This window comes from Franzmannia pantelleriensis, assembly GCF_900102875.1.
Taxonomy (GTDB): Bacteria; Pseudomonadota; Gammaproteobacteria; order Pseudomonadales; family Halomonadaceae; genus Franzmannia; species Franzmannia pantelleriensis.
Genome location: NZ_FNGH01000001.1, coordinates 95,873 through 152,657 on the forward strand (window position 1 = coordinate 95,873; position 56,785 = coordinate 152,657).

Sequence of the window (56,785 nt, forward strand, 5' to 3'; positions counted from 1 at the left end):
GGCGCTGTGGGAGCGGTTTCAACCGCGATGCAGTGCGCAGCGCTGCCAGGCTTTCCTCCAGTACAGTAAGCATATTGCGTGCCAAGTTTACGTGACTGTTTTTTGGGCAGTTTCCGCCATGGTGATGCGTTTTTACATCATTGAGCCGTCAGTTTGATTTATTAATGCATCGATGATGCGTTAATGTATCGTTTTGAGCCGGGTAACGACGTCCATGAGCGAGATCGACAGCCAAGTGTTGGCCACTATCGTCGAGACGGCCAGCGACCACTTCTTCATCGTCGACGGCGACGGTCGGGTGCTGGACGTCAGCCCCGGCGCAGCGGCGGTCTACGGCATGAGCCGCGAGGCGCTGTGCCGCACCACGGTGCACGCGCTGGAAGCCCAGGGCGTGCTCAAGCCGTCGGTGAGCCTAGAGGTCATGCGTACCGGCGAGCCGGCCCAGGTGATGCAGCAGACCGCCACCGGACGACGGGTGGTCGCCCAGGCCCACCCGGTCCATCTCGACGGCGAGCTGGTGCGGGTGGTCAGCCGCTCGATGGACCTCACCGACCTGCAGCTGCTGCAGGACGAGTACGCGCTGCTGCAGCAGCGCTTCAGCGACCACCTCAAGCGCGGCGGCTCGCTGGTCGACGACCTGGAACTCGACAGCCTCGAGGTGCGCAGTGGCGTGATGCGCGAGATCGCCGTGCTGCTCAAGCGCGTGGCGCCCACCGACGCCACCGTGCTGCTGCTCGGCGAGTCGGGGGTCGGCAAGACCGCCTTCGCGCGCCAGCTGCACCGCTGGAGCCAGCGCGGCAATGGCCCCTTCATCGACGTCAACTGCGCCTCGATTCCCGAGAGCCTGTTCGAATCCGAGATGTTCGGCTACCAGCCCGGCGCCTTCAGCGGCGCCACCCGCCAGGGCCGCGCCGGGCTGCTCGAACAGGCCGACGGTGGCACGCTGTTTCTCGATGAGATCGGCGAGCTGCCGCTGGCCATGCAGACCAAGCTGCTCAAGGTGATCCAGGACGGCAGCCTGACGCGGCTCGGCGATACCCGGCCGCGGCGGGTCGATTTCCGGCTGGTGGTGGCCACCAACCAGGACCTCGCCGGGCGGGTGGAGGAGGGGAGCTTTCGTCTCGACCTCTACTACCGCGTCAACGTGATCCCGGTAACGCTGCCGCCGCTGCGCGAACGTCGCGAAGACATTCCGGTGCTCGCCGAGCTTCAGCTGGCGCGACTCAATCAACGCTATGGCGGCAACAAGCTGCTGCATGCCAGTCTCTGGTCACAGTTGATGACCCGCGACTGGCCGGGTAACGTACGTGAACTCGAGAATACCCTGGAGCGTGCCTGGCTATCATCGCCCGGCGATCTGATCGAACCCGACGCCGGGCAAGAGAGGTTCGCCGTTGGTCGGGAACCCGGTATACTGGCTAGTGATAGCTCACCTGATACGCCCGACGCCATGCCACTGCCCGAGGGGCAAACCCTCAAGCAGGCATTATCGGCCGTCGAGCACGACATTCTCGCATCACTGTGCCGGCACTATTCGAGTACCTATGCCATGGCGCGGCGCTTGGGCATCAGTCAGCCCAGCGTGGTGCGTAAACTTCAGAAGCATGGTCTGACGATTCATCACGAGAGATAAGTCACTCACGAATGCGATACGAAAAACGCCAAAAACCCATGGACGAGCGCGAGAAGCTGCGTAAATTCCGCGAGCTCGACGATGCCTTTGCCGACGCCCTGGCCGCCCTCGACAGCGGTGAAGCGCCCCGCGACATGCCCAGGATGATGAGCGCTGAAGCCCGCCGCGAAGCTGACCAACTCGATCAGCAGGAGCGCTTTGAGCGCCGCGTCACTGCGCTGATGCAGGAGTACCAGCAGTCCAGTGAATCGGTCAGTCTGCTGATGCGCACCCTGCAGTCACTCGGCAAGATCGCCTGATCACGCCATACGTCTCGGTTACATAACGACACATTGCCTGGTTCCCAACCCGGGAGTTAACGCGTTAGAGTTCGTATATAACTGTATTGAAACGGAGATTATATGACCCTTGTAAAGCGCCTTGCCGCCCCGATGTTTGCCGCCCTGGTGGCCGTGCCGGCTACTGCTATCGCTCAGGATATGGGCCAGGGCATGGCACCGCAGCAGGCGGCACCGAGCCCCGAGGAGCAGGTTGCTCAACTGGATGAGATGGTGGGCCTGGATCAGGCGCAACAGGATCAGATCGTCGGCTACCTCACCGAGCTACAGCAGGGCGTGGGTGAGCGCCAGCAAGAAGTGCAGGCGCTCGAGCAGCAGCTGCTCGAGCACTCCGGTCCCAACTACGACGAGAATGCTATTCGCCAGGCGGCTGCTCAGCTGGGCGACGCCACCGCAGAGATCGCGGCCGACAGCGTTATCCTGCAGTCACGCATCGAAGCGGCCATGACCCAAGAGCAGCGCGACGCCCTCGATGAAGCCGCGCGCCAGCAGCAAGAGCAGATGCGCCAGATGCAGGAACAGATGCAGCAACAACAGCAGCAGCAAGCGCCGCAGTAATCGTCGCCATGCTCACGCCGTGAGCGCTCACGGCAACGCACGCGAGGCGGCTCCCCAGCGGGGAGCCGCCTCGCTGTTATATGGGCAATCGCATCGTGCTGGTGGTGGGCCAGGCCATCGGGTAGGCTGAGCGAAAAAGATAAGCCTGCAAAGGACGTGGGGATATGGACGACTACCCGCAGATCCGTCACCACGGCGGCGACGAAGGGGTAACCGGCAGCTGCCATCGGCTGCAGCTGGCAGAGGATCGCGCGCTGCTCGTCGACTGCGGGCTGTTCCAGGGCCAGGACGCCGACGCTGACAGCAGCTTCGAACAGCATCAGGTAGCGTTCAGCGTCGACGACGTGCTGGCGCTGCTGGTCACCCACGTGCACATCGACCACATTGGCCGGCTACCCTACCTGCTGGCGGCGGGCTACCGCGGCCCGATTGTCTGCTCGGTGCCCTCGGCAACGCTGCTGCCGCTGGTCATCGAAGACGCGCTGCGCATCGGCTTCACCCGCGACAAGCGTCTGATCGAGCGCTTTCTCGACGAAGTCGACGAGCGACTGGTGGCGCTGGCGTACAACACCTGGCACAGCCTAGTCGATGACGACCGCCACCGGCTCAAGGTCCGGCTGCAGCGCGCCGGGCACATTCTCGGCTCGGCCTATATCGAGGTCGACAGCCTCGACCGCGCCAGCGGCAAGCAGCAGCGTACGCTGTTTTCCGGGGACCTGGGCGCGCCCTACACGCCGCTGCTGCCGGCGCCCAAGCCGCCCTACGGCTGCGATGTGCTGGTGCTCGAGTCGACCTACGGCGACAGGACTCACGAACAGCGCCGCACCCGCCGGGCACGCCTCAAAGCCGCCATCGAAGGGGCGCTGGAGAACGGCGGCACGGTGATCATTCCCGCCTTCAGCATCGGCCGCACCCAGGAGCTGCTCTACGAACTGGAAGGGCTGACCCACGCCGCCAAGGATAGCCGCTGGCGCGAACTGGAGATCATCATCGACTCGCCGCTGGCGGCGCGCTTCAACAAGCTCTATCGCGAACTCAAGCCCTACTGGGATGCGGAGGCGCATCGCCTGGTGCGCGGCGGCCGTCACCCGCTGAGCTTCGACAACCTGACCACGGTGGAAGGCCATGACACCCACGAGCGCACCGTGGCCTACCTCGCCAGCAGCGGCCGTCCGGCGGTGGTGATCGCCGCCAGCGGCATGGCCAGCGGCGGGCGGGTGGTCAACTACCTCGAACAGATGCTCGGCGACCCGCGCCACGCGGTGCTGTTCGTCGGCTATCAAGCCCCGGGCACACTGGGCAACGACATCCGTCGCTACGGCCCCCAGGGCGGCTGGGTCGAGATCGGTGGCCGACGCATCGACATCCGCGCCCGGGTCGAGAGCCTCACCGGCTACTCCGCCCACGCCGACCAGCACGACCTCCTCAACTTCATTCGCCGCATGAGCAAGCCGCCCCGCGAGATCCGCCTGGTACACGGCGACGCCCACGCCAAAACTGCCCTCAAGGCCGAGATCGACGCCTGGGCGCAGCAGGTGGGGCACCACGTCGAGGTAATCGCCAACGCCGACCCGTCTCAAGCCGATCGCGAATGAGGTCGCCGCTACCTGGGCCGTGGCAGCATGTCGTTAGGGGCCTGGGGGGTTGCCGGGGGTTATCTTGGTCCAGTTCAGCAGGTTCTTCTGGATGTCCGCCAGCGACACATCGGAAGGCAGGGGGTGTTCCACCTGGCGGAGCGCCTCGCTGGGTGTCATGCCGTAGTAACCGCGAAACGCACGTTGGAATTGGCGCTCCGATGAAAATCCCCAGCGGTAGGCGGTCTGGCTGATGTTACGGCGGCGCCCGCCGGGCTGCTGCAGGTCACGCATGGCCGCCTCGAGGCGGCGGCGCTGAATGTAGCGCTGAACGCCGCTGCCGCCGAAGACGCGATAAAGATGAGGTCGCGCCATGCCGAAACGTTCGCACAGGTGCTGTGGCGACAGCTCCGGCGAGGCCAAGTGCACCTCGATGTAGTCCAATAGCTGCTGGCGCATGCCGGGCCGTGGCCGGGCCACGTCGGGCATCTTGTCGAAACGGTCGCGCAGCGCCGCCGAGAGCATGGCCGCCGAGGCATCCTGCATGGCGCGCCCCTCCTGCTGGGACATCTCGGGCAGCAGCCTGGCCAGTGTCAGCAGGTGAGCGCCCAGCGCCTGGCCCATCGGCGTTCGCCGCGACAACACGTTACCCGACAGGCCGTGGCGCATCACCTTGCGGTCCAGGGTGTGGCGTGGAAGTACCAGCGTCACCGTACTGCCCTCGCTGGTATCGAATTCGAACGGATCGCTGAGATCGAAAATGCAGACATCGCCGCTGCCGGCGCTGAATGCATCGCCGCTGCGGCCGGCATGCCCGCTGACGCTACCGCTGCGCAGCAGCTGAACGAAGACGTACTCCATCTCGCAGCGGCGTATGTGGCCATCGGTCAAGCGATACCCGCGGGCGTTGTACTGAGTGGCGCCTGCCAGGCAATCGCCCATGGCGTAAGACAGGATGGCGCCGTCCAGGCGTCGCTGGCCAGCCTCGCGGGCCAGCACCTCGAAGAACGGCATGGCCAGGCTTCGCCATGCGTCGGTGCTATCGTCCGGTGTCAGTCCTTGCGTCGTGAACAGCGCCGCCGACAAGCGGTCGTTCAATGTCGCTGGTTTCATAGGGGCTATGACAGGCTAACGAATCGATGCCCATACTCTACCTGCCGACGGCGTTGACTGCACGTTAGCCCTCTCAGATGCGGCGTGAGATGCGGCTGGGCAACCCCATCGAGACTGAAGTCTCTCCCACATTGGCCGAGGCGCCGCCCCAAGTGTAGGAGCGACTTCAGTCGCGATTGCAGCGCGCAGCGCTGCTTGGATAGATCCACCCCCATCGAGACTGACGTCTCTCTCACATTGGCCGAGGCGCCGGCCCCCAGTGTGGGAGCGAATTCATTCGCGATTGCAGCGCGCAGCGCTGCCTGCCCTCCATGCAGAAGGCGTCTATGCTCAACTAACAAGGAGAGTAGGGGGCGTTACCATGGAAAAGGATCAGCCGCACAGCCATGCTCTGCGTCGTGGCCGCATGTCTCTGCATCGCCAGGCTTATCTCATCACGACCTGCACCCATCAGAGATTGCCCTTGCTGGATTCTTGGCCAATCGCAAGGCATGTGGTAAAGGAAATGCAATCATTGGAGAAAGAAGGCTGGGTCTCGTCGCTCTCCTACGTGATTATGCCAGACCACTTGCACTGGCTGTTTATGCTTGATCAGGCTGAACTCGATGCTGTGGTGAAGCGATTGAAAGGCCGCTCGGCGAGAGCTATTAATTCCCACCTCCATCGTCGAGGGTCTGTGTGGCAACAGGGTTATCATGATCGCGCTCTGAGGCGCGAGGAAGACCTGCGCAGCGTTGCGCGTTATATAGTCGCCAATCCCTTGAGGGCGGGGCTGGTGGACGATATTGGCAAATACCCGCTTTGGGATGCGATGTGGCTATAACCCATCGAGACTAAAGTCTCTCCCACATTTGCCTTGGCGCCGGCTCCCAGTGTTGTAGGTAATCCATTCCCACATTGGCCTTGGCCCCCAGTGTGGGAGCGAATTCATTCGCGATGCAGCGCGCAGCGCTGCTGGGGAATTACTGCTCCGGCGGTGTGTCGTGGCGCATTGCCACGATGTCGGTTTCGCTCAGGCCGGTAGCCTCGGCGATCTGGGCATCGCTGAGCGTGCGGAGAGCAATCAGCCTGCGGGCGATATCACGCGAGGTTTCTTGGCGTCCTTCTTGGCGTCCTTCCAGCCGTTCCTTCTTGGCCCAGCTTTCGAGTTTCTCTGCCAGCATATCTTTATCCTCTACCAGACTGTTGAGTTGCTCCAGGTTGACGCCTGCACCAAGCCACTGCAGGTGGCGCTTTAGCCAGCGGGTAATGATGGCGCCGGCCCCCAGTGTTGTAGGGAATCCATTCCCACATTTGCCTTGGCGCCGGCTCCCAGTGTGGGAGCGGTTTCAACCGCGATTGCAGCACGCAGCGCTGCTGGGGTAGGGCAACCCCATCGAGACTAAAGTCTCTCCCACATTGGCCTTGGCGCCGGCTCCCAGTGTTGTAGTCAATCCATTCCCATATCTGCCTTGGCCTCGGCCCCAGTGTTGTAGGTAATCCATTCCCACATTGGCCTTGGCACCACTCCAAGTGTGGGAGCGAATTCATTCGCGATGCAGCGCGCAGCGCTGCTGGGGAATTACTGCTCCGGCGGTGTGTCGTGGCGCATTGCCACGATGTCGGTTTCGCTCAGGCCGGTAGCCTCGGCGATCTGGGCATCGCTGAGCGTGCGGAGAGCAATCAGCCTGCGGGCGATATCACGCGAGGTTTCTTGGCGGCCTTCTAGTCGACCTTCTTGGCGTCCTTCTTGGCGTCCTTCTTGGCGTCCTTCCAGCCGTTCCTTCTTGGCCCAGCTTTCGAGTTTCTCTGCCAGCATATCTTTATCCTCTACCAGACTGTTGAGCTGCTCCAGGTTGACGCCTGCACCAAGCCACTGCAGGTGGCGCTTGAGCCAGCGGGTAATGATGGCGTCGGTGCGCTCCTTGTGGGGATCGTTCTGAATGATCGCCACAATACGGTCGACAGCCCGCTGCAGCGCGTGGCGGTCAGCCGTGGCGTTCTCGATGCCGAACACACCGCTGAGGGGCGTGTGGCGCTTCAACAGTTCCTCGTCAGTATAGCGTCCTTCGTCGATCAGGTAGTAGCGCAGGTGTGGCTGGTAGACTCGCAGGAAGGCGGGCGGTTCCGGCTGCACCATGTCGTAGATGTCCTGCCGGGCCGACCAGCGCTGGCTGCCGTTGTAGAGCACGATGGGCAGTATCGGCGGCAGCCCCTTGCTCGGGGTTGTGGTCCTCTGCTTGAGCAGGTGATCGTAGAAACAGGCCACGTAGTGCATCAGGCGGATCGGCATGGTGTGATCCACCGCCGACTGAAACTCCAACAAAATATACAGGAACACCTGCTGCCTGGCGCCCTGCCAGCTGATATCGACCGACCACACCACGTCCTCGAATTTCTCCTCGAACAGCGGTGTGATGTAGTTACCGTTGTGACTTTCCAGGGTAGTAAAGTCCATCAGCTCGGCGATCTCGGTGGGGGCAAAGCCTTCGATTAGCTGCTGGACGAACTCCGGGTAGCTGAACAGCTCCTTGTAGCCGGTATCGTGGTGGTTGCTGACCATGGGGCACCATCTGCAAGTTACTGGTTAAATATACAGCATATGCGCGTTGCAGCATAATGCCACTCGACCAACCCATCGAGACTAAAGTCTCTCCCACATTTGCCTTGGCGCCGGCTCCCAGTGTTGTAGTCAATCCATTCCCATATCTGCCTTGCCCCAGTGTGGGAGCGAATTCATTCGCGATGCAGCGCGCAGCGCTGCCTGCTGAGCCCTATGTTAGGATTAGGCCATAGGAGAGTAGGGGGAGTGGCGTAATGAGCGAGCAGGATCCCGTCCTGGCCAAGATCGTCGAACTTGGTGCCGCCGATGGCCAGCTCGATGTGGTGTGGTTGTACGGTTCGCGGGCCAAGGGTGCCCATGCTGAATCCAGCGATTACGACCTGGCGGTGGCATTTCGCGACGCTGTTGAACCGCCGCTGGAGCGCCGCCTGCGCCCCGAACTGCTGGCACAGCAGTGGGCAGATTCGCTAGGGCTGGCCGACGATATGCTCTCCATCGTCGATATCAATCACGCGCCGCTGCCGCTGGCCATGGCGGTGATTCGCACTGGCCGCGCGATCTGGGTACGCAGCCCGTTGCGGCTGGCCAGGGAAGAGAACCGCATTACCTCGATGTGGGAACTCGACTATCTATATCACCAGCGCCATTATGGCGTGTCGTGACACTATGGATGACAGCGATGGAGCCTGAGTACGTTGCATCGATGCGTGAGCACTTGGCTCGCCTGGGTGAAGAGCTTCAACAGCTGCACGAACTGCTCGTGGCAGAGCGCGTGTTGTCACCCCTCGTGTATCGTGCCGCGGAGCGTAATCTGCAGCTGCTGACAGAAGCCTGTATAGGCATCGCCAAGCAAACGCTCAAGGCCCAAGGCGTTGTCGCGCCCAGCGACGCCCGCCAGGCCTTTGCCAAGTTACGCAGTATGGGGCTGGACGCCACCGAGGCCGAATGGCCCAAGATCATTGGCCTTCGCAACGCGCTGGTGCATGACTACCTCAATCTCGATGAACGCATCGTGCTCGATATCATCCGTGAACAGCGCTACCAGCTACTGCTCGACTTTGCCGATCAGCGCCTCGCTGACCCACAACCCCATCGAGACTAAAGTCTCTCCCACATTGGCTTTGGCGCCACACTCCGTGTAGGAGCGAATTCATTCGCGATGCAGCGCGCAGCGCTGCTGGGGTAGGGCAACCCCATCGAGACTAAAGTCTCTCCCACATTGGCCTTGGCCTCGGCCCCCAGTGTGGGAGCGAATTCATTCGCGATTGCAGCGCGTAGCGCTGCCGGTTTGGTTACCAGCGATAAGCGACGGCTAGGCGTGCGCCGTGTTCGGTTTCGCGGTCAGCGAACGAGCCTTCGTACTGGCCGCTGATTGCCACGCTGCTGAGGCCCTGGAGTTCGCGCTCCCAGCTCAGGCCGGTGGTCACGTCGGCGCTGTGCACGGTGCGGTTGTCCGGGGTGATGACGAAGCTGCCGCCGCCGGTGTCGGCGCTGAGGGCAGCCTGGGTGGCGCCGCCGGACTGGTCGCGCATGCCCCAGGCCAGGCCGCCGGTGAGGTGGATCGTGGTGTCGTCGTGGCGGCGCATCACGTGGCCGGCATCCACGCCGAGGCTGGTGCGCCAGACGTTCTGGCGCTGCGAGCCGTAGGCCATGGTCAGCGCCGAGTCGCCCCGTTCGGTGTAGGCGGTCTGGTGCAGCCAGCTGTGCATCAGCCGCGCATTGGGCACCAGCTCCCAGTCGTTATCCAGCTCGATGACGTAGCTGGCGCCCAGCGCCAGGGTCACGTCCTCGCTGCGGTTGCTGCCTTCCACCACCTCGGTAGCCACGCCGGCAATCTCGCGGCGGTGGTCGTTATCGCCGAAGCCGGCCATCAGGGTGGCGTCCAGAATCACCGCATCGCGGCGCCAGGCGGTGTAGGCGCCCACGCTGACGCTGTCGATCTCGGTACGCGCATTGGCGGCATCGTCGCCCTGCACGCGGCCCTGGCCCACGCCCATGAACAGCCCGGCCAGCCAGGCATCGCTGAGCCAGCGGTCCATGCCCAGCAGGGCGCCGTAGCTGCGGAAGTCGTAGCCGTCGCCGCTGCCCTTGCTCACATAGCCCTCGGCCCAGCTGCTGAACTGGCCGGGGCTGCTTTGCCCCTGGTGGGAGAGCTGCGAGGCCATGCCCAGCAGGCCATCCACGGATTCGTGGTCGCCGTAGCGCATGACGCTGGCCTCTCTCGCGCCGCCACCAAACGACGACCAGCCCTCCAGCTGCTGCTGTGCCGTGCTGCCGGCCAGGGTACTGGCAAGGTTGAGGCTGGCGCCCATCTGGCCGCCCATGCCGGTGCTGGCGAAGCGCTTGCCGAGGGTGTTGAGCATGCTGCGGCTAGCGCTAACGCTGGCATCGCGGGTGCCGCTGCGCGACACGTTGGAGCTCATGCTCTCGACGAAGCGGGCGCGCTGGGTCTCATCCAGGCCGGCCTGCTCGGCCAGGGCCAGCAATACCGGGCTGTCAGCGTCGTTCAAGCGCAGCTCGCTCACCACCCGGTCCAGATAGGCACCGCCGGGCTGGTTGCGGCTGCCCGCCACCGGTACCTCGAAGAGGCCGTCTTCACCCACGACGACGACGCCGCCCGGTCCAAACACGAAGAATGACAAGGGATAGCCCAGTGGGGCGCCGGCTGAGAAGGTCGAGACGACTACGGTGTAGCGCTGGCCACCCTCCAGTTCGAGGCTGAGGGCAGGGCATCGCCCGGGGAGCACAACGTCGTCGGATGAGCAATTGATCGGCGTGAGGCCAAGTGCCTCCAGCTGGTCGCCAATTGCGGTTCGGTAATCGTCGTTACCGGTGATATACCCCAGGCCGGGCTGTTCAGGGTCGAAGATACCGCGGTAGACCAGCATAGCGGTATCCACCGGCGCCTGGCTCTGGCCCATCAAGTACTCGCCTGAGGTCTGTACGTCCAGCTCCTGGGCAATGAAGTTGAAGGTCGTTGTGCCGCTGTCGATCGTGCCGCCCTCGAGATTGGTGTTACCCAGGTTGCCCAGGTTCACCGACATCGTCCCATCGAACGGATGCCCCGCTTCCAGGGTGAACTCGGTCAGCACATCGGCATGAGCGGAGAGGGCACCGGCGCAGGCAGTGGCCAGCAGGGCAGGGCGAAATCGACGGGAGTTGGGCTGCATGAAAGCTTCCGTTGTTGTGTTTCTGATATAGGACGTTGTCGTGTTATCGGCCTGGCCTCGATGAGCTTTAGTAAATAAGTTTTATTTGTATTAGTGGTGCACTGCTTCCAGGAGGATAGGACTGTCGCCGGCTTGGGGCGCTCGGTGTGATCGGTTACACTACGTCAAAATGCCGGAAGGCATTGATATATGCATATTACATAAAGAAGTAAAACGAATAAGCCGTACGACCGATTCGGCAACGTGACTGCAAGGGAAACTCCATGGCAAACCCATCCCCCGACAGCGATGAGATCTCGCTGGTCGATCTCGCTGTAACTGTCGTACGGCACTGGCTGCTGCTGCTTGGCACGTTTCTGATCGTCACCGCGGCCGCCGTTGGTTATGCCCTGATGCAGACCACCGCCTACCACTACACCTCGCTATTCCAGTTTGCCGAGTACCAGGACGCCGAGGGCGCGCGGCTGCCCCTGGTTGCGGCCGGCGGCGTGCTGGGGCAGTTCAATGTCCAGCATCTTCCCGCGGCCACCCGAGCCTACCTCGAAGAAACGCAGCGTGAACGGGTGGGGTTTGATGTCAGCGCCGAGCTGCTTAGTGATACCCGCATCCTGCGCGTGCGCACGACCACAAGCCCGGAGCGAGAAGACGAGGTGGAAGCCCTGCACCTGGCAGCGCTGACACGGTTGGAAAGCGCCCAGCAGCAACGGCTGGAGCGTTTGGAAGCTAGCCTGCAGCAGCGCCTTGACGCGGCCGAGGCCGGTCTTGCCGATGCCAGCGGCGAGCGCGCCAGCCAGCTTGCCGCGCGGGTGGCCGAGCTGGAAGCTCAGTTAGCCGGCCTGGTACCGGCCGAGCTGAGCGAGGTGGCCACGCGCAGCTCCGAGCCCGTGGCGCAGCGTACTGGGCTGATCATCGCACTGGGCGCTATGCTGGGGTTAATGCTGGGCCTGATGGCGGTATTCGTTCGGCAATTCGCCCACAGCGTTCGTCAAAGTTTACATAAGCGCGCATAATTGGTCGCTTACGTTCGTGTTCCTGTCGCTTTCCTGCGACAATCGACGAACAAAAACGATACGTAGAACAGTAGCTTAGCAAGCGCTGCTCTCATAGAATCGTGACCATCATCCATACAGTGATGCTGTGGTGCCGGCAGGATGCCAGGGGCGCTGGGCCAAGAACGGCTCCCCATGGTGTTATCCCGCCGGCCCTGCATTCATGGCTCAGGGCCTGAGAATCGCCCGGAACAATCTCCGGGCGGTAGCGTGCCCGGAAAACTCCCATCACTATCTACGCACGACTGGAACCACCACGATGACCCAGGAACCGCGTGAAAACGCTTATCAGGACGATGAAATCTCACTGGTCGATCTTGCCAAGATATTGATCCAGCGCTGGCTCACGATGGCGGTGATCTTCTGTTTGGTGGTCGCCGGCGCGCTGGCCTACGCGCTCTCGCTACCGCGGCCCTATCAGTACGTCTCGCTCTACCAGGCCGCTGAGCAGTCGCCTACCAGCGCGCTCGAATCCACCGGCGCGCTGGTCGCCAGAGCCAACAACCTCTACCTGGGCCCGCTGACCCGCGAGATGCTGGCCGAGCACGAGGAGCAAACAAGCCTGCCGTTCAATGTCGACGTCGACTCGCCCAGCGACACCCTACTGATCCGCGTTCGCTCGACCGCCGAAACCGAGCACGCCGAGCAGGTCGAGCGCATGCATCGGCAGCTGCTGGAGCGGATGCAGCAGGATCAGCAAGCCATGGTAGAGCGTCGCCAGGAGACCCTCGAGCGGCGCATCGACAGCAACCAGCAAGCGCTGGAAGCGCTGGATGATTCCACCAGCCCGGCGGCAGGTGAGCTAATTGCCACCTACAGCCAGCGCGTGGCGGAGCTTGAGAGCGAGCTGGCCGACCTGCAGTCGGGCGAGGTCATCCAGACCGCGGTGCAGAGCACCCAACCCAGCGGCCAAAGCCGCGCCATGGTGCTGGCGCTGGGCATCGTGCTCGGCGGCATGCTGGCGCTGATGGGCGCCTTCTTCGCCCACTTCGGCAGCTTGGTACGCGCCAGCCTGCGCGCCGAGCGCACCTGATCTAGCCAAGGCGCCATACCCATTGTAGGAGCGGATTCATCCGCGATGCAGCGCGCAGCGCTGCTGGTAAGGCCAACCCCATCGCGAATAAATTCACTCCCACATTGGCCAGGGGCGCCACACCCAGTGTGGGAGCGAACTCATTCGCGATGCAGCGCAAAGCGCTGCCACCACGTAACGCCATGCCAAGGTAGCCAATATCGCCTTATGCGCCTCACAGATGCCCAGCGCCAGACCATTCTGCAGATCGTTACCGAAGAGCTAGGCCCCAGCGCCAGTGTGCGGCTGTTCGGCTCACGGTTGGACGACAACGCCCGCGGTGGCGATATCGACCTGCACGTTGAACTCAGCGAGCCTGTGGCGCATCCCGCTCAGCTCTCCGCTCGGCTCAGCGCACGCATCATGCGTGCCATGCACGGGCGCAAGGTCGATGTGCTCATCAGTGCACCGAACCTCAGCGAGCAAGCAATACACAGGCTGGCCCGAGAGCAGGGGGCACGGTTATGAACGATAACCTTTCCGAACGATTGCGCTTTCTGCGCCGCGTCGTGGAGCGAGAACTTCACCACCTGCGCTACTCGTCGGGCAGCGTCTTCGGTTCGCCAATGACCCGCGAGCGAGCCGCCAAACTGGGCGAAGATGAAGCGCTGGCAGAGCGAGTGGAAGCCTACACCAGCCGCTTTTGCCGTTTGCAGGATACGACCGGCGACAAGCTGCTGCCGCTATGGCTGCGTGCCCTGGGTGAGAAAACCGGCGCCGTGGTCGACAACCTGGACCGTGCCGAAAAGCTGGGCGTTCTGGCATCCGCCGATCAATGGCTCACTATTCGCCAGATCCGCAATCAGATGATTCATGAATACATCGAATCTGCCGAGGTGCTGGCCGATGCACTCAATACCGCCCACGACTATGAAGAAACCCTGATCGCCTTTGCCAACGCCATGCTTGCCGACGTACAGCGACGAGGGATCTAGGCTAGCTCGTATAAGTACGGTTGCAGCGCGCAGCGCTGCCGAACAACCCATCGCGAATAAATTCACTCCCACATTGGCCAGGGGCGCCATCTATCATTGTGGGAGCGGTTTCAACCGCGATGCAGCGCGCAGCGCTGCCAAGTTCTGCCCAAGCCCCAATAGAAAAACCGATAAGGACCCGTTTTGCCTCATTTCGTGACCAACTCCCTCCGCGCCCGCTTGATCGAGGGCGTTCACGCCGCCGGGCGCGAGGTGCTGGCGATCTACCAGCGCGGCTTCAGCGTCGAGACCAAGGACGACGACAGCCCGCTCACCGAGGCCGACATGGCCTCGCACCACGCCCTGGTGGCACTGCTCGAGGACCTCACTCCCGAAGTGCCGGTGCTCTCCGAGGAGTCTGCCGAGGTGCCCTACGCCACCCGCCAGGCCTGGCAGCGCTACTGGCTGGTCGACCCGCTGGACGGCACCAAGGAGTTCGTCAACAAGAACGGCGAGTTCACCCTCAACGTGGCACTGATCGACGACGGCGTACCGGTGTTCGGCATCGTCCACGCGCCCGCGGTTGGTGGCGGGGGCGGAAGCACCTGGGTAGGCCAGGTCGGCGGCGAAGTATTCAAGATATCGCAGGGCGTCTACGCCAATATTCAGGTGCGTGAGCTCCCCGACCCCGAGGCCGAGCCCTGGAAGGTAGTGGGCAGCCGCCGTCACGGTGCCGAGGCGTTCGACGCCTTCTGTGCCGCCTTGCCCAACCACGAGTGCGTCTCCATCGGCAGCTCGCTCAAGCTCTGTTGGGTCGCCGAGGGCAAGGCCGACCTCTACCCGCGGCTGGCCCCCACCAGCGAATGGGACACCGCCGCCGCCCAGGCCGTGGTCACCGCCGCCGGCGGCGAGGTACTCAACGCCGAGACATTAGAGCCGCTGCGCTGCAACCAGCAGGAGAGCGTGCTCAACCCGTTCTTCATCGTCTGCGGCCAGCGCGACGCGCGATGGGAAAACGCGCTGCGCGCCATCTGATATTTACCCTCTTCAACACTAGTGGATGGACAATGAACGTTACCGTTTTCGGCACCGGCTATGTCGGCCTGGTACAGGGCGCCATTCTGGCGGATGTGGGCCACCACGTGGTGTGTGTGGATGTGGACGCCGACAAGGTAGAAAGGCTGAAGCAGGGCATCATCCCCATCTACGAGCCTGGCCTGGAGCAGCTGGTGAAGGAAAACCACGCCGCCGGGCGGCTCGACTTCACCACCGACGCCGAGGCCGGCGTGACCCACGGCCAGGTGCAGTTCATCGCCGTGGGCACCCCGCCGGACGAAGACGGCAGCGCCGATCTGCAGTACGTGCTCAAGGTGGCCGAGACCATCGCCACCTACATGCAGGGCGAGCAGATCGTCATCGATAAATCCACCGTGCCGGTGGGCACCGCCGATAAGGTGCGCGCCAAGCTCGCCGAGGTACTCGAGGCGCGGGGGAGGGCGGATCTTAGCTTCGACGTGGTCTCCAACCCCGAGTTTCTCAAGGAAGGCAGCGCGGTGGCGGACTGCCAAAAGCCCGACCGCATCATCATCGGTACCGAGAACGCCGAGACCGTGGAGGTGATGCGCGAGCTCTACGCGCCGTTCAACCGCAACCATGACAAGATCATCGTCATGGACGTGCGCAGCGCCGAGCTGACCAAGTACGCCGCCAACTGCATGCTGGCCACCAAGATCAGCTTCATGAACGAGATCGCCAACCTCGCCGAGCGGCTGGGCGCCGACATCGAGGCGGTGCGCCAGGGTATCGGCTCCGACCCGCGCATCGGCTACCACTTCATCTACCCCGGCGTGGGCTACGGCGGCTCGTGCTTCCCCAAGGACGTGCAGGCGCTGATCCGCACCGCCGACGATATCGACTTCGACGCCAAAGTGCTCAAGGCCGTGGAATCGCGCAACATGGAGCAGAAGACCACCCTGTTCCAGAAGATTCACAAGCACTTCGGCGGCGACCTGGCCGGCAAGACCTTTGCCGTGTGGGGGCTCGCCTTCAAGCCCAACACCGACGACATGCGCGAAGCCCCCAGCCGCGTACTGATGGAAGCGCTGTGGCAGGCCGGCGCCAAGGTCCAGGCCTATGACCCCGAAGCCATGGAAGAGACCCAGCGCCTCTATGGCAGCCGCGACGATCTCAGCCTGTGCGGCACTAAGGAAGCGGCCCTTAAAGGTGCTGACGCCCTGGCAATAGTGACGGATTGGCAAACCTTCAAGGCGCCTGATTTCGACGCCATCAAGGAACAGCTCAGAGCGCCAACCGTGTTCGACGGCCGCAACCTCTATGAACCCAAGCGCATGCAGCGTAAAGGCTTCACGTACTACGGCGTCGGCCGCCAATAACGCCACCGCGTGGCACCCCGCGCGCACGCGGCATTAGCTGCGTAGGGTGTGCAGTTACTAGGGGGGCATTACAGCACTTGCTACTCTGGTCTCAAGCCGGCTGGCATAGAACGTGCTGCTGATGGCGGCTTTGGCATTTCTGGCCGTCTCCGGGATACTCAGCTCCTGCGAAGTACTAATCGGGTTCACCAACCTGGAAACCCCCTATATATGCGGTGCGATTTACTACACTTCCTTCGAAAGAATATGATAGTGATTAACTTGTGATTGCTCATGTGAAGCAACTAACGAAAAGTAAGTTCGCTCGAAATGTTGCTATTGTCGCCAGTGGAACGGCCGGCGCTCAGGCCATTACGATGGCTTTCTCACCAGTCATTACGCGCCTCTATGGTCCTGAGGCATTCGGTGTTCTGGGCACATTCACTGCCATCTTGGCTATCCTCACCCCATTGGCTGCGCTGAGCTATCCGATTGCTATTGTGCTACCCAGGCATGATGCAGATGCGCTTGGGCTAGTCAAGCTATCACTTGGCATTGCTGTGGCCATGTCGTTGCTAGCAGGGCTAATTCTGACGCTCTTTCAGACGCAGATTGTCGATGTTTTTAATCTGCACACTGTTGAGCCGTTCATACTGTTTCTGCCTCTGGCTATGCTTTTTACTGCGTCCATGTCGGTGATGAATCACTGGGTTGCTCGTAAAAAACTATTCAATATTAAAGCTAGAGTGGCAGTGCTCCAAGCACTTTGGCTAAATACAGCTAAGGCTGGTATAGGCCTGGTTGCGCCTTTAGCAACTGTGCTTGTTGTTTTGACCGCTATGAGCAGCGCGCTACACAGCGCAATGCTATTTTTCGCCGTTCAAAAGAATGAGAAAAGCCAAGCCTTTAGTGGTGTGCCGGGGAAAGAAAAAAATTGGCAAAAAAAAATAAAAAACTACAGGCACCTAGCTTTTTACAGAACGCCCCAGGAGATGCTAAGTGCTTCATCTCAAAGCTTGCCAGTAGTTTTCATTGCGTCTATGTTCGGGCCTGCAGCAGCAGGATTTTATGCGCTTGGGAATATGGTACTAATGATGCCATCTAGCCTAGTTGGAAACTCTGTCAAGGAGGTGGTGTACCCTAAAATGGCCGAGAAGATGAATGAAAATCTTTCGGTGACAGGCCTGCTAGTTAAGGCCACGCTAAGTCTTATGTTAATCGGACTTTTTCCCCTAACAATAATTGTTTTATCAGGGCCCTGGTTGTTTGGCATCGTGTTTGGTTCTGATTGGACGGTTTCAGGGCAGTATGCGCAATGGATTGCATTGCTAGTTTTTTTTAATTTATCAAACAAGCCTTCGATTGCATCAATACCAATATTGCACCTCGAAAGAGCTATATTGGTATATAGCGTCGTTGCTACTTTTCTGAGGCTTTCCTCAATTTGGGTTGCCTATTATCTCTGGGGGAGTGACTTATCAGCGGTCGCATTTTTTAGCATAACTTGTTCGATTTCATACATTGTTCTGCTAGCGATTGTATTTATTGCCAGTGTAAAAAGAGATAAAGCGCTCGAGTGAAATTTGGCTAAAGGTTTTTAGTTTTAGAGAAGGGGTTAGGATGGAAGTTTTCTCAAGTAAAGTTATTAATGAAGACTTTTGCATAGGCTGTGGTGTATGTGCATATGTTAATCCGAACAAGTACACAATATCATTCGATGACTATGGCATGCTAAAGGCACGCGCTGGCAGTGCTTCTGCTGTCGTTGATGATAGCCAATATGAAAAGCTAATTAATAAAGTATGCCCATTTTCTCCTGAAGCACTTGACGAAGACGAAATAGCAATGTCTTTGTATGAAGGCATGAATAAAGATAAGTATATTGGGTATTATCAATCTCTATATATTGGCTACGTGAAGTCTGGAGAGTTTAGGGAGGCTGGTAGCTCTGGAGGAGTTGGAAAGTGGCTGCTATATAGCTTGCTGAGCACTGAGGTGGTAAATAAAGTCATTCAGGTAGCTTACTCAGATAAAAAAGATCTTGCTTACGAGTATCGTATTTTTAACGGTCCCGAAGACGTGTTGTTGGGTTCTAAGTCTGCATATTATCCAGTCACGCTGGAGGAAGCATTAAGCTATATTAAAAATAATAAAGGTAGTTATGCTGTTACTGCGGTTCCTTGTTTTTCAAAAGCAATAAGGAATTTAGCTAAACACGATAATATAATAGCGGAACGAGTTAAAGTGGTGGTTGGCATTGTTTGTGGCCACCTGAAATCTAAAGGATTTGCTGAATCGTTTGCATGGCAGCAGGGTGTTGCTCCTAAAAATCTTTCTAATATAGATTTTAGGGGAAAAATACCTGGAAAAAAAGCCAATGATAAAGGGGTTATAGTAACTGACAGGCAAGGTAAAAAAACTAGTGCCAAATCTTCTAAAGAGCTTTTTGGTGGGAACTGGGGACATAACCTTTTTAAATACAAAGCCTGCGATTACTGTGATGATGTGTTGGCGGAGACCGCAGATTGTGCTATCGGTGATGCGTGGCTCCCGGAGGTGATGGAAGATCATCGCGGCAATAATATTGTAGTGGTGCGATCTGAGCTGTTACGAAATGTTATTGAATCTGGAATTTCTTCTGGTGACCTTGAACTTAAAGAAATCAGCACTGATCAAGTTGTTAAATCTCAGCTTGGTGGAATAAGGCATAGGAAAGAAGGTCTTGCTTGGAGATTGGCTCAAGATGAGTCTGTCGGTCAGTGGTACCCTAAAAAAAGGGTTTCACCAAGTGAGAAAATTAATCCTGATAGAGCAAGGATATATGAAGCAAGGGTAGAACTTCGTGAAGCTTCTCATATACATTTTTTGGAAGCAAAAGAGCGGTCTGATTACAGTTACTTTGTTAAAAAGCTATCTCCACTTATAAAAAAAGTCGAATACAGACCTTTGTGGAGAAGAGCGGCTTCATATATAAAGCAAAAAGCTCTTAAAGTTTCAGGTAAATAATATGATCATAGAGATAAGAAAAGCAGGCTTTGTCAATAAAGGCGCTGAGCTGATGCTTTATGCTGTTATGCAGAAAATAAAAGAACGATATCCTGATGCGACCCTTGTTATGGCGCCGACTCATTCGAATGCGAGCCAGCCATTTCACAAGTTTGCGCCACTTGGCATATTCCCAAAGGCATCTTTATGGCGCAAAGGAATTCAATTTGGGCGCTTAGCTAATTTTATACCTAAAAACCTGCGCGACATGTACGGTCTAGTCCTAGATCGTGAAGTTGATGTGGTTCTAGACGCTGCTGGTTTTTCATATAGCGATCAATGGGGCGTGAGTCGTTGTAGGGAACTCGCAAGCTCAAGCAAAAAATGGAAAAGGAATGGGACTAAAGTTATCCTTTTGCCTCAAGCATTAGGCCCTTTTAAAGATCCCAAAATTCAAGGCTTTGTAAAAGAATGGGCTTCGAATGTTGACCTGATTTTTGCTCGTGAGGAAGATTCTTATCGCTATCTAACCGATATTACGGGCGAGAAAAATAAGATTAGTATTTATCCCGACTTCACCAACTTGATAAAAGGCGAGTTACCTGTTGAATATGATTCAGCCGATAAGAGAGTGGCGCTTGTACCCAATTACAGGATGATAGATAGGACAAGTAAAGAGGAAAGTGAAGCATACCTTCCATTTATGATTCAATGCGCAAAATACTTAGTTGAAAAAAAATCTCAACCTTTCGTCTTGGTACATGAAGGGGAAAATGATGGCATGTTGGCTCGGAAAATTTCTGAGGCAGTGGGTGGGATACCCATTGTAACCGAAACCAACCCCCTAAAGATTAAAGGAATCCTTGGTAGCTGTGAGGCAACAGTTGGCAGCCGTTTTCATGGTCTTGTAAGCACACTCTCGCAGGGAGTTCCATCGCTCGCAACTGGATGGAGCCATAAATATAGACGTCTTTTCGATGATTATGGCTTTAGTGAAGGTATTATTTCAGTTTTAGACTCTGAAGAGGAGGTAAGGAAGAAAATTGACTTGATCACGAAAGACGAAAACCTTGATTCATTAAAGAAGCAGCTTATAGAGAGGTCTCAAGTTTTGAAAAGTAAGTCTGAAGAAATGTGGGCGCATGTGTTCTACCATATCGATCAGAAAAATAATAAAAAATGATTTTTTACATTCTAGGTGTTCAACTTTCACAGAGTTCTGTGGGCCTTTATGTTACGCTATACTATAAATACGTATTTAATCAGGGCTAAAAATACAATTGTTGTTAGAGCTGAGTGTGTTTATTATTAAATAATGATTGTTTGCGTTAGTGCTACTGTGTTACGAATGTGTATCTAGATAAACAGTAACCATCTAACACGTGCCCCCTAGAGTTTATATGGTCAATCAGTGTTTTCTCCCGTTTTTCCGATCTCCTTCGTCGCCGTTTTGGTGAGCCTTTTCTTGACAGGGGAAACGTATTAGAAACTGCGCTCTAAAAAGGGCTTTGCAACGCTTCACCAGCTGGAGCTAATGTGATGTATAACACCGTCGGTGACTGTCAACATCTATGATGCCTGAATCGGGGTTGTTCTTTAAAAGCCTGCTGATTTCGGCACTGATTCCTGCTCGGGATTCAGATGCACGTTTTTTTTGGTAAGCCCAAATGTCTTAACGAGAAAGCCAAAGTTTCGGGCAAGATCAGGCCTCAACCGATGTTATGAGATTGTTTCACGAATCGTAACAGGATCATTTATGACATAGTATTGCTAAAGATTGGGTATATGTGAGTGGTAAGTATATACCCAAGACTCACAAACAGCGACATGCATCCGCATTGGTGTCTAAAATTATGTGATGTGCTGTTTGTCTCAAGAAATTATTATGCGCCACTCTGGCGTTAAGTGTCTATTTACGGCGATCAGTTGATAATTTAATGAGTGTCGTCGTGTATAATTCTTTTCTTTAGTGAGAAAGAGCATGCGTTATTCACTTATCATCCCCCACTTTGATGATGTGGAAAGGCTTGAGCGTTTACTTTCCACAGTGCCTGTCAACCGTAGTGACTTAGAAGTCATTGTAATTGACGATTGTAGTTCCGATCAGTACAAGCTAGAAAGTATTAAGTTGCGTTGGCCTATGGTTAATTGGCTAACGACTGAACGAAACGCCGGAGGGGGGGCGGCGCGAAATATTGGACTTAAAGAAGCTAAAGGTGATCACTTAGTTTTTGCTGACTCAGATGATGAATTTCTGCCTGAGGCTTTTACTTATTTTGATACACATGTTGATGATAATGATGACTTGGTCTATTTCCTTGCCGAGGCATTACAGGAAGCTGATGGCTCGTCATCGAATCGTGCTGATAGTTTGAACGAATTATGCGTCTCCTATACGTATAGGCCTTCTAGTCAAGCACTCAAGAAAGTTCAGTTTGGCCACGTTGTACCATGGGCGAAGGTGTACTCTCGACGGTTTGTTGAGTCATCTGGTATCAAGTTCGAAGAGACGTCTGTGAGCAACGATGTTGCCTTCAACGTGTTGTTGGCTATTCAGGCTCGGAATGTGCGAGTTGTACCAGTGAAGGTGTATCGAATTCATCGCCGAGCAAAAAGTTTGACAGCCGACACTAGTCCTGAAGCATTCCTTGAGCGTGTCTCCGTTAAAGCCCGGCTTGCAGATTCACTGAAAAAATTAGGGGTCCAAGAACTACCATCAGCAACGGGGTGGATGTTGGCATCGTTCGCTTATGGCCCCCGAACCGTTTATAGAACTTGGCGCATGTGCTTGGCTTCAGAATTGCAGATTGATTTATTTCGCGCACTCGACCCATTTAGGTGGAAGCGCTTTATGGCTAAGAGCCGCGCGGATCGTTCGGAAAAAAGTGCAGCTGAATCATCTCGCGGGCAACGATGATAAGATAATTGCATATGAGGGATAGAGATAGAAGAGAAGTGCTCACAGCATCGAGTTAAAATCAAGTAGCGTAGATTTTGATGAGCTTTATAACATCGTTTATACGGCGGTTTTAATCACCAAGTTAAATTTTTATATCGATGACATTTAAATTTTGAATCATGTATGTTGTAACTTAAAATAATCAAAACCTATTACAACCTCTGAGTTGGCCGGAGTGTCTAGAAAAAAATTACAGACCGCAGCATGTAAGTCCCCTCCTTCTGGCTGATATCGCTAGCTAGAAAGGGCCTAAAACACACGTGAAGAGTATGTAGTTGCCTGTAGCTATCTATCTTACCTGTCGGCATCTTAACAGGAAGTAATAAGAGGCTTTTCAGGTCTACCATGAGATCATGACAGAACATTCAGTTTTCTTTTCCAGAAAAAAAGTCTGGAAACTAATTTTTCACTTTATTTTAATTGTTGTCTTGGTTCTTCCTAACTTCCCGATGTTTCTCGGTAGCGAGGTTTACATAAATTTTGGTATTCTATATATTTTTGTTTTGTTGCTGATTTTTCGCCGTTCCTCTCTCTCTAGAGAAGAAGTTGCTATAATGATTTTTTATTCACTTCTCCAGCTTCTTCTTGTTTTATCTTGGGTGAATGAAGTTTCTCTAGGGAGTGCCTCAATTTCAGATATTCCAAGCTTGTTACGGCCTGTTTTTTTATTCATCCTCGTGCTGGGGTTTGTTCTTTTATATTCGCTTGTAAATGTCCATCCAGTAGTGATACTTGATTGTTTTGTAAAAGCTTCTTTTTCTATTTTAGTGTTTTACTATGTCCTTGAAACATTTGGTATGGTCGAATTTATTAAGCACCATCTTTGGGTTAGGCCTAGGCTTTCACAACACAACTATTTTACTTCATTTTTTGTGACCACTTATTTTGCTGCATATTTTTATACAATATGCTTTGGCTATTCGGTGGTTAGGCTTCTCTATCGTCCCTCTTTTTCTTGGTTTGCTATTTCTATTGGATTTCTATATTTTGTTGTTATTGCCGAAAGCAAAAGTTTTTATGTTTTTTCGTTTATCTTTGCTTTTTTATGCATATATATTGCCTTCAATAAAGTGTTTAAGATTTTTGCCCTCACGATAGCGTTTTCGCTTGCTGTTGTGGCCGCATATTCTTTCCACCATATACTTGAGTTGATCGTCAGTACTGACCTTAGATCATTTCGATCTATTTATACATTGCTATCAAATCCCGAAGAGTCTATTACGTTACAAACTCGTTACTCACAGATTGTTATTGCTGTCAGTGGTTCTTTTGAAAGAGGCGGATTGGGTGTTGGGCTTGGTAGAAGCATTTCTTTGGAATCATATATCGCTTCTTTTGTTTATCGCTATGGTCTTATCGGCTTCTCGATGTACACTCTCTATTTCCTTTCTATTTCTTGTTGGGCTTATAGGTCTTATAGTGCTTCGAAAAATTATGATGATAAAACTATATTTCTTTTTGTTAGTATTTGGTTTGCATTGCTTCCTTTAGGTTTGATGAGTAGTCCCATGTATGAGATGGGTAAAAACTCAATATTTTCTGCATTCATAGTTTCTTCTTTTATATGGGCTAAAAAGTATTATGTTGAAAAACCTAGATGCCTATCGAATGCTTGAGGAATAAGTATAGAATCTGATTTGGTTTCCGGAAATTAATGCGCTGTTATGCTTTCATGGCATTTAAGATAACTTTCATGGATAAGAGCGTAATAGCAATTAATTATAAATTACCTGGCATGGAAGATTACCCCCCCCGGTCGCGATCATGTTTGACTACTGCCGTCTTTTCATTGTTGATCTTACCTAGCATTGGTAGACACTGACCTAAGCGATCATTCGGGCATCGGAGGCCTCCGGCTCTGCAACCTGGGCATTACACCATCGTAAAGCCGGCCTCGGTTTAGCTATGACAACGCCCACTCGGAATCGGTGTTCAAGACATTGAAGTTCCGGCCGGACTTTCCGACGACGCGCTTTGCTCCGCTGGCAGACGCCCGAGACTGGGTGCAGTCATCAGCCACTGGTACTACCATGAGCACCGCCACAGCGGCCTGCGCCACGTCACGATGGCCCAGTGCCATTCCGATGAGGCGGAGAAGATCCTGCGACAACTGCGCGGTGTTTTTGAAGCGCGCCATCCATAACGCTGGCCCAAAGGCATCCGCAATTGAATTTGCCAAAAAACCGTGCATCTTCATCCCGAACGGAAGTCAATGTTGAAAGCAGTAGAGTTTTAAAGAGCGAACCCTGTTCAGGTGTCATCTATATTTACAGACACCGTGGATTAGTTGTGAGAAAACCATGAATGGAAAGCTATTTATTTTATTCGAGTTTGGTATACCGCATTATAGGGGGTTCTTGCTTGAAAAGCTTAATGCTTCTTTTCAAGAAATTGTGGCCTATCATGCCGATGATAAGTTTAGTGGAACGTTTGAAAATCATTCGTCGAAGTGCAAGTGTTTTGGAAGTGGTGAGAACAAGTTATGTATATTTAATGTATTTTCCTTGCTATCAGCTAGCGCTATTGTTACGACCCTAAATTTAAGGCGGCCCCATACATGGGTGCCTATGCTTCTTTTACCTTGGAAAAAATGGATAATCTGGGGTAGTGGAGTCGGCGAAAATAGCTCGCTTATAGTGCGTTTTCTTAGAAGAATTCTATTATTTATTAGTGACGGTTTCGTAGTCTATACAGAAAATGGACGAAAAAAATTAATTGAATTTGGCTATTCAGATGAAAAGATCACAGTTGCATATAATACACTGAAAATTGAGAATTCTTGTCTGACTAGCGGAGAAAAGTATTTTCTATATGTAGGGAGGGTTCAGAAAAGAAAAGAGTTAGATGCATGTTTTCATGCCATCAAGAAGCTTCAGAAAAAACTCTTAGTCGTAGGTGGCGATTACAATGACGAAATTTCGAGGCTTAAGGTGCTTGCAGATGAGGAGGGCTGCAGTGACTTAGTAGAGTTTCGTTCGCCTATTTATGATGACGCCGCCTTGAAAGATGTGTTTTCAAATGCCATTGCCTACGTCTCACCTGGCCATGTTGGCTTGGGTGTTGTGCATGCTTTTGGTTATGGTGTTCCTGTTGTGACATTTATGGAACGAAACCATGCCCCAGAATTTGAATATTGTAATAAACATAATTCATATTTAGTGTTAAGTGACAATATTTCAGATGCGCTTTATGAGTGTCTGAATAAGCCAGTGGAGCATTTTAAGAGGCGCGAGTCTGCATATTGTTTTTATAAAGAAAATCTTTCTGTCAAGAATGTGTATAATGCTTTTTTTTGCCAGTTTGAAAGACTGGGTATTTCGACTGATAAAACTGATGTGCAGGATATTCCATGAAACAAGTTTTACAAGACCTTTCCAAAGGCATTACCACTTTAACAGAATCGCCTTCTCCTAGCCTTAGTAAGGGTACCCTGCTTGTAGCTACGACAAAGAGCCTTGTTTCAGTGGGCACAGAGCGGATGCTGGTGGATTTTGGGCGCGCCTCCTACTTGCAAAAAGCTCGACAGCAGCCTGAGAAAGTCAAGATGGTGCTTGAGAAGGTCCAGACAGATGGCCTGATGACCACGGTGGAGGCAGTTCGCTCTAAGCTGGCCCAGCCGTTGCCACTGGGGTATTGCAACGTTGGTGTTGTGAGTGAGGTAGGTAAAGGAGTCGCCGGCTTTCAGCCTGGTGACCGCGTGGCCTCGAACGGGCCTCATGCGGATATCGTTAAAGTGCCGCAGAATCTCTGTGCTCGAATTCCTGATGATGTTTCCGACGAGCAGGCGGCTTTCACCGTTGTGGGCAGTATCGGCCTGCAAGGCATACGCCTGGCTCAGCCTACTCTCGGAGAGGCATTCGTGGTCACCGGAGTAGGCTTGATTGGCTTGCTGACCGTGCAGCTTTTGCGCGCTCACGGCTGCCGGGTGCTTGCTATTGATTTCGATGCCGCCAAGCTGGCCTTAGCCGAGCAGTTCGGCGCTGAAACATGTAATCCCGCCCAGGGTGAAGACCCAGTGGCAGCGGGCCTCGCCTTCAGCCGCGGGAACGGTGTGGATGGGGTAATCATCACCGCTTCAACAAAATCCAATGACCCAGTCACACAAGCGGCGCGTATGAGTCGTCAGCGCGGTCGTATCATACTTGTCGGGGTAACTGGCCTTGAGCTCAATCGCGCCGATTTCTATGAGAAGGAGCTTAGCTTCCAAGTATCCTGTTCCTATGGCCCAGGCCGCTATGACCCAAGCTACGAGGAGCAGGGCCACGATTACCCGCTGGGCTTCGTCCGCTGGACCGAGCAGCGCAATTTCGAGGCGGTGCTGGATATGCTCGCTAGTGGGCAACTTAACGTCGAGCCGCTGATCACTCACCGATTTGATTTCAGTGATGCCCCGGAGGCCTATCGGGTGCTAACCGGTGATCGTGCTGCCCTGGGCATCCTGCTTGAGTACGATGCCCCGCTTGAGCAGCGCACGGTCTCTTCCGTCACGCTTAACCACGAAGCGCACTTCGATGCCACTAAGCCGGTATTGGGGATGGTCGGCGCCGGCAACTACGCTTCTCGGGTGCTGATACCCGCCTTCAAGGCCGCTGGAGCCCAGCTGCATACTCTGGTCACCGCCGGGGGTATCAACGGTGTGATCCACGGCGAGAAGGCCGGCTTCGCTGAGGCCTCCACGGATATGACGAAGCTACTGGCCAACGATACCGTCAACACCCTGGCTATCGTCACGCGCCACGATACTCATGCTAACTTCGTTGCTCAGTCCCTGGTGGCAGGTAAGCATGTATTCGTCGAGAAGCCACTCGCGATTACCGCAGAGGGGCTGATAGAAGTGGAAGGGGCTTATCGCTCGGCCCTCAATAATGGCAAACCCCTCCATCTCATGGTCGGTTTCAACCGACGCTTTGCTCCCCAAGTCCAGAAGATGAAGGTGTTGCTCAGCGCGATCAAAGAGCCCAAAAGCTTTATCATGACCATGAACGCTGGCGCCATTCCCCCCGAGCACTGGACTCAGGACCCTACCATAGGTGGCGGACGCATCATCGGCGAGGCCTGCCACTTCATCGACTTGATGCGCTACCTTGCCGGGAGCGAGATCGTCTCGGTTCAGGTACGACGCATGAGCGACAACCCCGGCATGGCCATCACCGAGGACAAAGCGGCTATTACTCTGGGCTTCGCCGACGGCTCCTTTGGCACCATTCATTACCTGGCCAACGGCGCGGCAAGTTTTTCCAAGGAGCGCGTCGAGGTGTTTACCGCCGGCCGCGTGTTGCAGCTCGACAACTTCCGCAAGCTCAAGGGGTTCGGCTGGCCTGGGTTCCGCAAGATGAATCTTTGGAAGCAGGACAAGGGCCAGCAGGCCTGCACGGCTGCATTCTTGTCTGCTATTTCTCAGGGGCAGCCTACGCCAATCCCTGCTGATGAGACCTTTGAAGTCGCCCGGGTGAGCATTGAGGCGGCCGAAGCGCTTCGGGCTCAGTAGTCACTTGCGTCAGCTAAGTCCGCCATGGTCTGACCGGCTCAATTCACGCAATTATGATGATGGATGACAGTGCATGATCTCACTGCGACCTTTGCGCTCGCTTTGCGTTTTTGGCACCCGCCCCGAAGCGATCAAGATGGCCCCGCTGGCTCTGGCCTTGCAGGCCGACCCTCGCTTCGAGGCCCACGTGTGTGTGACTGGCCAGCATCGGGAGATGCTGGATCAGGTGTTGGAGCTGTTCGAGCTTGTACCGGATCATGATTTGGCGATCATGCGGCCTGGGCAAGACCTTACCGACGTTACCACCGCCATTCTTCAGGGCATGAAACAGGTATTGCGTACATGGCGGCCCGATGTGGTGCTGGTGCATGGCGATACCGCCACCACCTTCGCTGCCACTCTCGCTGCTTACTATGAGCAGATACCCGTTGCCCATGTGGAGGCGGGGCTGCGTACCGGCAATCTCTACTCCCCTTGGCCGGAAGAGGCTAACCGCAAGCTGACGGGAGCCTTAGCCACTTGGCACTTTGCGCCAACTGAGCGCTCGAGGCTCAATTTGCTAGAAGAGGGCGTCAAGCCGGATGCTGTGCAGGTGACCGGTAATACTGTGGTAGATGCACTGCTGGAGGTTGTCAGGAAGCTTGAAGCGACGACGGCGCTCCAAGTGAAATTTCGTGATCAGCTCTCCTTTCTGGATGATGCCCGGCGGATGGTGTTGGTTACGGGCCACCGCCGTGAAAGCTTTGGCGGCGGTTTCGAGCGTATCTGCCAGGCGTTGCGGATTACGGCACAACGCCACCCCAACGTACAGATCGTCTACCCGGTCCATTTGAACCCTCAGGTGCAGGAGCCCGTCAACCGGCTGCTGGCAGATATCGATAACGTCCATCTGATCGAGCCGTTGGATTATCTGCCTTTCGTGTATCTGATGAACCGTGCCCACCTGATTCTCACTGACTCTGGTGGCATTCAGGAGGAGGCACCATCGCTGGGCAAGCCGGTGCTGGTGATGCGAGATACCACGGAACGACCGGAGGCGGTCGAAGCGGGTACCGTCAAGCTGGTTGGCACCGATGTTGCCGCCATTACCTCCGAACTCGATCTTCTGCTACGCGATGCCGAAGCCTACCGACGCATGAGTCGCGCCCATAATCCCTATGGGGATGGCAAGGCCTGTTTGCGGATTCTCGATCATCTGGCTAATGTCGCCGACCGCCTGGAGCATTGAACGACATGGAATTCACGACCATTTCCGTGGTTGGCCTGGGGTATATCGGGCTGCCGACCGCCGCTGTCATCGCTTCGCGCCGCAAGCGGGTGATCGGTGTGGATATCAGCCAGCAGGCGGTTGATACCATTAATCGTGGCGATATTCATATTGTCGAGCCCGAGCTCGACATGCTCGTGCATGCGGCGGTGAAGGAGGGCTATTTAGAAGCAACTACCTCACCTGAGCCGGCGGATGCTTTTCTGATCGCGGTACCCACGCCCTTCAAGCGTGAGGAGGGCAAGGAGCATGTGCCGGACCTGAGCTACATCCGTGCAGCAAGCCTGTCGATTGCGCCGGTCTTGAAGCAGGGAGATCTGGTGATCCTCGAGTCTACGTCACCGGTGGGGGCCACCGAGCAGATGGAGGCCTGGCTGGCTGAGGCACGACCGGATCTGAGCTTTCCCAGCCAGGAAGGCGAGGCCTCTGATATTCGCGTAGCGCACTGCCCCGAGCGGGTGCTGCCCGGCCATGTGGTACGCGAGTTGGTGGAGAATGACCGGGTCATTGGCGGCATGACGTCACGCTGCTCAGAAGCCGCTTGTGCACTCTATGAGCTGTTCGTGCACGGGGAGTGCATTACCACTACGGCGCGCACCGCCGAGATGGCCAAGCTGACGGAGAATAGCTTCCGCGATGTGAACATCGCTTTCGCCAATGAGCTTTCGATCATCTGCGACAAGCTCGATATCAACGTCTGGGAACTGATCCGCTTGGCCAATCGCCACCCGCGGGTCAATATCCTGCAGCCAGGGCCCGGGGTGGGGGGGCACTGTATTGCCGTAGATCCTTGGTTCATCGTTAGCGAGACCCCCGACCAGGCTCGCTTGATTCGCACTGCCCGCGACGTCAATGACGGCAAGCCGGAGTGGGTGATCGATAAGGTCAATCAGGCGGTGGGGGAGTTTCTGGCCCAGCACCCTGAGAAAACCGCCGGGGAGGTTAGCGTGGCCTGCCTGGGGCTGGCCTTCAAGCCTGATATCGATGATCTGCGCGAAAGCCCGGCGTTGGCCATCACCCAAGCGCTCAAGGCTAGGCTGCCAGGCAAGCTATTGGTGGTTGAACCCAATATCGAGAGCCTACCGTCGAGCCTGGAAGGCGCCTGTCTTGCTGGGATCGATGAGGCGCTAGCCGAGGCCGACATTATTGTGCTGCTGGTAGACCACAAGGCGTTCAAGAAGGTTGGCCACGAGCGTTTAGCCGGTCGCCATCTGGTGGATACCCGCGGGGTATGGACTGGCCAAGTACGGCGCCGAAGCGATTTTCAGGTTCCTAGAGGGTAAGGGCACGTCACTGGCGCCTAACAGTAGATCTTGGATCGTTTTACCTGACGCAGTACTGAAAAGAGTTGCATCATGGGGCATTGCTAACAGTGCGGTTCCCACGATATATAGCGATATACCGAAGTGGAACCAGTAACGTACAGAGGGATTGAGTTAAAGGGCCGGTGGACTTTTTAGGTTTGTGGCGAATATGGCAGGGAATTTATCGATACTGACCAGATTCGACATAATGGTGCCTCAGTCCGTGATGCGCAGCGTGCCCACGACCCGCTATTCCCCCTGTTAAAACCAGTAGCTTGAAAGGCGCTTGAAGCGCAATTTCAGGATCGGCCATCGCTGAAGTTAAGGGGGTTATGTCGAGCCTGTTGGCTTTCACCGGTGGTCATGAATATGGATGTTCTAATGTCGCTGTCTCGTCACTCACGCCTGTTTCACACTGTTCGCCACCTCAAGCCTGGGCAGATTGCATGGCGGCTCTATTACCGCTTGCTGCGTCAACATGTATACCGAAAGGCCATGGCAGCGCTCGGACGAGTAGAACGGCGTCAGTGGGCCAATTCGTGGTCGGCGCCTTCCTGGATGCCATCTACTCTGGTCGGCGGAATGAGCGCGGGCGAATATGAGTTCGAGTTTCTCGGTGAGCGGGGAGTGTTAGCCAACAAGGATGACTGGAACCACACTGAAAGGAGCAAGCTCTGGCTCTACAACCTGCACTATCTGGATGACTTATGTGCATGGGCGGCTGAAGACCGCGTAGTTCAGCACCGTGTGCTTTTTACGCGTTGGATAGAAGAGAACCCCCCCCTGGCGGGCAACGGGTGGGAGCCCTATACCCTCTCGCTTCGTTTGGTGAATCTGGTCAAGTGGCTTGGGCATGGGCTTTGCCTGAACAGTCAGCCGATACCTAATCACTGGTTGCAAAGCTTGGCGCGCCAAGCCCAGGCGTTATCCGCCCAGCGTGAGTTTCATATTCTTGCCAATCATCTGTTTGCCAATGGCAAGGCGCTAACATTCGCCGGTGCCTTTCTGGACGGACAGGATGCCGAACGCTGGCTGAGTCAAGGGCTGGTGATTCTCGATGCTGAGATTCCCGAGCAGTTCCTGGGCGACGGTGGACATTTCGAACGGTCGCCCATGTATCACGCCACCCTGCTTTGGGATCTGGCCGATCTGATTCACTTGGCCGAGTGCTCAGGGCTTAACGCACTGCGCGAGCGCACCCCGACCTGGCGCCAAGTTCTGGCCAAAGGGCTGGCATGGCTGGAAATGATGAGCCATCCCGATGGGGATATCAGCTTCTTCAATGACGCAGCGTTCGGTATTGCTCCCACGTTGGCCGGCTTGCAAGATTACGCTGAGCTATTATCCGTCCGTTTGCCGAAGGGCGTAGATAGGCCGTTGGTGGTAAAGCATTCGGGGTCGGTGCTACATGTCGAACATGCTGTCTCCAGTGGTTATATAGCACTCAACTGGGGCGACGGGGACAAGGCCATCCTCGATTTGGCCCCGGTGGGGCCGGATTACCAGCCTGGGCATGCGCATGCCGATACGTTGAGCATGGAGCTGAGTCTTTCTGGCCAACGAGTGTTGGTCAACTCTGGAACTTCTTGTTACGGGAACGACAATCAGCGGCAGTGGCAGCGCAGTACTGCTGCGCACAATACCGTGACGGTGGACGGGGCGGATTCCTCAGAGGTGTGGGCCGGGTTTCGAGTTGCCCGGCGTGCATATCCCAAACTGGACCGGCATGAGGCCGACGATCGCCAGATATTGATTGAGGCGCACCACTCAGGCTTTGAGCGCTTGCAGGGTCGGAATTGTCATGCTCGAACCTGGAAGGCTAAGGAACGCTCTCTTGAAGTGCATGATGCCGTTACAGGCCGCCACGGTCATGCGGTGGCACGTTGGTACTTTCACCCAGAAGTAGAGTGCCAGTGGCAGGAAGACGCCTTAGTGATACGCCTGCCGACGGGGCAGACGGTCGGGATGCGGATTGACGGAGCTGAACAGCAGCGCCTTGAAGCATCCACGTGGCACCCTGCTTTTGGCAGCAAACGATCTAACTACTGCCTTGCGGTGACGTTCACCGGAGGGAGTTTGACCACGATGATCACTTGGTGAGGTTTTTTTGCGAATTCTGTTTCTGAGTTTCTACTATCCGCCAGACTTGTCGGCGGGGTCTTTTCGCGCATCCTCCTTGGTCAAAGCGTTACTTGAACGATTGCCCGAGACAGCGCATATTGAAGTGATTACCACTTCCCCTAACCGCTATCTTTCGTTCAGTCAGGCTGCCAAGGACGGTGTTCCGGCCTATGAGCAACATCCAGGCTTGACTATTCACCGAGTCGCGTTGCCCGAGCATCAGAGCGGTATGCGAGACCAGTCACGTGCATTTTACGCTTACGCCAGGGAGGCTCTGCGGATAAGCCGTGGACATTCCTACGATATGGTCTATGCAACGTCTTCTCGATTGATGACTGCTAGCTTGGGCGCCTGGCTGTCACGTCGCTTGAAGGCACCGTTATACTTGGATATTCGAGATATTTTTGTCGACACCTTAAAGGATGTACTGCCGTCGAGGGTTAGCTGGCTAGCTAAACCTATATTTGGCCGTATAGAGAAGTGGACCTTGCGGCAAGCCAAAGGCGTCAACTTGGTGTCGGAGGGCTTTCTGGAATATTTCGAGCCCCGCTATCCTGGGCGCCGTTTTTCACTGTATACGAATGGTATTGATGAAGAGTTCCTCCGTGCTGCTCCGATAACGACATCCTGTAGAGAACAGAAACCACTTAGTGTCGTCTATGCAGGCAATATGGGGGAAGGGCAGGGGCTTCATGAAATCGTCCCTGAATTAGCCAAGCGCTTGGAGGGCAGGGCTCATTTTATCCTAATCGGTGATGGAGGTCGTCGTCCTCACTTGGAGGCGGCGTTAGCCAAGGCGCACTGCACCAACGTAGAAGTGCGGGATCCCGTGCCCCGGGATCAACTGATCAAGCTGTATCAGCAAGCGGACGTGCTGTTCTTGCATCTCAATGATTATCCGGCTTTCCGCAAAGTGTTGCCTTCTAAGCTTTTCGAGTACGGTGCGCTGGGCAAGCCTATCTTGGCCGGGGTATCCGGATATGCTGCCCGTTTTATCGAGAAGCACTTGGACAATGCTCAAGTGTTTCCGCCATGCGATGTGGACCGAGGTGAAAGCGCTTTTACTGCCCTGAGCCCCGAGACGGCTCCACGCGAAACCTTCACCCGCTCGTTCGCCCGCCACAATATTATGCTGGAAATGGCGCAGGATGTGCTGGCGGTCAAGACTAGGGAGAAGGTGTCATGAAGGTGTTGGTTACTGGGGCTAGTGGATTTATAGGCAGTGCCCTGATTGGGCGGCTTGCCACGACGTCAGCTTGGGAGCCCAGGCTAGCTCTACGCCGAAAGCTGGCGACCGCTTCCGATTATGCCGGGTTTGCAGTGGGTAATCTGTCTCCTGACAACGATTGGAGCGAGGCCCTTCAGGGGTGCGATGCGGTTGTGCACTGCGCTGCACGCGTTCATGTCATGGATGACCCTGAAGCTGATCCGCTTGCCGCATTTCGCCAAGCTAATGTCCAAGGTACTCTCAATTTGGCTCGCCAGGCGGCAGCGTCAGGTGTGTCTCGCTTCGCATTCATCAGCTCCATCAAGGTCAACGGAGAGCAGACACCAACTGATCGAGCATTTCAAGAAGACGATACGCCAGCCCCGAGCGACCCTTATGGCATATCCAAACACGAGGCTGAGCAGGGCCTACTCCAACTTGCTAAAGAGACCGGCATGGAAGTGGTGATCATCCGCCCTCCGCTGGTCTATGGCCCCGGGGTAAAGGCCAACTTTGCCACCATGATGAAGTGGCTCGAAAAGGGTGTGCCTTTGCCACTAGGGGCGATCCATAACCTGCGCAGCTTGGTGGCTCGTGATAATCTGGTTGACCTGATCATGACCTGCCTCGATCATCCCGCTGCAGCTAACCAGGTGTTTCTCGCTGGGGACGGTGAGGATCTTTCGACGACTGAGCTGCTACGGCGTCTTGGGCGTGCGCTTGGCAAACATGCCAGGCTGCTTCCGGTGCCTGCTGGCGTTCTCGAAGGCGGCGCTGCCTTACTGGGCAAGCGTGCTGTCGCCCAGCGGCTGTGCGGCAACCTCCAGGTGGATATCAGTAAGGCCAGGGAGCTGCTGGGCTGGAACCCGCCTGTCTCCGTTGATGATGCCCTCCAAGAAACCGCCAATGCCTATCTAACGGCCCGTCAAACTTCTTCTCGGGATGGTGACTCGTGACTCGACTGCTCGATATTCTCTTTTCTGCCGTTGGCCTTGTGCTGGGGTTCCCGGTACTACTTGCGCTGTTGGTGGTTGGCTACTTCGATACCGGCTCGCCGCTGTTTCGCCAACGCAGGGTAGGGCGCCATCAGAAGCCTTTTACCTTGGTGAAGTTTCGCACCATGAAGCCGGATACCGCCTCGGTGGCCTCGCACTTAGCCGATGCTAGTTCGATCACGCCTTTTGGTCGTTTTTTGCGTCGTACCAAGCTGGATGAGCTGCCGCAGCTGTGGAACGTGCTCAAGGGCGAGATGAGCCTGGTCGGACCAAGGCCCTGCCTGTTTAACCAGCAGGAGCTGATCGATGCCCGCGAGCAGCGCGGCGTGCATCTGTCGCGACCGGGCATTACCGGGTTGGCACAGGTCAACGATATCGATATGTCCACGCCTGAACTGCTGGCAGAGACCGATGCCAAGATGCTTGCCAGCCTTACGCTGGGGGCCTACTTTCGCTATATCGTATTGACGGCGCTGGGCAAGGGCACGGGTGACCGCGTCAGAACCCCGTGACAGGCTTGCCTGGTGGCATGGATAACGCGGCTAACACTGGATGTTGCGAATGATTCGACGAGGAAGGTGGCACCGCCAAGTGGCTGAGCTCAGCCGCACCAAGAAGCGCTTTATCATGATCGCGGCGGACCTTGTGGCGCTGCCGTTGGCGCTGTGGTCGGCCTATGCGCTGCGCTTTGCCGAGTGGTGGCCCGACCGCTATATCGATCCCTACTGGTGGCTGTTCTTCGTGACGCCGGTGGTGGGGGTGTACGTGTTTGCGCGGCTGGGGCTGTACCGTGCGGTGGTACGCTTCATGGGCCCCCAGGCGCTGTGGGCGGTGGTCAAGGGCTCCTGCCTGCTGGCGGTGCTGATGTGGGCAGCGGCCTACTTTTACCAGTGGCAGAACTTTCCGCGCTCGATCCCGGTCAATTTCGCCCTGGTCACGCTGGTCTATGTCGGTGGCACCCGGCTATTGGTGCGCACCTACTACCAGTGGCTGGTGCGCCACTACACCGAGAAGCAGGCGGTGGCGATCTACGGTGCCGGTGGCGCCGGGGCACAGCTGGCCCTGGCGCTCTCCAGCGGCCGCGAGTTCTATGTCGCGGCCTTCCTGGACGACGACCCGGCGCTGTGGGGCAGCACCATCAAGGGCATCAAGGTCTACAACCCGGCCGAGTTCGACCCGCTGGTCGAGTCGCTCAAGATCGAGCGGGTGCTGCTGGCCATGCCCTCCGCCACCAAGGCGCAGCGCAAGCACGCCCTGGATCAACTCGCCGATGCCCCGGTGCATGTGCAAACCGTGCCCTCGATGCCGGAGATCGTTTCCGGCGAGGCCAGCCTCGACCAACTCCGCGAGGTCGACCTCGAAGACCTGTTGGGGCGCGACCCGGTACCGCCGAGAGAGGAGCTGCTGGACGCCAGCATTCGCCACAAGGTGGTGATGGTGACCGGGGCGGGTGGCTCCATCGGCAGCGAGCTGTGCCGCCAGATCATGCGCGGTGGGCCCAAGGCACTGGTGCTGTTCGAGCTCAGCGAGTTCAGCCTCTATAGCATCGACCAGGAGCTGGAACAGCTGAAGCAGGAGATGGGCGAAGACTTCACCATCTACCCCATGCTCGGTAGCGTGTGCCATCGCGAGCGCATCGAGGCGGTGATCCAGCACTACGGTGTACAGACGCTCTACCACGCCGCGGCCTATAAGCATGTGCCGCTGGTTGAACACAATATTCTCGAGGGCATACGCAATAACGTGGTGGGCACCCAAGTGGTGGCCGAGAGTGCGGCCAGGCTGGGCGTTGAGCGCTGCATCCTGATCTCCACCGACAAGGCGGTGCGCCCCACCAATGTGATGGGGGCCAGCAAGCGCATGGCCGAGCTGGTGCTGCAGGGCCTCGCGGAAACCACCAGCAGCACGGTGTTCTCGATGGTGCGCTTCGGTAACGTGCTGGGCTCGAGCGGCTCGGTGGTGCCGCTGTTCCGCCAGCAGATCCAGGCGGGCGGCCCGGTCACCGTGACCCATGCCGAGATCACCCGCTACTTCATGACCATCCCCGAAGCCGCGCTGCTGGTGATCCAGGCCGGCTCAATGGCCGAGGGCGGTGACGTGTTCGTGCTCGACATGGGCGATGCGGTGAAGATCGTCGACCTGGCGCGGCGCATGATCAAGCTCTCGGGGCTGGACGTGAAGGACGACAAGCACCCCGAAGGGGATATCGAGGTGGTGTTCAGCGGGCTGCGGCCGGGCGAGAAGCTCTACGAGGAACTGCTGATTGGCGATAACGTGGTGGGTACCGCTCACCCCAAGATCATGCGCGCTCAGGAGGAAAAGCTTACGCCCACCCAGCTGACCGGTTTGCTGGAGGAGATCGAAGAGGCCCAGCGGCAGATGAACTGCCACCAGGCCTGCGAGATTCTCAAGCGCGCGGTGAAGGGCTTCCAGTACGGCAACCCCGAGGTGGACCTGCTGTTGCCGGCCACCAAGCCCAAGGTGGCGCGCGCCGTGGCCGCGGAAAAGCCAGGGTCATTGCATTGATGGGTCCACGTTAAGCAGAAGTTTGATATCATTCTGCACGATCAAGCGGGCGCCCCTTGGGCGCCCGCTGCCGTTTGTGAGGTAGAGTCCGGACGTGGTAACCAAGTATATACCCCAGGTGGCGCTGGGTGGCCCAAACCGCTGGGTGGGCTGGATAGCCATCCTCTGCTATGCCTTTTTCTGGCTGCTGAACCTGGATGTATCGCGCTCGGCGGAAGTCGTGGTGATGCTATGTTTCCTGGTGGCAGCATGGCGCGATCGCCCGTTGCTGCCTGAACAGCGCTGGCTGCTGTGGCTGTTGCTGGCGTTCGTTTTGCTGCAGCTAGTAGCCGCTTGGCGCGGCACGGCGCTGTTTCCGGAAACTGCCGACCATCAGTGGGACTTCAGCCGCTACTACCTGAAGCTGTTCCTTTGCATTGCCGTTGCCTGGTGGATCAAGGGGTCACTGCGTGCCGCCTTGGTGGTATGGGGCGTGACCCTGGCCGGCCTGCTGATAGCGCTGCTGTGGCATTCCGATGTGGCGCAGTGGAGCCGCGCACTGCAGGGGCGCCGGGTCGATTTTGGTTTCATGAATGCCCAGCACACCGCGATTTATTATGCGCTGCTGCTGATCGCTGCCGTGGCGCTCTGCATGTATTTCGCCTTTGCAGGCAAGCGGCGCTGGTGGGTATCGCTGCTGGTGCTGCCAGTAGTGCTGTTTGGCCTGGCCGGGACGCTGGTTACCCAGACCCGCGGCGTGTGGGGCGGGTTGGTCCTCGCCACACTGACCGTGCTGCTGTATTGGCTGGTGGCCGAGATGAGGCGCGCGGGTAGCTGGCGAGGCCGGTGGGCGAGACTTGGAGGAGCTGGTGCGCTGCTGCTGGTAGTGGTCATTGCTCTGAGCCAGGCGTGGCCGACCGTGGAAAAGCGCATTGGCGCCGAGCAGCAGGAGATCCAGGCGTTCTTGCAGGGCAATCTGGATGCCATGGAAATGCGGAGCGTCGGAGTCCGAGCGCACACCTGGGTCTATGCCGTGGAACAGATTACCGAGCGGCCGCTGGTGGGCTGGGGGCCGGCCAGCCGTATTCCACTGATCGAGGAAGGCCCCTTTCCTGAAAACGTACAAACCCGTTTTGGGCACTTTCACAACAGCTACCTTGAAGTGCTACTGGCGTATGGGCTACTGGGTCTTGGCATGCTTGGGGTGCTGCTGGTTGCTGTTATCAAGGGGCTGCGGCAGTTGGCACGGCGTGGCCGCGAGGGGCTGTACCTTTCCGGGTCGTTGGCGGCATCCTTCCTGATGATGGCGGTGGCGAATCTTTTCGAGTCGTACCTGGTCTTCCGCACGGGGATCTATTTCTTCGTGCTGGCTGGCGGGGTCGGGTTGTCGTTCTTCATGTATCGCGATAACAAGCGGGCGGTTTGATGGTCGATATCGTTCTCTGCGCCGATGAGGCCTATATTCCCTATGCCGCCGTGGTCATGGCCTCGGCGGTGCAGGCGAGTGCTACTCCGCAGGCGCTGCGTTTTCATCTGTTGACCACGGGGATCTCCGAGGAGAGCGAGCGGCGACTACACGGCATGCTGGCGCCAAGCGGTGCGCAGCTCAATGTCGTGCCGGTGCAGGCGGATTTTGCTGCAGGCTTGGCGCTCGGCCGCTTCGGGGCGGCATCGCTGCTGCGCTTGATGATGCCGCGCTTCCTGCCCGAGGGGTGCCGGCGTGCGATCTACCTCGATTGCGACGTGATGGTGGTAGACGATCTGGCGACCCTGTGGGAGACCGACCTGGAGGGCCATGCGGTGGGGGCAGTGATGGACCTGTGCGGCCCCACGGTGGCTGAGTGGAAGCACGATTTTGCCAGCTACTTCAATTCCGGTGTGCTGCTGGTGGATCTGGAGCGCTGGCAGCGTGACGAGATAGAAGAGCAGGCCCTGGCGTTTTTGCGCCACCAACAGCAGCCGCTTGACTGCCCAGATCAGGATGCCTTGAACGACGCTATAGGCGATGCATGGGCACGACTGCATCCGCGCTGGAATTTTCAACCCACGGCGTACCCTTCGGTGGAGAAGCCATACCCGCACATGGGCGAGTTCAACCCCGGCTTGCGCGAGGCCATCGCCTCGCCGGCGGTGATCCACTTCATCGGCCCGGTGAAGCCGTGGCATGCCATGAGCCCGCATCCGCTCAAGCATCTGTTTACCGATTGCTCACTGCTAACGCCCTGGCCCATCGACGCCCGGGCCTTGCATCAGGCCTTGCCGCTCAAGAAGCGGCTGCGGCTCAAGGCCAAAGCCCATAAGCTGCGGAGAAGACGACAGATGTCTCGTATTTAAGCGGCATTCGGCTCTATCAGCCTGAGGAAACGCGGGACCACGGCGTCTTCACTGAAGCGCTCGGCCCACTGGGGACGCACTGTCACCGGTTGGTCGAGCGCTTCTTGCATTTTGGCCGCGAGGTCTTGCGCATTAGGGGCTGCGATCAGGCGCGCCTGATCGTCGACCAGGACCTCGCGGATGCCGCCGGGAACGTCGGTGGCGATGCACTGGGTACCGAGGGCGAGGGACTCGATCAGTACCAGGCCGAGCCCTTCGAAGTTGGAGCTGAGCACCAGGGCGCTGGCCTTGGCCATCCATGGGTAGGGGTTGGCCTTGCGGCCGAGAAACTGCACACGTTCCTCGAGGCCGAGGCGTTTGACCAGGGCATCCAGCTTGGCCTGTTCCGAGCCTTCGCCGATGATCAGCAACGGGGTGTCCAGGCCATCTTCGACGGCCTTGTGGTATGCCTCGATCAGCAGGGTGGGGTTCTTCTCCGGGACCAGGCGCGCCACATGCAGTAGGAAGGGCGTGTCGGGTATGGGCTCATCGGCCTGTTCGCTCAGCGTGCGGACGCGCTCGAGGGGCACGGCGTTGTGGATGACCTCGCACCGCTCCAGCGCGATGTCGCGTGCTGCCAGGTGTTCCGACAGGCCATCGGCCAGGCCCTGCGATACGCAGATAACGCGCTTGGCATCGAAGAGCTTCCTGATCAGCCAGCGGGGTTGAGTCTGGCGACCTTCGTAGTCGCCCACCACGGCTTCTACCATCTGCCAGCAGCGTTTGTCATCGAACGGCCAGAGCAGTTCGAAGGCGCCTTGGCCGCGGATCAGGATCATGTCGAACGCGCCGTGGGCGGCTTCCTGTTCGGCCAAGAAGCGTTCGAACAGCGGCGTGACGGCAAGGCCCTGCCACACGAACCCGGAGCCGGGTAGCACGGCCTTGAGCAGGGTGCGACCGACGAGGTGGAGCGCCAGGCCCTTGGGGGTCTTGCGCGCTTGCCGCTCGAATGGCTGGCAGTGCACCGTGACGCCGGGCGCGGGCGACTGTTGTGGCGTGTCCTTGAGCACCAGCAGGTGCACATCATGGTCGGCGTGATGCAGTGCATTGGCGAGCGTGATGGTAGCCTGCTCGATACCGCCGAGTCCCAGGCGTCGGATGACGAGGAGAATTCGCTTACTGTCACTTGGCACGGGATGACGACTCACTGACGGCTACTGAAAACGCCGTGAATGATACCCGCCAGCCCTTAGTGAGTATATTGTTGTCGATCGATACACCTTCGACTGGGGGGGCGGTGTCAGTCATCGCGAGAATTCGCGTTGTGCATCCATTTGCTGTCGTACAAGCGCCAGGCCGGTGAGGGGGTAGCCCGCAACGGGATACGGTGAGGGCTTGGTGCTGAAGGTTAGGCAGCGCTGCGCGCTGCAATCGCGAGTGAAGTCGCTCCCACACTGGGAGCGGCGCCAAGGCCAATGTAGGAGAGACGTCAGTCTCGATGGGGTTGGGTTGTCTTGGCCTGGCAGCGCTGCGCGCTGCAATCGCGAATGAGGTCGCTCCCACACTGGGAGCGGCGCCAAGGCCAATGTAGGAGAGACGTTAGTCTCGATGGGGTTGGGTTGTCTTGGCCTGGCAGCGCTGCGCGCTGCAATCGCGAATGAGGTCGCTCCCACACTGGGAGCGGCGCCAAGGCCAATGTAGGAGAGACGTCAGTCTCGATGGGGTTGGGTTGTCTTGGCCTGGCAGCGCTGCGCGCTGCAATCGCGAATGAATTCGCTCCCACACTGGGCCGGCGCCAAGGCCAATGTAGGAGAGAGGGGCGCTAGGCTCAAGCGCCACCTGCAGTGGCTTGGCGCAGGCGTAAACTTGGAGCGGCTCAACGTTGAATCCTCTTGAATGCGCACGGTAATGCGCATAAGCTGGAAAATGCATGTACCAGCCTATCGGAGGCTGCAATGGCCGAACTCTACAACACAGCCGCACCCAAAAAAGCAGCAAACTTGTCAGTTAACAGTGACCTGCTTAGCAAAACCCGGGATCTGAACATTAACCTGTCAGCAACCCTGGAGCGAGCTCTGAAAGAAGAGCTTTGCAAACGCGAAGCGGCTCAATGGGTCGAAGAGAATCGCGCTGCAATCAGAAGCTACAATGAGTTTGTCGAGCAACATGGATGCTTCGGTGACGAATTCAGGGAGTTTTGATGGCGCAGTTCGATGTTTACCCCAACCCAAGCAAAACCAGCAAAACTCAATATCCCTACCTCGTCGATATTCAAAGTGGCCTCCTGACAGATTTGGCAACTCGTATCGTTATTCCTCTGGGCAAATATGCAGCATTTGGGAGCCAGTCGATGCGAGGCCTCACGCCTGAGATATCGTTCGGCGAACAGCAACTGCTGTTAGTGACTCCTCAAATTTCATCGGTGCCAGAAAAACACCTTAAAAATCCCGTCGGCTCCCTTTCACATTTTAGGGATCAGATTGTTGCGGCACTGGATCTCGCGGTCACTGGCATTTAACAGTCTGGTAGAGGATAAAGATATGCTGGCAGAGAAACTCGAAAGCTGGGCGAAGAAGGAACGACTGGAAGGGCGCCAAGAAGGTCGTCAGGAGACGGCCCGCAACTTGATCGCCCGCACCGAGATGGACGATCAGATGATTGCCGAGATTTCCGGCCTACCGCGCGAGGTTATCGCCACACTGCGCGCCGAGAGCCAGCGCTGAGGCGTTAATCGGCAGCGCTGCGCACTGCAATCGCGAATGAATTCGCTCCCACACTGGGAGTGGCGCCACTGGCTAGTGTAGGAGCGACTTCAGTCGCGATGGGGTTGACCAACAGTGCTGCGCGCTGCAATCGCGAATGGATTCGCTCCCACACTGGGAGTGGCGCCACTGGCTAATGTAGGAGCGACGTCAGTCGCGATGGGGTTGGGTTGTCTTGGCCTGGCAGCGCTGCGCGCTGCAATCGCGAATGAATTCGCTCCTACACTGGGAGTGGCGCCAAGGCCAATGTAGGAGAGACGTCAGTCGCGATGGGGTTGGGTTGTCTTGGCCTGGCAGCGCTACGCGCTGCATCGCGAATGAATTCGCTCCCACACTGGGAGTGGCGCCAAGGCCAATGTAGGAGAGACGTCAGTCTCGATGGGGTTGGGTTGTCTTGGCCTGGGCAGCGCTGCGCGCTGCATCGCATATGAATTCGCTCTTATACATTCTGAGTCTGGCTTGCTTGGCATGCTGACGTCGCTATCCGATAGGTCTGGGCGGGGTGGATTCACCATAATCTTGATGCTGATCAAGAAGTGGGTGGCAGCGCTCGGTTAGCCTCACGGGCACGAGGATAGCGCGTCGCCATGATCGCGGATCCTGGCCACCCATCCAGGCGGCACATAACAATATGGGCATGGCGTCGGGCGATTGCCCCTGCGCAGGGACATACCCCATCTTCCGAGATTGCCAGCATGACCAATATCCAGACGCTTACCTTGCTTCCCCAGGACCAGTTAGCGCTGCTCAATAGCATTGAGGTCCAGGCTGTCCTGCGCTACCGCCGGCTTGCCCTGCGCTTCATCACGTTTAGCACCGTACTAAGCCGTCAAATGGCAGAGTATGGCATCGCCTGTGAACAACGTATCACCTCACTGCGGGATGCTGCCGAGAGCCTGGGCCTCGGCGCCTGCGTGGGCGTGCTCGATGTACGCCGGCTCCAGGAGCCTGCTCAGGAGCCGAAGGACAGGTTCTTCATTATCGATCAGGCAATCGTTGACCAGGAGCTGCAGAGGGCACTGGCCACTGCCTTTGAAACGCACAGTGTTGCGAGACAGCTGCTGGGCGCCAACGGCACACCAGAGCTGGAGCGGCCGCTGTGGGAATACGCGCAGCACAAGCAGTTCGAAGTGAATGCGCTGATGCACTGCTGCACGAGGCAGTTGCAGCACGCTTGAGATAATCGCGACTGACGTTGCTCCCACAGGGGAGGTGGCGCCCTGCAAACGTAGGGGCGCCACGATCAGGTCTCGACCTATCTTCCTCTACTGGGTGGTCCAACGTGCTGCGGTTACGCTATGGATCTAGGGGAGAGATATTGTCTCCAACAACGCGGTTGCGCCCAGCCCGCTTGGCGGCGTACATGGCGCGATCGGCGCGCTCGATCAGGCTGTCGCGGCCGTCTTCAGCGCGATAGCTGGCTACGCCGGCACTGAAGGTCACCTGATGCTCAACGCTGAAGGCGTGTGATGCGATGAGCTTGCGCAGGCTATCGGCTAACGCGAGAGCGTCGCGGTGCGGCGTGTCGGGGCAGATCATTAAAAATTCCTCGCCACCCCAGCGACTCAGGCAGTCGGTGATACGTTTACGCTGTTGAAATAGTCGGGCGATATCCACCAGCACCTCGTCTCCCTTGCGGTGGCCGTAGTCATCGTTGATGCGCTTGAAGTGGTCGATGTCGATCAGGATCAGCGAGAGTGGCATCGGCGTGCGTGTTTGCCGGAGTAATTCCTCCTCGAGCACTTCATCGGTCTTGATGCGGTTGAATAGCCCGGTGAGCGGGTCCGTGATGGCCACCTGATGCAACTGGCGATGGGCGTTTTCGAGTTCGTGGGTGCGCTGCTTGACCAGCCGTTCGAGCACCACAGCGCGGGCTTCGAGCTGCTTGAGGGGGTAGGGTTCATCGTCGCCGTGGGCCAATGAGGGCTGTGAAAGGTGTTTGTGCTCGACCTTCCAGCCACTGGCAGTCAACCGCATCAGGAGCGTGAAGCGCACATTATGCATGGTGACGGCCTGCTGGTGAATGGTCAGGTGCCAGTCGCATTCGCCCATTACCAGCCCTAGCGTTTCACCCAGCACAATGGCCTTGCGGCGTTTTAGCGTGTAGTGAACGGGGTTGGGCATCGCCTCGATGTCGCGCTGATAGAGATGCAGGGCGAAGTCGATGTCGTAGACGCTCTCATCGGCGCCGGTGCCGAAGCCGGTGATGTCGTCGGTGGCCAGCGCGGCGGCCCCGGCAGCATCACGCTGCACGAAGAAGACGTGGAAGTAGTGCTCACAGGCGTCCAGCAGGGCCTGCTGCTGTGGGCTTGACATGCTCTTGTCGCTCTCCTGATGCAGTGTCGCTGTGTGGTGACAGTATGCCAGCCCGGCGAGCATTTCTCTCGGTCTTCCATCGGCATCTTGAGATTGCCAGTATAGCCAACATCCAGGCGCTTATTCTGCTTCCTCAAGACAATCCATGAGGTATCACCTCCTTGCGGCATGTTGCCGAGGGGCTTGGTCTAGGCGCCTGCATGGGCGCTTTCGATAGGCGCTGCAATCGTCACTGAAGTCGCTTCCATAGGCTGGTAAGGTTTTGCTTGCAGGGTAAGACACTTCAGTCAGGCACAACGCCAAGTTGCAGCGCGCAGGGAGGCGGGGTGAGGGCGAATTATGCCTTTATCGATCCGTCTCTGGCCTATGACGATACACGGGTCTTTCTGACGCTGGCGCTCAAGGAAGATGGGGCTGATCCAGCTCCCGGCCCTGAGCTGACACAGTTGCAGGCGCTGGCCCGGCTCTATCAAGCTAATGCCAACCAGGGTGAGCTTGTCGGGATCCTCGATAGCCTGGAGACGAGCGATCCGCGATATCCTGAGTTTTTCAATACCTTCGTTGGGTTGAGCGATGATCAGGTGACAGAGGTGCTGGAGGAAATGAGCGGCAGCCGCGGGGCAGGGGCCATGGCGCTGTCGATCCCGGTGGCCTCGGGCCTGATGGATTTCGTCAATGTGGCCGATGGCTTCGGTGGCTTCATGGGTATCGGTGGTCAGGCGGCGGCCCTGATGTCTTCAGGCACCCAGCAGTTCGCTAGTACCAGCGGCATGTCACAGCACGGCTGGGATTCATTAGCCAAGTCGGCTGCAACGATTGGTGTTTCTGGTGGGCCGGCCTCCTGGGTGCGGGTCGTCGAGCAGACCGGGCGTCAGGGTAGCAGCAGCGGCATGCCGGGGAGCGATACCCGCTCGTCCGGCCTTCAGGCCGGGGTCGAAATGCCGTTCACAGACGCGATCTCGGCTGGCGTGGCGCTTGGTTATCAAGAGGGGCGGATAACGTCTGGCGACCTGACGCGTATTGATAACGAGGTTGACAGCGGAGTGGTGTATGGGCGCTATCGCATCGAGGACGTTCGCCTGTCTGGCGCCCTTGGCTACTCACACATCGACAACGACAGTAGTCGCAGGATCCCCCAATTCGCTCATCAGACAGCGGAATATGGCGCCGACGTCTGGATGGCCGATGCCCAGGTCGCTCGCGACTGGCAAACCGGCGTTGAGCGTCTCACCCTGTCGCCCTTTGTTGGATTGCGCTATGCCGCTCTAGATCAAGACAGCTACGTTGAGGAGGGGCCGGCGGGCCGCGTGACTTGGCCGACGTGGGTGTGGGAGTGAGCGCCGACATCACCGAGCGCGTTAGCCTGCATGCCACCTATGACGGTAGCCTGGCCGATGACTTTGCTGACCACCGCGGCCAAGCTGGTGTCACCTTCACGTGGTAGCAGATAGAAAACAACGCCGTGGACCTGCGCGTCTCAAGCCATTCTTCCATCGCCCATCGCGATAAGGGGCTGCCACGATAAATCACGACGTTGCGTCGCGAATGTATTCGCTCCGCCAAGGGGGAGGAGTGTCTGGTCAGTGCAAGCCCTCGTGCTAGACTCGTCGGTAATAAAAAATGACTGATGGACTCATGCAGGGGATACCTTCCATGCCAACATTCGGTGTGTTTAGCCGTCGTTCGCTCGTGCCTATCCGCTCCGCGCTGCTTGCTGCTGCGCTGTGTCCAGCGGGTGTTGCGCTGGCCGGTCCCGAAGTGCTGGTACTACAGCACGGCGAGCAGGCAACGCAACTGGCGGTAGCGGAGCTGCGCGAGCAGGCCGACGTGCACTTTACCTTCTTCGATCCCTATCTGGCCGATGAGGTGGAGGTGTCAGGGCTGGTGTTCCGCGAGCTGCTCGTCGAGCAATTCGGTGCGGTGCCCGAGCAGCTGACCTTCAGCGCCTGGGATGACTATGAGGTAACGCTGAGCGGCTGGGACGATCCCAATTGGATACTCGTTACCCACCATGACGGTGAGCCGCTGAGCCTGCGTGAGCGGGGGCCGGTGCGGCTTGTGGAGCGCGACTATGGCGATCGCGATCCGGATAACCTGCGCAACTTCAATGACTGGGTGTGGATGATTCGCAGCATCGAGGCACACTAGTGAACCCCGTTCCTCGTCGACGGCGCACCCCTGGATGGCTGTGGCTCGGCCTGATGAGCTTCACGGCGCTGATGCTGTTGATTGCCTATGAAACGCGCTGGGTTCATCCCGACATTCACGCCTACTTCAGCCAGTCCGGCAACCTGACGGGCCAGCAGCTGGCGACCCGTTCGCGCCGCTACCTGGAGGAGAGCCTGGGCACTCTCCTGGAGGACGATGCGCCCGACGCGGTAGAGCGCGCTCGCTTCCAAATCGAGCTGGGTTATAGCCTGTTCGATATCGGCCTCTATCGAAATGAGTATGCCTGCACGCTGCCGAGCCTGCGGCGACTGGATGGTCTGTATGACACGCTTGGCCGCGATGTCGTGCCGTCGCCGGCCCTGCTCAGCCAGGACCTACTGCAGCCGATTCGCTGCCTGACCGAGATCGAGATGAACCAGCTAGACCGGCGCAGCGAGGTGACCAATCGTTTCGTCGAGGAAACCCGTCGCCACCAGACCCTGGTGCTGGCGGGCAGCCTGGTGATCTACCTGCTGGGGCTGCTGTTCTGGGGCATGCATGTGTACAAGCACCGCATGGCGGACCGTGCTACCCGTGAGAGTCTGCGCTGGATGGCCCAGGCGCTGCGCGACCCGCTGACCGGGATTGGCAATCGCAGCGCGCTGCATGACGATGTGCTCACTGAGCCGGGCCGTTCTCTGGGGCTGCTGCTGATCGATATCGACTACTTCAAGCAGTACAACGATGCCTTGGGCCACCCGGATGGTGACCGCCTACTGCGCGAGCTGGTGGCGCTAATCGACCGAGCCCTTGGCGGCAGTGCGCGGCTCTATCGCATGGGCGGCGACGAGTTTGCCGCGTTGCTGCATTGCGACGGCACCCAGCCCCTGGAGCAGGGCTGCGCCGCTGTGGTGGAGGCGGTGCGTGGCGCCGCACTGCCGCATCCGGGACATCCCGCCGGCGCTCATGTCACCCTGAGCGTTGGCGGGGTCCAGTTTATTGCCCGGCGCGACGCCTTTGCCGCTGCCTATAGTGCCGCCGACCAGGCGCTGTATCGGGTCAAGGCCGAAGGGCGTGACGGCTGGCAGGTAGCGAGTGGCATTACGCTGCCGGCGTCGCTATAGCTGCTATTAAGCAATGGCGCTGAGGCCAATGTAGGAGCGACTTTAGTCGCGATGGGGGGGCTGCCTCCTCTGGCAGCGCTGCGCGCTGCAATCGCGAATGAATTCGCTCCCACAAAAGTAATGGCGCCAAGGCCAATGTAGGAGCGACTTTAGTCGCGATGGGGGCTGCCTCCTCTGGCAGCGCTGCGCGCTGCAATCGCGAATGAATTCGCTCCCACAGCAATCGCGAATGAATTCGCTCCCACAAAAGTAATGGCGCCAAAGCCAATGTGGGAGAGACTTTAGTCTCGATGGGGTTGGCTGCCTCCTCTGGCAGCGCTGCGCGCTGCATCGCGAATGAATTCGCTCCCACAGTAATCGCGCATGAATGCGCTCCCACAAAAGTAATGGCGCCAAAGCCAATGTAGGAGCGACTTTAGTCGCGATGGGGTTGGCTGCCTCCTCTGGCAGCGCTGCGCGCTGCAATCGCGAATGAATTCGCTCCCACACGGAGTGTGGCGCCAAAGCCAATGTGGGAGAGACTTTAGTCTCGATGGGGTTGCCCTGCCCCAGCAGCGCTGCGCGCTGCAATCGCGAATGAATTCGCTCCCACAGCAATCGCGAATGAATTCGCTCCCACAGCAATAGCGCATGAATGCGCGCCCACATTGTTAACCGACGGTTGGTACCTCGCCGAGCACGTCGAGGCCGTTGCCAAGCTTGGCTTCGATGGCTTGGCCGATGGCGAGCAGTCGGGCGTCCTGCCAGGGGCCGGCCATGACTTGTAGCCCGACGGGCATGTTGGCGGCGTCGCGGCCTACCGGCAGGGTAAGCGCGCAGAGTCCCATGAAGTTGGCAATGACGGTATTGCGCAGTGCCTTCATGTTGGCCTTGGGGTAGGCGCCTTCGGGCGCGAGGCTTTCCAGCGTCGGCGGGGTGATGGCGACGGTCGGGGTTAGCACGGCATCCACTTGCGTGAGTCGTTCGCTGGCAGCGCGAGTCAGTTCGTCGATGACCTGGCGGCGACGCACGTATTCCCAGCCGGGCATGCCGTCGGCGGCGGCGATGCGCGCGGCGACGTTGGGGTCGAGTTCTTCGATGGCGTCGGGCAGCGTGGTGTGCAAGAAGGCGGCGAGCTCGGCGGCGGCCAGGCCACCCTGCTGGAACAGCGTGAAGGCGTCGTCCATCTTGGGCAGTTCCAGGGTGACGATCCGCGCACCGGCGGCTTCGAGCTGCTTGATGGCGTCCTGTACCGCTTCTGCGATGCCGGGGCTGCAGTCGTCCCAGAAGAACTGCTCTGGCACGCCGAAGGTCAGGTCGGCCAGGTCGGGCGTGGTGGGCACGGCGCCGGGAGCGGGACTCAGGCCGGGGTCGAGGGCGTCGAAGGCAAACGCCAGGTCGTCCACGCGGCGGGCCAGCAGCCCGGGGGTGTCGAGCGTGGTCGACAGCGGCACGATCTGGGCGGTAGACCAGCGCCCCACGGTGGTCTTGAGGCCGGCCACGCCGGTCATGCTGGCGGGTACGCGTACCGAGCCGGCGGTGTCGGTGCCGAAGGCCAGGCCCGCGGTGCCGCTGGCCAGCGAGACGCCGGCGCCGGAGCTGGAGCCGCCCGGGGTGCGGTGGGCGAGCGTATCCCAGGGATTGCGTGGTGCGCCGTGGTGGGCGTTGGTGCCGAGGCCCCCAAAGGCGAACTCGACGGTGTGGGTCTTGCCCATGACGACGGGGAGCTGGTTGAGCAGGGCGCTGACCACCGGCCCGGGCGTTTCCCACTCGGCAGGCAGGCGCCGCGATGAGCCGGCATAGGTCGGCAGCCCGGGCACGGCGTAGATATCCTTGATCGAGACGGGCAGGCCCATCAACGCGCCAGCGTCGCCGCCCTGCTGCAGGAGGGCGTCGGTGGCCTTGGCGAAGGCCAGGGCGGCGTCGCCGTTCCAGGTCATGTAGGCGTGGTCGTGCTGGCCGCGGGTGCGATAGGCCTGAGACGCGCTGTCGGCGAGCTCAACGGCGCTCACGCTGCCGTCGCGCAATGCCTGGTGCAGGGCGCGCAGCGGTTGTTGGAGCGGGGGTGTCGTCATGGTGGGGCTCCTGGCGATTAGCGAATTTCGAAGATCGATTCTACTTCGACGGCGGCGTTCCCCGGCAGGGTGGCCACGCCGATGGCGGTGCGCGCATGGCGGCTGGCGTCGCCGAACAGGTCGATGAACAGCTCCGAGGCGCCGTTGATCACCAGCGGCACGTCGTGAAACCCCGGCGCGACATTGACGAAGCCGTTCATCCTGACACAGCGCACGACACGGCTCATGTCACCCTCTACGGCGTCGTTCAGCGCGGCGAGCAGGTTGAGCGCGCAGGCCTGGGCGGCGAGCTTGCCGGTGTCCAGGTCGAACTCGGCGCCTACCTTGCCGGGGTAGAGTACCTTGCCGTCTCGCTCGCAGATCTGCCCGGCGAGGAACAGCTGGTTGCCGAGTCTGGACCAGGGCAGAAAGGTACCACGGGGTTCGGGGATGGCGGGGAGGGTAAGGCCGCGTTTGGCCAGGGCATCGGCGAGGGACATGGAGTTCTCCTGAGGGTAGTGAAAAGTGTCAACGGGCTAGCAGGGTGCCGACGGTGTCGGCCAGGGCGCGCACGGCGATGTCGGCATCGTCGCGCTCGATATGCTCGTCGGGATGATGGCTGATCCCGTCACGGCATGGCATGAACAGCATGGCGGTGGGGCAGCGGTGGGCGAGGTGAATGGCATCGTGGAAGGCGCCGGATACCAGCTGCGGAGCATCAGGGGCATACGCCTTGACGCTGGCGTCGAGCATCGCGACGAGCTGGTCGTCGAATGCCACCGGCGGCACCCGCGCGCTTGCCGCCAGTTCGACCGTGCAACCGGACCACGACTGGCCGGCGAGACGCTGGAAGCTGGCATCCAGTGCAGCCAGTACCGCGGCGCTGGGATGGCGCAGGTCGATACTGAAGGCGGCTTGCTGCGGGATGGTGTTGGTGGCGTTGGGTGCCAGGGCAAACTTGCCGATGGTGAAGCGCACCTGATCGCCGTGTTCGGCGACCGCTTCGCGCAGCGCGCTGATCAGGGCGTGGGCGCCGGTGAAGGCATCACGCCGTGCGTGTTCAGGTGTGGTGCCGGCGTGGTTGGCCTGGCCCTGCAGCGTAACGTTGTACCAGTTGACGCCCTGGATGCCTTGCACCGCGCAGGCGGGTATCCCGAGGGATTCGAGTACTGGCCCCTGTTCGATATGCAGCTCGAGAAAGGCGAACGGGGTGAACGCGTCGGGGCGGTAGCTGACGCCGTGGGCGTCGAGCCGTGCCAGGCAGTCGGCCAGGGCATCGGCGAAGCGCACGCCATCGTCGTCTTCGGCTTCCAGAATGCTGGTGGCCTGGCGCTGGCCGGCGAACCACGACGACCCGGAGGCGCCGGGGGCAAAGCGCGCGCCCTCCTCGTTGGTCCAGGAGACCACCTCGACCGGCCTACGATGTGCGATGCCGCCATCGTGCAGCGCCCGCAGCACGGCCAGGCCGGCCACCACGCCGAGGGTGCCGTCGTAGCTGCCGGCGCTGGGCTGGCTGTCGAGATGGCTGCCGATCAGCAGCGGCGGCAGGTCAGGATCCTGGCCCTCGCGGCGCAGAAAGACGTTGCCCATGGCGTCGTAAAACGTCTCGCAACCCAGCGCGCGGCCGCGGTCGACCAGCCAGCAGCGGGCGTGGTTGTCGTTGTCGTCCAGGGCCAGGCGGCGCAGGCCGCGGGGCGACAGGGCTCCGATCCTGGCCTGGTCGAGCATGTCGTCCCAGAAGCGCTGGCCGTCGACGCTTTCGGCAAGTGATGTGGGCGTGTTCATGGTCTGCTTCTCCTCGAAAACCCGTTCAGTAGATCAGCGACGGCAGCCAGGTGCTGAGGAATGGCACATAGGTAAGGATGATCAGGGCGATGAACATCATCACGATCAGCGGCAGGCAGGCCTTGAACACCTCGACCAGCGACATCCGCGAGATTGCCATGGCCACGAACAGGTTGAGACCCACCGGGGGCGTGATCATGCCCACCGAGAAGTTGACCAGGGTGATGACGCCGAAGTGCACGGAGTCGACCCCGACACGGCCGGCGATCGGCTCGAGCAGCGGCGAGAGCACGATGATCGCCGAGGCGCTGTCGAGGAAGAACCCGGCCACGATCATGACCACGTTGAACAGTGCCATGACCTGTATCGGGTCGTCGGTGAGCGACAGCACCTGATTGGCCAACTGCGTGGGGGTGCCGGTGATCGCCAGCAGCCAGGAGAAGGCCGAGGCGCCGGCGGTGATCAGCAGCAGGGTGGCCGAGGTCAGTCCCGAGCTGCGCAGCGTGCCGAGCAGGTCGCGCCAGCCGATGGTGCGGTAGATCGCCATGCCCACGAACAGGCCGTACATGCAGGCCACGGCGGCCGACTCGGTGGGGGTAAAGATGCCGCTGTAGATGCCGCCGAGGAGGATGAAGGGCAGCCCCAGGCCCCAAGCCGCCGAGCGGAAGGCGGTGGTGACTTCCTTGAGCGTGGGGAAGGGCGCCCGGGGGTAGCCCTTGAACGAGGCGTAGATGATGCAGTAGGCGATCAGCAGCGAGGCGATCAGGATGGCGGGGATCAGCCCCGCGGCAAACAGCCGGCCCACCGAGGTGCCGGTGACCGAGCCATAGATGATCAGCGCGATGCTTGGCGGCACGATGGGGCCGAGGGTGCCGGCGGTGGCGATCAGGCCGATGGCGAAGCGCTTGTCGTAGCCGGCGGCCACCAGCGCGGGGAACATGATCGAGCCGATCGCCACCACCGTGGCCGGGCTGGAGCCGGAAATGGCCCCGAACAGCAGGCACGAGAGCACGGTGGCCGCCGCCAGGCCGCCAGGGACCCAGCCGACCAGCGCCTTGGCCAGCTCGATGAGCCTGCCGGAGAGGCCACCGATGCGCATCAGCTCGGCGGCCAGGATGAAGAACGGGATCGCCATCAGCGAGAAGTTGTTCATCCCGGTGAACATGCGCATGGGCACGATGACCGGGTCGGTGGTGCCGAAGAACTGAATGGCGAGAAAGACGGCGAAGGCCAGGGCGGCGAAGATCGGCAGCCCCAGTAGCAGCACCGCAAAGAAGATGGGCAGAAGTGCCGTGATCATAACGAACTCCAGTCGTCAGACGAGCTTGTCTTTTTCGGCGGCAAGCTCTTCAGCGAGGCTGACCGGCGGTTTGGTCCAGGCGTGATGAATGACCCATAGGTAGCGAACCAACAGCAGCAGCCCGGAAATGGCGATCGGCAGGTAGAACCATGCCATTGGAAGGCGCAGCGCGGCGGTTCTCTGGCCTCTTCCCAGGGTGTTGAAGAACAGCTGGAACCCGTAGTAGGCCAGGAAGCAGGCGAAGACAATGCCGAGCACGGCGGCGATGATATGCAGCCAGCGATTGACGGCGGGCGGCACGAAGGCGTTGAGCACGTCGACGGAGATATGCACGCCGTTTCGCACGCCCATGCTGGCGCCGACAAAGCTCATGCAGATGATGGAGTAGATGACGACTTCTTCGACCCAGAAAAGCGAGCTGTTGAAGCCGTAGCGGTAGATTACCTGGAGGGCGGTGAGCACGGTGGCAATGGACATGAACACGACCATTGCTACACTTTCCAGATGATCGAGGATCCTGTTGAGCGTTGCGAACATGGTTAGGCCACTTCGTGGAAAAACCCGTGATGGGATGCGGGCGCCGCGAGGGCGCCCGCGGCGTCTCAGTACTCGATGCCGACGACGTCGTAGACCTTGTGGAGCAGGTCGGTGGTGACGACGTCCTCATACTCCTCGTGCACCGGCAGGCTGGCCTGGACGAAGGCTTCACGGGCCTCGGCGGAGATCTCATTGATCTCGATCTCGCCTTCCAGCGAGGCCATGATCTGCTCTTCGTCCTCGAGGGTCAGTTGGCGAGAGGCGGTACGGCCGTTGTCGAAGGCGTCGCGCATGACCTCCTGGAGGTCCTCGGGGAGCGAGTTCCAGGAATCGGTGTTAATTACCGCGGCATACGCGTGATAGGCGTGGTTGGTCAGGGAGAGGTAGTCCTGCACCTCGTGGAAGCGCATGGTGTAGATATTGGCCAGCGGGTTTTCCTGACCGGACACGACCCCTTGCTGCAGGCCGTTGTAGACCTCGGTGAAGGCCATGGCGGTGGCGTTGGCATCGAAGTTTTCGTAGGTAGAGATGATGATCGGGGCCTGCATGGTGCGCATGCGGATGGCCTCGAGATCCTCCGGGGTGTGGATGGGGCGGTCGTTGTTGGTCATGTGGCGGAAACCGGCGCCCCAGAAGTTCACGCCGTACATGTTGTGATCGTTCAGGGTGTCGAGAATCTCGCGGCCTACCTCGCCGTCAAGCAGCTCGACCATGGTGTCATAGTCGGGAATCAGGAACGGCAGGTCGAGAATCTGCAAGCGCTCTTCAAAGTTGCCGAGCGTGGCAGACGGCGGAATGCCGATATCCACGAGGCCCATCTGGATCTGCTCGATGATCTCGACATCCCCCCCCACCTGGGCGGCGGGCAGTACGTCGATCTGGATGCGGCCATCGGAGTTCGCTTCGACCTCCTCCTTGAAACGCAGGGCGGCCTTTCCGTTGGGGGTGTCCTCGATCAGTACGTGGGCGAAGGTAAAGGTGTATTCGGCGGCGTTGGCCTTGCTGATACCGAAGGTGGCCGCTGCTACCGCAGCCACCAAGGATGTCTTGATGATCTTATTGTTCATGATGTTACCTCTGCGGGTCGTTGGGTTTGTTCATCTGGTTGGGGCCGATGGTCCTGATCGGTCGTCACGCGGCGCTGGCGGACGTCAGGGTTTTCAAGCTCGCCTCGAGCGGCCCCGCTGTCGGTGAGGCGAGCAAGACGGAGAGTGCCAGCCGAGCCTTGCGGGCACTGAGATCCTGTAACGGGATGGCGCCGGCGGCGACCAGGTCGCAGAGGCTGCCGTCAAATTCGTAGACGGCCTCTATCGGGCCGCGGTGGCAGCTGCTGACGATGACGATAGGCGTGCCGTTGGCGACCGCCTTGGCAACGTGCTTGGGCCATGTTGGTGGCACATGGCCGCGACCCAGAGCCTCGATGATCAGGCCTTGGCTACCGCGTTCGATGGCCGCATCGATCATGTCGGGGGCGGCTCCCAGATAGGCCGGCAGTATGTCCACGCGTGGGAGAGTGTCGGCGAGGGGGGCGCTGATCGGACGGGCCCGTATGGGCTTGGCGGCCAAGTGGACGCGCGTCCCATCGATATAGCCTAGGGGCCCGGTTTCCGGCGCGGCGAACCCTTCCAGCTGGAAGGTGTTGACCTTGCGCACCTGGCGGGCGGCAAACAGCGTCTGATTGAACAGCACCAGGGTGCCGAGTCCGCGCGCCTGGGGTGAGGCCGCCAGCTGAATGGCATCGGCGATGTTGCGGAAGGCATCGGTGCCGGGCTCGTGGGGGGCGCGCTGCGACCCGGTAATCACCACGGGGATGTCGCCGGGCAGGGTGATGTCCAGGAAGTAGGCGGTTTCTTCGAGGGTGTCGGTACCGTGGGTAATCACGATGCCCACTACCTCCGGCGACTCGGCGAGGGCCAGGCAGTGTTTGCGCAGCAGCAGCAGGTCATCGAGCGTGATGGCATTGCTGGGCTTCTGCAGGACTGAGCGAACGTCGATGTGCGGTGTCAGTCCGTCCGGCAGTTGGACCTCCGACAATAGCGACTCGCCCTGGAGGGCACCGGAGCGGTGACGTCCCGATTCAGCCTGGCTACTGGCGATGGTGCCGCCGGTGGTTAGCACCACGAGCTTGGATGTTGTCATTATGATCTTCCATGGCTTTACATGGCAGACATCTGATGTCTGATGTCATGTGGTTTATACTAGTCAGGGATTCGACATCCTTGCAAGCCAGGCTTGGCAACGTCCTAATGTCGATTTGGTAACATGCGCTCTGGCGCTAACAGTGAGATATCCCATGAGTCTGAATCCTCGGCTTGCTTCACGCCCTCTCTCGAGCGACTCCTTCGGTGGCTCCATCGAGCGCAGCTCGGTTGCCATGCAGATCCTCGAGCGGATCAAGACCGCCTTGATCCGCGGTGAGCTTCAGCCAGGCGACTATCTTCCCTCGGAGAGCGAGCTGACCCACAGTCTGGGCATCGGCAAGTCGAGCGTGCGCGAGGCGATCAAGATGCTGCAGGCGATCGGGGTGGTGGAAGTGCGCCGCGGGCAGGGCACGGTGATTCGCCGCGAGCCGGGGGATCCGCTGGTCGATCCCATGGCCTTCGGGATGATCCTGGCCCGGGGCATGACCCGCGATGTGATGGAGTTTCGCCTGATGTTCGAGCCGGCCTACACCCTCCAGGCCATGCATAACGCCACGCCGGCGGATCATGTGCGGATTCGTCAGGCGATCGACGATATGGAAGCCGCCATCAACAATGGTGAACAGACCGCCCATCACGATGTGGCATTTCACCGGGGTATCCTCTACGCGACTCATAATCCGATGACCATCCGCGTAGGGGAAACCCTTATCCAGCTGATCGAAGCCGCGTTGGAGACGTCGATGCAGACGCTGCCCGAGGTGGCCTTGAAGGACCACAAGGCGATCTATGCTGCCTTCCAGGCAGGCGACGCGGCGGGGGTGCAGGCCGCTATTGAGGTCAGCAGCGAGAGCTGGGAGACCAACCTGACCTATGTGGATTAGCGCGTGGGTGGCAATGCGTCAGTAAGCCAGCGTGCAGAAGAGGTAGTGTGAAGACCCGTCATCTGCTACTGGGCAATCACATGCCGAAAGTGATTGGGACCTTAAGCGCACCTGGCAGGACATGGAACACTGGGAGTTGGAGAAGCGCTATGCGCCTAAGGTTGATTGTGAATGAATTCTCTCCCATAGGGGAGTGGCGCCGTTGGCAAAAGTGGGAGTGACTTCAGTCACGATGGGGTTGGGTTATTCTGGCAGCGCTGCGCGCTGCAATCGCGA

Annotated in this window: 51 protein-coding genes; 38 read left to right on the forward strand and 13 right to left on the reverse strand. The window is 58.4% G+C overall.

What is annotated here, in order from left to right; translation table 11 throughout:
* Positions 1–214 precede the first annotated feature (214 nt).
* The 4 genes from BLT16_RS00275 to BLT16_RS00290 all read left to right on the forward strand — a co-directional run bounded on the left by BLT16_RS00275 (position 215) and on the right by BLT16_RS00290 (position 4,124).
* Positions 215–1,633, forward strand: coding sequence for a sigma-54 interaction domain-containing protein (locus BLT16_RS00275; RefSeq protein WP_089656439.1), 1,419 nt, complete (start codon positions 215–217; stop codon positions 1,631–1,633).
* 38 nt (positions 1,634–1,671) lie between these two features.
* Positions 1,672–1,932, forward strand: a complete 261-nt coding sequence (locus BLT16_RS00280; RefSeq protein ID WP_089656440.1) for a hypothetical protein — start codon at positions 1,672–1,674, stop codon at positions 1,930–1,932.
* A 102-nt stretch (positions 1,933–2,034) separates the two neighbouring features.
* A complete protein-coding gene (locus BLT16_RS00285) occupies positions 2,035–2,529 on the forward strand; it encodes a hypothetical protein (protein ID WP_089656441.1) in 495 nt (164 codons plus the stop codon).
* Between the two features lie 164 nt (positions 2,530–2,693).
* Positions 2,694–4,124: an MBL fold metallo-hydrolase RNA specificity domain-containing protein gene (locus BLT16_RS00290; protein WP_089656442.1), complete on the forward strand. Its 1,431-nt coding sequence runs from the start codon at positions 2,694–2,696 to the stop codon at positions 4,122–4,124.
* 33 nt (positions 4,125–4,157) lie between these two features.
* On the opposite strand, the gene BLT16_RS00295 is transcribed toward BLT16_RS00290, so the two are convergent.
* On the reverse strand, positions 4,158–5,201 hold the full coding sequence (locus tag BLT16_RS00295; protein WP_176817118.1) for a helix-turn-helix domain-containing protein: 1,044 nt from the start codon (positions 5,199–5,201) through the stop codon (positions 4,158–4,160).
* A gap of 376 nt (positions 5,202–5,577) precedes the next feature.
* On the opposite strand from BLT16_RS00295, the gene BLT16_RS00300 reads away from it, so the two are divergent.
* Positions 5,578–6,039, forward strand: a complete 462-nt coding sequence (locus tag BLT16_RS00300; RefSeq protein ID WP_089656444.1) for an REP-associated tyrosine transposase — start codon at positions 5,578–5,580, stop codon at positions 6,037–6,039.
* Between the two features lie 139 nt (positions 6,040–6,178).
* Here BLT16_RS00300 and BLT16_RS00305 read toward each other — a convergent pair whose 3' ends face one another.
* The gene (locus BLT16_RS00305; protein ID WP_218124380.1) at positions 6,179–6,379 is read right to left on the reverse strand and encodes a hypothetical protein; all 201 of its coding nucleotides are present in this window, start codon (positions 6,377–6,379) and stop codon (positions 6,179–6,181) included.
* 398 nt (positions 6,380–6,777) lie between these two features.
* Positions 6,778–7,758, reverse strand: coding sequence for an Rpn family recombination-promoting nuclease/putative transposase (locus BLT16_RS00310; protein WP_089656446.1), 981 nt, complete (start codon positions 7,756–7,758; stop codon positions 6,778–6,780).
* A 254-nt stretch (positions 7,759–8,012) separates the two neighbouring features.
* Here BLT16_RS00310 and mntA point away from each other — a divergent pair, with 254 nt between their 5' ends.
* Positions 8,013–8,420, forward strand: a complete 408-nt coding sequence (mntA, locus tag BLT16_RS00315) for a type VII toxin-antitoxin system MntA family adenylyltransferase antitoxin (protein WP_089656447.1) — start codon at positions 8,013–8,015, stop codon at positions 8,418–8,420.
* Positions 8,421–8,461: 41 nt separating this feature from the next.
* Positions 8,462–8,860, forward strand: a complete 399-nt coding sequence (hepT, locus tag BLT16_RS00320) for a type VII toxin-antitoxin system HepT family RNase toxin (protein ID WP_340148231.1) — start codon at positions 8,462–8,464, stop codon at positions 8,858–8,860.
* A 190-nt stretch (positions 8,861–9,050) separates the two neighbouring features.
* Here hepT and BLT16_RS00325 read toward each other — a convergent pair whose 3' ends face one another.
* Positions 9,051–10,928, reverse strand: coding sequence for an autotransporter outer membrane beta-barrel domain-containing protein (locus BLT16_RS00325; protein ID WP_089656449.1), 1,878 nt, complete (start codon positions 10,926–10,928; stop codon positions 9,051–9,053).
* Between the two features lie 263 nt (positions 10,929–11,191).
* On the opposite strand from BLT16_RS00325, the gene BLT16_RS00330 reads away from it, so the two are divergent.
* The 22 genes from BLT16_RS00330 (at position 11,192) to BLT16_RS00440 (ending at position 39,500) form a co-directional block, all read left to right on the forward strand.
* A complete protein-coding gene (locus BLT16_RS00330) occupies positions 11,192–11,938 on the forward strand; it encodes a Wzz/FepE/Etk N-terminal domain-containing protein (protein ID WP_089656450.1) in 747 nt (248 codons plus the stop codon).
* Between the two features lie 298 nt (positions 11,939–12,236).
* Positions 12,237–13,010: a GumC domain-containing protein gene (locus BLT16_RS00335; protein ID WP_089656451.1), complete on the forward strand. Its 774-nt coding sequence runs from the start codon at positions 12,237–12,239 to the stop codon at positions 13,008–13,010.
* Between the two features lie 207 nt (positions 13,011–13,217).
* Positions 13,218–13,517, forward strand: coding sequence for a nucleotidyltransferase domain-containing protein (locus tag BLT16_RS00340; RefSeq protein ID WP_089656452.1), 300 nt, complete (start codon positions 13,218–13,220; stop codon positions 13,515–13,517).
* Positions 13,514–13,984, forward strand: a complete 471-nt coding sequence (locus BLT16_RS00345; protein WP_089656453.1) for a hypothetical protein — start codon at positions 13,514–13,516, stop codon at positions 13,982–13,984. The genes BLT16_RS00340 and BLT16_RS00345 overlap by 4 nt, the downstream gene beginning before the upstream one ends.
* A 195-nt stretch (positions 13,985–14,179) precedes the next feature.
* On the forward strand, positions 14,180–14,998 hold the full coding sequence (gene cysQ, locus BLT16_RS00350) for a 3'(2'),5'-bisphosphate nucleotidase CysQ (RefSeq protein ID WP_245701370.1): 819 nt from the start codon (positions 14,180–14,182) through the stop codon (positions 14,996–14,998).
* A 32-nt stretch (positions 14,999–15,030) separates the two neighbouring features.
* Complete coding sequence (locus tag BLT16_RS00355) at positions 15,031–16,356, forward strand: UDP-glucose dehydrogenase family protein (protein ID WP_089656455.1); 1,326 nt, start codon at positions 15,031–15,033, stop codon at positions 16,354–16,356.
* 275 nt (positions 16,357–16,631) lie between these two features.
* The gene (locus tag BLT16_RS00360) at positions 16,632–17,915 is read left to right on the forward strand and encodes a lipopolysaccharide biosynthesis protein (protein ID WP_176817119.1); all 1,284 of its coding nucleotides are present in this window, start codon (positions 16,632–16,634) and stop codon (positions 17,913–17,915) included.
* 40 nt (positions 17,916–17,955) lie between these two features.
* A complete protein-coding gene (locus BLT16_RS00365) occupies positions 17,956–19,341 on the forward strand; it encodes a Coenzyme F420 hydrogenase/dehydrogenase, beta subunit C-terminal domain (protein ID WP_089656457.1) in 1,386 nt (461 codons plus the stop codon).
* A 1-nt stretch (position 19,342) separates the two neighbouring features.
* Positions 19,343–20,503 (forward strand): polysaccharide pyruvyl transferase family protein, encoded by a 1,161-nt coding sequence (locus BLT16_RS00370; protein ID WP_089656458.1) that lies wholly within the window; start codon positions 19,343–19,345, stop codon positions 20,501–20,503.
* A 798-nt stretch (positions 20,504–21,301) separates the two neighbouring features.
* Positions 21,302–22,237: a glycosyltransferase family 2 protein gene (locus BLT16_RS00375; RefSeq protein ID WP_089656459.1), complete on the forward strand. Its 936-nt coding sequence runs from the start codon at positions 21,302–21,304 to the stop codon at positions 22,235–22,237.
* Positions 22,238–22,632: 395 nt separating this feature from the next.
* Entirely contained in the window at positions 22,633–23,895 is a 1,263-nt protein-coding gene (locus BLT16_RS20465; protein WP_143025014.1) for a hypothetical protein, read from the forward strand.
* 684 nt (positions 23,896–24,579) lie between these two features.
* On the forward strand, positions 24,580–25,632 hold the full coding sequence (locus BLT16_RS00390; RefSeq protein ID WP_089656462.1) for a glycosyltransferase: 1,053 nt from the start codon (positions 24,580–24,582) through the stop codon (positions 25,630–25,632).
* Complete coding sequence (locus tag BLT16_RS00395) at positions 25,629–27,767, forward strand: bi-domain-containing oxidoreductase (protein ID WP_089656463.1); 2,139 nt, start codon at positions 25,629–25,631, stop codon at positions 27,765–27,767. Before BLT16_RS00390 ends, BLT16_RS00395 begins: the two co-directional genes overlap by 4 nt.
* A gap of 73 nt (positions 27,768–27,840) precedes the next feature.
* Positions 27,841–28,995 (forward strand): non-hydrolyzing UDP-N-acetylglucosamine 2-epimerase, encoded by a 1,155-nt coding sequence (gene wecB, locus BLT16_RS00400; RefSeq protein ID WP_089656464.1) that lies wholly within the window; start codon positions 27,841–27,843, stop codon positions 28,993–28,995.
* A gap of 5 nt (positions 28,996–29,000) precedes the next feature.
* The gene (wecC, locus tag BLT16_RS00405) at positions 29,001–30,317 is read left to right on the forward strand and encodes a UDP-N-acetyl-D-mannosamine dehydrogenase (protein WP_089656465.1); all 1,317 of its coding nucleotides are present in this window, start codon (positions 29,001–29,003) and stop codon (positions 30,315–30,317) included.
* A 402-nt stretch (positions 30,318–30,719) separates the two neighbouring features.
* On the forward strand, positions 30,720–32,438 hold the full coding sequence (locus BLT16_RS00410) for a heparinase II/III family protein (protein ID WP_089656466.1): 1,719 nt from the start codon (positions 30,720–30,722) through the stop codon (positions 32,436–32,438).
* Positions 32,439–32,445: 7 nt separating this feature from the next.
* A complete protein-coding gene (locus BLT16_RS00415) occupies positions 32,446–33,645 on the forward strand; it encodes a glycosyltransferase family 4 protein (RefSeq protein ID WP_089656467.1) in 1,200 nt (399 codons plus the stop codon).
* Positions 33,642–34,622, forward strand: a complete 981-nt coding sequence (locus tag BLT16_RS00420; protein WP_089656468.1) for a UDP-glucose 4-epimerase family protein — start codon at positions 33,642–33,644, stop codon at positions 34,620–34,622. Before BLT16_RS00415 ends, BLT16_RS00420 begins: the two co-directional genes overlap by 4 nt.
* The gene (locus tag BLT16_RS00425; RefSeq protein ID WP_089656469.1) at positions 34,619–35,173 is read left to right on the forward strand and encodes a sugar transferase; all 555 of its coding nucleotides are present in this window, start codon (positions 34,619–34,621) and stop codon (positions 35,171–35,173) included. The genes BLT16_RS00420 and BLT16_RS00425 overlap by 4 nt, the downstream gene beginning before the upstream one ends.
* 79 nt (positions 35,174–35,252) lie before the next feature.
* Complete coding sequence (locus BLT16_RS00430; protein ID WP_245701371.1) at positions 35,253–37,187, forward strand: polysaccharide biosynthesis protein; 1,935 nt, start codon at positions 35,253–35,255, stop codon at positions 37,185–37,187.
* A gap of 94 nt (positions 37,188–37,281) precedes the next feature.
* Positions 37,282–38,592, forward strand: coding sequence for an O-antigen ligase family protein (locus tag BLT16_RS00435; RefSeq protein ID WP_089656473.1), 1,311 nt, complete (start codon positions 37,282–37,284; stop codon positions 38,590–38,592).
* On the forward strand, positions 38,592–39,500 hold the full coding sequence (locus tag BLT16_RS00440) for a glycosyltransferase family 8 protein (protein ID WP_089656475.1): 909 nt from the start codon (positions 38,592–38,594) through the stop codon (positions 39,498–39,500). Before BLT16_RS00435 ends, BLT16_RS00440 begins: the two co-directional genes overlap by 1 nt.
* On the opposite strand, the gene BLT16_RS00445 is transcribed toward BLT16_RS00440, so the two are convergent.
* Complete coding sequence (locus BLT16_RS00445; RefSeq protein WP_089656478.1) at positions 39,497–40,672, reverse strand: glycosyltransferase; 1,176 nt, start codon at positions 40,670–40,672, stop codon at positions 39,497–39,499. The genes BLT16_RS00440 and BLT16_RS00445 overlap by 4 nt on opposite strands.
* A 762-nt stretch (positions 40,673–41,434) precedes the next feature.
* On the opposite strand from BLT16_RS00445, the gene BLT16_RS00450 reads away from it, so the two are divergent.
* The 4 genes from BLT16_RS00450 (at position 41,435) to BLT16_RS00470 (ending at position 43,419) form a co-directional block, all read left to right on the forward strand.
* Positions 41,435–41,680 (forward strand): type II toxin-antitoxin system CcdA family antitoxin, encoded by a 246-nt coding sequence (locus BLT16_RS00450; RefSeq protein WP_089656479.1) that lies wholly within the window; start codon positions 41,435–41,437, stop codon positions 41,678–41,680.
* Positions 41,680–41,997 carry a CcdB family protein gene (locus BLT16_RS00455; RefSeq protein WP_089656482.1) on the forward strand — a complete coding sequence of 106 codons (318 nt, stop codon included), beginning with the start codon at positions 41,680–41,682 and terminating at the stop codon, positions 41,995–41,997. Before BLT16_RS00450 ends, BLT16_RS00455 begins: the two co-directional genes overlap by 1 nt.
* Before the next feature lie 22 nt (positions 41,998–42,019).
* Positions 42,020–42,202, forward strand: coding sequence for a hypothetical protein (locus tag BLT16_RS00460; RefSeq protein WP_218124382.1), 183 nt, complete (start codon positions 42,020–42,022; stop codon positions 42,200–42,202).
* A 734-nt stretch (positions 42,203–42,936) separates the two neighbouring features.
* Positions 42,937–43,419 (forward strand): hypothetical protein, encoded by a 483-nt coding sequence (locus BLT16_RS00470; protein WP_089656485.1) that lies wholly within the window; start codon positions 42,937–42,939, stop codon positions 43,417–43,419.
* A 118-nt stretch (positions 43,420–43,537) separates the two neighbouring features.
* Here the strand turns inward: BLT16_RS00470 and BLT16_RS00475 are convergent, their stop codons facing one another.
* The gene (locus tag BLT16_RS00475; RefSeq protein ID WP_176817120.1) at positions 43,538–44,557 is read right to left on the reverse strand and encodes a diguanylate cyclase; all 1,020 of its coding nucleotides are present in this window, start codon (positions 44,555–44,557) and stop codon (positions 43,538–43,540) included.
* Between the two features lie 326 nt (positions 44,558–44,883).
* On the opposite strand from BLT16_RS00475, the gene BLT16_RS00480 reads away from it, so the two are divergent.
* The 4 genes from BLT16_RS00480 (at position 44,884) to BLT16_RS00490 (ending at position 47,829) form a co-directional block, all read left to right on the forward strand.
* On the forward strand, positions 44,884–45,894 hold the full coding sequence (locus tag BLT16_RS00480) for an autotransporter outer membrane beta-barrel domain-containing protein (protein WP_089656489.1): 1,011 nt from the start codon (positions 44,884–44,886) through the stop codon (positions 45,892–45,894).
* Positions 45,891–46,001, forward strand: a complete 111-nt coding sequence (locus BLT16_RS21195; RefSeq protein ID WP_176817121.1) for a hypothetical protein — start codon at positions 45,891–45,893, stop codon at positions 45,999–46,001. The genes BLT16_RS00480 and BLT16_RS21195 overlap by 4 nt, the downstream gene beginning before the upstream one ends.
* 209 nt (positions 46,002–46,210) lie before the next feature.
* Complete coding sequence (locus BLT16_RS20935) at positions 46,211–46,705, forward strand: hypothetical protein (protein ID WP_245701372.1); 495 nt, start codon at positions 46,211–46,213, stop codon at positions 46,703–46,705.
* A complete protein-coding gene (locus tag BLT16_RS00490; protein WP_245701373.1) occupies positions 46,705–47,829 on the forward strand; it encodes a GGDEF domain-containing protein in 1,125 nt (374 codons plus the stop codon). The genes BLT16_RS20935 and BLT16_RS00490 overlap by 1 nt, the downstream gene beginning before the upstream one ends.
* 650 nt (positions 47,830–48,479) lie before the next feature.
* Here the strand turns inward: BLT16_RS00490 and BLT16_RS00495 are convergent.
* From BLT16_RS00495 to BLT16_RS00525, 7 genes are all read right to left on the reverse strand, one after another.
* Positions 48,480–49,883, reverse strand: a complete 1,404-nt coding sequence (locus BLT16_RS00495; RefSeq protein ID WP_089656494.1) for an amidase — start codon at positions 49,881–49,883, stop codon at positions 48,480–48,482.
* 17 nt (positions 49,884–49,900) lie between these two features.
* Positions 49,901–50,362, reverse strand: a complete 462-nt coding sequence (locus tag BLT16_RS00500; RefSeq protein ID WP_089656496.1) for a RidA family protein — start codon at positions 50,360–50,362, stop codon at positions 49,901–49,903.
* A 28-nt stretch (positions 50,363–50,390) separates the two neighbouring features.
* Positions 50,391–51,647, reverse strand: coding sequence for a M20 family metallo-hydrolase (locus tag BLT16_RS00505; RefSeq protein WP_089656498.1), 1,257 nt, complete (start codon positions 51,645–51,647; stop codon positions 50,391–50,393).
* A gap of 25 nt (positions 51,648–51,672) precedes the next feature.
* Complete coding sequence (locus BLT16_RS00510; protein ID WP_089656500.1) at positions 51,673–52,947, reverse strand: TRAP transporter large permease; 1,275 nt, start codon at positions 52,945–52,947, stop codon at positions 51,673–51,675.
* Between the two features lie 15 nt (positions 52,948–52,962).
* Positions 52,963–53,484, reverse strand: a complete 522-nt coding sequence (locus tag BLT16_RS00515) for a TRAP transporter small permease (protein ID WP_089656502.1) — start codon at positions 53,482–53,484, stop codon at positions 52,963–52,965.
* A gap of 65 nt (positions 53,485–53,549) precedes the next feature.
* The gene (locus BLT16_RS00520) at positions 53,550–54,551 is read right to left on the reverse strand and encodes a TRAP transporter substrate-binding protein (protein ID WP_089656503.1); all 1,002 of its coding nucleotides are present in this window, start codon (positions 54,549–54,551) and stop codon (positions 53,550–53,552) included.
* A 64-nt stretch (positions 54,552–54,615) separates the two neighbouring features.
* Positions 54,616–55,623 (reverse strand): asparaginase, encoded by a 1,008-nt coding sequence (locus tag BLT16_RS00525; RefSeq protein WP_089656505.1) that lies wholly within the window; start codon positions 55,621–55,623, stop codon positions 54,616–54,618.
* A gap of 154 nt (positions 55,624–55,777) precedes the next feature.
* Between BLT16_RS00525 and BLT16_RS00530 the strand changes: the two genes are divergently transcribed.
* Positions 55,778–56,509, forward strand: a complete 732-nt coding sequence (locus BLT16_RS00530; protein WP_245701374.1) for a FadR/GntR family transcriptional regulator — start codon at positions 55,778–55,780, stop codon at positions 56,507–56,509.
* Positions 56,510–56,785: the final 276 nt, after the last annotated feature.

Excerpts from the sequence above, each read along its gene's own strand:
- BLT16_RS00275 (WP_089656439.1), top strand. The coding sequence starts at position 215 with ATGAGCGAGATCGACAGCCAAGTGTTGGCCACTATCGTCGAGACGGCC.
- BLT16_RS00280 (WP_089656440.1), top strand. The coding sequence starts at position 1,672 with ATGGACGAGCGCGAGAAGCTGCGTAAATTCCGCGAGCTCGACGATGCC.
- BLT16_RS00285 (WP_089656441.1), top strand. The coding sequence starts at position 2,035 with ATGACCCTTGTAAAGCGCCTTGCCGCCCCGATGTTTGCCGCCCTGGTG.
- BLT16_RS00290 (WP_089656442.1), top strand. The coding sequence starts at position 2,694 with ATGGACGACTACCCGCAGATCCGTCACCACGGCGGCGACGAAGGGGTA.
- BLT16_RS00300 (WP_089656444.1), top strand. The coding sequence starts at position 5,578 with ATGGAAAAGGATCAGCCGCACAGCCATGCTCTGCGTCGTGGCCGCATG.
- BLT16_RS00305 (WP_218124380.1), bottom strand. The coding sequence starts at position 6,379 with ATGCTGGCAGAGAAACTCGAAAGCTGGGCCAAGAAGGAACGGCTGGAA.
- BLT16_RS00310 (WP_089656446.1), bottom strand. The coding sequence starts at position 7,758 with ATGGTCAGCAACCACCACGATACCGGCTACAAGGAGCTGTTCAGCTAC.
- mntA (WP_089656447.1), top strand. The coding sequence starts at position 8,013 with ATGAGCGAGCAGGATCCCGTCCTGGCCAAGATCGTCGAACTTGGTGCC.
- hepT (WP_340148231.1), top strand. The coding sequence starts at position 8,462 with ATGCGTGAGCACTTGGCTCGCCTGGGTGAAGAGCTTCAACAGCTGCAC.
- BLT16_RS00325 (WP_089656449.1), bottom strand. The coding sequence starts at position 10,928 with ATGCAGCCCAACTCCCGTCGATTTCGCCCTGCCCTGCTGGCCACTGCC.
- BLT16_RS00330 (WP_089656450.1), top strand. The coding sequence starts at position 11,192 with ATGGCAAACCCATCCCCCGACAGCGATGAGATCTCGCTGGTCGATCTC.
- BLT16_RS00335 (WP_089656451.1), top strand. The coding sequence starts at position 12,237 with ATGACCCAGGAACCGCGTGAAAACGCTTATCAGGACGATGAAATCTCA.
- BLT16_RS00340 (WP_089656452.1), top strand. The coding sequence starts at position 13,218 with ATGCGCCTCACAGATGCCCAGCGCCAGACCATTCTGCAGATCGTTACC.
- BLT16_RS00345 (WP_089656453.1), top strand. The coding sequence starts at position 13,514 with ATGAACGATAACCTTTCCGAACGATTGCGCTTTCTGCGCCGCGTCGTG.
- BLT16_RS00355 (WP_089656455.1), top strand. The coding sequence starts at position 15,031 with ATGAACGTTACCGTTTTCGGCACCGGCTATGTCGGCCTGGTACAGGGC.
- BLT16_RS00365 (WP_089656457.1), top strand. The coding sequence starts at position 17,956 with ATGGAAGTTTTCTCAAGTAAAGTTATTAATGAAGACTTTTGCATAGGC.
- BLT16_RS00370 (WP_089656458.1), top strand. The coding sequence starts at position 19,343 with ATGATCATAGAGATAAGAAAAGCAGGCTTTGTCAATAAAGGCGCTGAG.
- BLT16_RS00375 (WP_089656459.1), top strand. The coding sequence starts at position 21,302 with ATGCGTTATTCACTTATCATCCCCCACTTTGATGATGTGGAAAGGCTT.
- BLT16_RS20465 (WP_143025014.1), top strand. The coding sequence starts at position 22,633 with ATGACAGAACATTCAGTTTTCTTTTCCAGAAAAAAAGTCTGGAAACTA.
- BLT16_RS00390 (WP_089656462.1), top strand. The coding sequence starts at position 24,580 with ATGAATGGAAAGCTATTTATTTTATTCGAGTTTGGTATACCGCATTAT.
- BLT16_RS00395 (WP_089656463.1), top strand. The coding sequence starts at position 25,629 with ATGAAACAAGTTTTACAAGACCTTTCCAAAGGCATTACCACTTTAACA.
- wecB (WP_089656464.1), top strand. The coding sequence starts at position 27,841 with ATGATCTCACTGCGACCTTTGCGCTCGCTTTGCGTTTTTGGCACCCGC.
- wecC (WP_089656465.1), top strand. The coding sequence starts at position 29,001 with ATGGAATTCACGACCATTTCCGTGGTTGGCCTGGGGTATATCGGGCTG.
- BLT16_RS00410 (WP_089656466.1), top strand. The coding sequence starts at position 30,720 with ATGTCGCTGTCTCGTCACTCACGCCTGTTTCACACTGTTCGCCACCTC.
- BLT16_RS00420 (WP_089656468.1), top strand. The coding sequence starts at position 33,642 with ATGAAGGTGTTGGTTACTGGGGCTAGTGGATTTATAGGCAGTGCCCTG.
- BLT16_RS00440 (WP_089656475.1), top strand. The coding sequence starts at position 38,592 with ATGGTCGATATCGTTCTCTGCGCCGATGAGGCCTATATTCCCTATGCC.
- BLT16_RS00450 (WP_089656479.1), top strand. The coding sequence starts at position 41,435 with ATGGCCGAACTCTACAACACAGCCGCACCCAAAAAAGCAGCAAACTTG.
- BLT16_RS00455 (WP_089656482.1), top strand. The coding sequence starts at position 41,680 with ATGGCGCAGTTCGATGTTTACCCCAACCCAAGCAAAACCAGCAAAACT.
- BLT16_RS00460 (WP_218124382.1), top strand. The coding sequence starts at position 42,020 with ATGCTGGCAGAGAAACTCGAAAGCTGGGCGAAGAAGGAACGACTGGAA.
- BLT16_RS00470 (WP_089656485.1), top strand. The coding sequence starts at position 42,937 with ATGACCAATATCCAGACGCTTACCTTGCTTCCCCAGGACCAGTTAGCG.
- BLT16_RS00475 (WP_176817120.1), bottom strand. The coding sequence starts at position 44,557 with ATGTCAAGCCCACAGCAGCAGGCCCTGCTGGACGCCTGTGAGCACTAC.
- BLT16_RS20935 (WP_245701372.1), top strand. The coding sequence starts at position 46,211 with ATGCCAACATTCGGTGTGTTTAGCCGTCGTTCGCTCGTGCCTATCCGC.
- BLT16_RS00495 (WP_089656494.1), bottom strand. The coding sequence starts at position 49,883 with ATGACGACACCCCCGCTCCAACAACCGCTGCGCGCCCTGCACCAGGCA.
- BLT16_RS00500 (WP_089656496.1), bottom strand. The coding sequence starts at position 50,362 with ATGTCCCTCGCCGATGCCCTGGCCAAACGCGGCCTTACCCTCCCCGCC.
- BLT16_RS00505 (WP_089656498.1), bottom strand. The coding sequence starts at position 51,647 with ATGAACACGCCCACATCACTTGCCGAAAGCGTCGACGGCCAGCGCTTC.
- BLT16_RS00510 (WP_089656500.1), bottom strand. The coding sequence starts at position 52,947 with ATGATCACGGCACTTCTGCCCATCTTCTTTGCGGTGCTGCTACTGGGG.
- BLT16_RS00515 (WP_089656502.1), bottom strand. The coding sequence starts at position 53,484 with ATGTTCGCAACGCTCAACAGGATCCTCGATCATCTGGAAAGTGTAGCA.
- BLT16_RS00520 (WP_089656503.1), bottom strand. The coding sequence starts at position 54,551 with ATGAACAATAAGATCATCAAGACATCCTTGGTGGCTGCGGTAGCAGCG.
- BLT16_RS00525 (WP_089656505.1), bottom strand. The coding sequence starts at position 55,623 with ATGACAACATCCAAGCTCGTGGTGCTAACCACCGGCGGCACCATCGCC.
- BLT16_RS00530 (WP_245701374.1), top strand. The coding sequence starts at position 55,778 with ATGAGTCTGAATCCTCGGCTTGCTTCACGCCCTCTCTCGAGCGACTCC.